The sequence below is a fragment of the Psychrobacter phenylpyruvicus DSM 7000 = NBRC 102152 genome, assembly GCF_000685805.1.
GTDB lineage: Bacteria > Pseudomonadota > Gammaproteobacteria > Pseudomonadales > Moraxellaceae > Psychrobacter > Psychrobacter phenylpyruvicus.
This window is the reverse complement of sequence record NZ_JMKP01000003.1, coordinates 1-57671: the sequence shown is the minus strand read 5'-3', so window position 1 is coordinate 57671 and position 57671 is coordinate 1. Positions and strand designations below refer to the sequence as shown.

At 41.2% G+C, this 57671-nt stretch carries 49 protein-coding genes, 1 other RNA gene and 1 pseudogene (1 of these 51 running past the window's edge); 14 read left to right on the top strand and 37 right to left on the bottom strand.

Translation table 11 applies throughout. The features are described from left to right. The 3 genes from G561_RS0101770 to G561_RS0101760 all read right to left on the bottom strand — a co-directional run. Window position 1 carries a 1-nt sliver of a protein tyrosine phosphatase family protein gene (locus G561_RS0101770; RefSeq protein WP_028858020.1) on the bottom strand. 512 nt of this gene lie to the left of the window's left edge, so a 1-nt sliver of its 513-nt coding sequence is all that appears in the window; the start codon is cut by the window's left edge — 1 of its three bases falls inside, at window position 1; its stop codon lies beyond the left edge, outside the window. A gap of 103 nt (window positions 2-104) precedes the next feature. Beyond that, complete coding sequence (locus G561_RS0101765) at window positions 105-1004, bottom strand: MaoC family dehydratase (protein WP_028858019.1); 900 nt, start codon at window positions 1002-1004, stop codon at window positions 105-107. A 148-nt stretch (window positions 1005-1152) separates the two neighbouring features. Next, complete coding sequence (locus G561_RS0101760) at window positions 1153-2553, bottom strand: 3-oxoacyl-ACP reductase (protein WP_028858018.1); 1401 nt, start codon at window positions 2551-2553, stop codon at window positions 1153-1155. A 610-nt stretch (window positions 2554-3163) separates the two neighbouring features. Here G561_RS0101760 and G561_RS0101755 point away from each other — a divergent pair. Continuing rightward, entirely contained in the window at window positions 3164-4984 is a 1821-nt protein-coding gene (locus tag G561_RS0101755) for an acetyl-CoA C-acetyltransferase (RefSeq protein ID WP_028858017.1), read from the top strand. A gap of 169 nt (window positions 4985-5153) precedes the next feature. Here the strand turns inward: G561_RS0101755 and G561_RS0101750 are convergent, their stop codons facing one another. The 7 genes from G561_RS0101750 to rsmG all read right to left on the bottom strand — a co-directional run bounded on the left by G561_RS0101750 (window position 5154) and on the right by rsmG (window position 13501). Further along, window positions 5154-6302, bottom strand: coding sequence for a DNA polymerase III subunit (locus tag G561_RS0101750; RefSeq protein ID WP_028858016.1), 1149 nt, complete (start codon window positions 6300-6302; stop codon window positions 5154-5156). A gap of 69 nt (window positions 6303-6371) precedes the next feature. Beyond that, window positions 6372-7214, bottom strand: a complete 843-nt coding sequence (gene kdsB / locus G561_RS0101745; RefSeq protein WP_028858015.1) for a 3-deoxy-manno-octulosonate cytidylyltransferase — start codon at window positions 7212-7214, stop codon at window positions 6372-6374. Window positions 7215-7295: 81 nt separating this feature from the next. Beyond that, a complete protein-coding gene (gene lpxK / locus G561_RS0101740; protein WP_051584309.1) occupies window positions 7296-8378 on the bottom strand; it encodes a tetraacyldisaccharide 4'-kinase in 1083 nt (360 codons plus the stop codon). Window positions 8379-8524: 146 nt separating this feature from the next. Continuing rightward, a complete protein-coding gene (gene msbA / locus G561_RS0101735; RefSeq protein ID WP_373277676.1) occupies window positions 8525-10369 on the bottom strand; it encodes a lipid A export permease/ATP-binding protein MsbA in 1845 nt (614 codons plus the stop codon). Between the two features lie 227 nt (window positions 10370-10596). Next, the gene (locus G561_RS0101730) at window positions 10597-11658 is read right to left on the bottom strand and encodes a ParB/RepB/Spo0J family partition protein (RefSeq protein ID WP_028858012.1); all 1062 of its coding nucleotides are present in this window, start codon (window positions 11656-11658) and stop codon (window positions 10597-10599) included. Window positions 11659-11930: 272 nt separating this feature from the next. Further along, on the bottom strand, window positions 11931-12704 hold the full coding sequence (locus tag G561_RS0101725; RefSeq protein ID WP_028858011.1) for a ParA family protein: 774 nt from the start codon (window positions 12702-12704) through the stop codon (window positions 11931-11933). 119 nt (window positions 12705-12823) lie between these two features. Then, window positions 12824-13501 (bottom strand): 16S rRNA (guanine(527)-N(7))-methyltransferase RsmG, encoded by a 678-nt coding sequence (gene rsmG / locus G561_RS0101720; RefSeq protein ID WP_028858010.1) that lies wholly within the window; start codon window positions 13499-13501, stop codon window positions 12824-12826. Window positions 13502-13839: 338 nt separating this feature from the next. Here rsmG and G561_RS13760 point away from each other — a divergent pair, with 338 nt between their 5' ends. From G561_RS13760 to G561_RS0101705, 3 genes are all read left to right on the top strand, one after another. After that, entirely contained in the window at window positions 13840-16143 is a 2304-nt protein-coding gene (locus tag G561_RS13760) for a Lon protease family protein (RefSeq protein ID WP_115343021.1), read from the top strand. Between the two features lie 192 nt (window positions 16144-16335). Beyond that, complete coding sequence (locus G561_RS0101710; protein WP_028858009.1) at window positions 16336-17388, top strand: helix-turn-helix transcriptional regulator; 1053 nt, start codon at window positions 16336-16338, stop codon at window positions 17386-17388. A 120-nt stretch (window positions 17389-17508) separates the two neighbouring features. Further along, window positions 17509-18189, top strand: coding sequence for a TerD family protein (locus tag G561_RS0101705; protein ID WP_028858008.1), 681 nt, complete (start codon window positions 17509-17511; stop codon window positions 18187-18189). Window positions 18190-18305: 116 nt separating this feature from the next. On the opposite strand, the gene G561_RS0101700 is transcribed toward G561_RS0101705, so the two are convergent. The 3 genes from G561_RS0101700 to aceE all read right to left on the bottom strand — a co-directional run bounded on the left by G561_RS0101700 (window position 18306) and on the right by aceE (window position 24149). Beyond that, a complete protein-coding gene (locus tag G561_RS0101700) occupies window positions 18306-19301 on the bottom strand; it encodes an ion transporter (protein WP_028858007.1) in 996 nt (331 codons plus the stop codon). Between the two features lie 211 nt (window positions 19302-19512). Beyond that, window positions 19513-21252: a dihydrolipoyllysine-residue acetyltransferase gene (gene aceF, locus G561_RS0101695; RefSeq protein WP_028858006.1), complete on the bottom strand. Its 1740-nt coding sequence runs from the start codon at window positions 21250-21252 to the stop codon at window positions 19513-19515. A 71-nt stretch (window positions 21253-21323) separates the two neighbouring features. Continuing rightward, window positions 21324-24149, bottom strand: a complete 2826-nt coding sequence (gene aceE, locus G561_RS0101690) for a pyruvate dehydrogenase (acetyl-transferring), homodimeric type (protein WP_028858005.1) — start codon at window positions 24147-24149, stop codon at window positions 21324-21326. 530 nt (window positions 24150-24679) lie between these two features. Here aceE and G561_RS0101685 point away from each other — a divergent pair. Next, a complete protein-coding gene (locus tag G561_RS0101685; RefSeq protein WP_051584307.1) occupies window positions 24680-25222 on the top strand; it encodes a hypothetical protein in 543 nt (180 codons plus the stop codon). Between the two features lie 156 nt (window positions 25223-25378). On the opposite strand, the gene zapE is transcribed toward G561_RS0101685, so the two are convergent. Continuing rightward, window positions 25379-26515, bottom strand: coding sequence for a cell division protein ZapE (gene zapE, locus G561_RS13755; protein WP_037031480.1), 1137 nt, complete (start codon window positions 26513-26515; stop codon window positions 25379-25381). Between the two features lie 94 nt (window positions 26516-26609). Beyond that, window positions 26610-27275 (bottom strand): alpha/beta hydrolase, encoded by a 666-nt coding sequence (locus tag G561_RS0101675; protein WP_028858003.1) that lies wholly within the window; start codon window positions 27273-27275, stop codon window positions 26610-26612. 398 nt (window positions 27276-27673) lie between these two features. On the opposite strand from G561_RS0101675, the gene G561_RS0101670 reads away from it, so the two are divergent. Further along, window positions 27674-28057 carry a hypothetical protein gene (locus G561_RS0101670; RefSeq protein WP_115342967.1) on the top strand — a complete coding sequence of 128 codons (384 nt, stop codon included), beginning with the start codon at window positions 27674-27676 and terminating at the stop codon, window positions 28055-28057. 112 nt (window positions 28058-28169) lie between these two features. Here the strand turns inward: G561_RS0101670 and G561_RS0101665 are convergent, their stop codons facing one another. The 11 genes from G561_RS0101665 to G561_RS0101620 form a co-directional block, all read right to left on the bottom strand. After that, window positions 28170-29201 carry an ABC transporter permease gene (locus G561_RS0101665; RefSeq protein WP_028858001.1) on the bottom strand — a complete coding sequence of 344 codons (1032 nt, stop codon included), beginning with the start codon at window positions 29199-29201 and terminating at the stop codon, window positions 28170-28172. Window position 29202: 1 nt separating this feature from the next. Further along, window positions 29203-30273, bottom strand: a complete 1071-nt coding sequence (locus G561_RS0101660) for a microcin C ABC transporter permease YejB (protein ID WP_028858000.1) — start codon at window positions 30271-30273, stop codon at window positions 29203-29205. A gap of 72 nt (window positions 30274-30345) precedes the next feature. Continuing rightward, window positions 30346-31125: a hydroxyacylglutathione hydrolase gene (gene gloB / locus G561_RS0101655; RefSeq protein WP_028857999.1), complete on the bottom strand. Its 780-nt coding sequence runs from the start codon at window positions 31123-31125 to the stop codon at window positions 30346-30348. 90 nt (window positions 31126-31215) lie between these two features. Next, window positions 31216-33072, bottom strand: coding sequence for an extracellular solute-binding protein (locus tag G561_RS0101650; RefSeq protein WP_051584306.1), 1857 nt, complete (start codon window positions 33070-33072; stop codon window positions 31216-31218). Between the two features lie 91 nt (window positions 33073-33163). Beyond that, window positions 33164-34312: a 3-phosphoserine/phosphohydroxythreonine transaminase gene (gene serC, locus G561_RS0101645; RefSeq protein WP_028857997.1), complete on the bottom strand. Its 1149-nt coding sequence runs from the start codon at window positions 34310-34312 to the stop codon at window positions 33164-33166. A gap of 130 nt (window positions 34313-34442) precedes the next feature. Continuing rightward, window positions 34443-35246 carry a hypothetical protein gene (locus tag G561_RS14905; protein ID WP_051584305.1) on the bottom strand — a complete coding sequence of 268 codons (804 nt, stop codon included), beginning with the start codon at window positions 35244-35246 and terminating at the stop codon, window positions 34443-34445. Window positions 35247-35539: 293 nt separating this feature from the next. Then, entirely contained in the window at window positions 35540-36430 is an 891-nt protein-coding gene (locus tag G561_RS0101635) for a MetQ/NlpA family ABC transporter substrate-binding protein (RefSeq protein WP_028857996.1), read from the bottom strand. Between the two features lie 242 nt (window positions 36431-36672). Beyond that, on the bottom strand, window positions 36673-37137 hold the full coding sequence (locus G561_RS13745; RefSeq protein ID WP_425271670.1) for a methionine ABC transporter permease: 465 nt from the start codon (window positions 37135-37137) through the stop codon (window positions 36673-36675). 17 nt (window positions 37138-37154) lie between these two features. Beyond that, a complete protein-coding gene (locus G561_RS15700) occupies window positions 37155-37358 on the bottom strand; it encodes a hypothetical protein (RefSeq protein ID WP_425271669.1) in 204 nt (67 codons plus the stop codon). Between the two features lie 3 nt (window positions 37359-37361). After that, window positions 37362-38117 carry a methionine ABC transporter ATP-binding protein gene (locus tag G561_RS0101625; protein WP_201586190.1) on the bottom strand — a complete coding sequence of 252 codons (756 nt, stop codon included), beginning with the start codon at window positions 38115-38117 and terminating at the stop codon, window positions 37362-37364. 253 nt (window positions 38118-38370) lie between these two features. Beyond that, window positions 38371-38577: a DUF2905 domain-containing protein gene (locus tag G561_RS0101620; RefSeq protein ID WP_028857994.1), complete on the bottom strand. Its 207-nt coding sequence runs from the start codon at window positions 38575-38577 to the stop codon at window positions 38371-38373. Between the two features lie 250 nt (window positions 38578-38827). Here G561_RS0101620 and purD point away from each other — a divergent pair, with 250 nt between their 5' ends. Together purD and G561_RS0101610 are read left to right on the top strand one after the other, a co-directional pair. Then, window positions 38828-40108 (top strand): phosphoribosylamine--glycine ligase, encoded by a 1281-nt coding sequence (gene purD, locus G561_RS0101615; RefSeq protein WP_028857993.1) that lies wholly within the window; start codon window positions 38828-38830, stop codon window positions 40106-40108. 346 nt (window positions 40109-40454) lie between these two features. Next, window positions 40455-41891 (top strand): ABC1 kinase family protein, encoded by a 1437-nt coding sequence (locus G561_RS0101610; RefSeq protein WP_051584304.1) that lies wholly within the window; start codon window positions 40455-40457, stop codon window positions 41889-41891. Between the two features lie 211 nt (window positions 41892-42102). On the opposite strand, the gene G561_RS0101600 is transcribed toward G561_RS0101610, so the two are convergent. Beyond that, window positions 42103-42858, bottom strand: coding sequence for a class I SAM-dependent methyltransferase (locus G561_RS0101600; RefSeq protein ID WP_037031477.1), 756 nt, complete (start codon window positions 42856-42858; stop codon window positions 42103-42105). A gap of 244 nt (window positions 42859-43102) precedes the next feature. Here G561_RS0101600 and G561_RS0101595 point away from each other — a divergent pair, with 244 nt between their 5' ends. Together G561_RS0101595 and G561_RS0101590 are read left to right on the top strand one after the other, a co-directional pair. After that, window positions 43103-43312, top strand: coding sequence for a DNA gyrase inhibitor YacG (locus tag G561_RS0101595; protein WP_028857990.1), 210 nt, complete (start codon window positions 43103-43105; stop codon window positions 43310-43312). Between the two features lie 104 nt (window positions 43313-43416). Further along, window positions 43417-44607, top strand: a complete 1191-nt coding sequence (locus tag G561_RS0101590; protein WP_028857989.1) for an aspartate aminotransferase family protein — start codon at window positions 43417-43419, stop codon at window positions 44605-44607. Window positions 44608-44721: 114 nt separating this feature from the next. Here the strand turns inward: G561_RS0101590 and ruvA are convergent, their stop codons facing one another. The 3 genes from ruvA to G561_RS0101575 form a co-directional block, all read right to left on the bottom strand. After that, complete coding sequence (gene ruvA, locus G561_RS0101585; RefSeq protein WP_028857988.1) at window positions 44722-45354, bottom strand: Holliday junction branch migration protein RuvA; 633 nt, start codon at window positions 45352-45354, stop codon at window positions 44722-44724. Between the two features lie 275 nt (window positions 45355-45629). Then, window positions 45630-45998, bottom strand: coding sequence for a hypothetical protein (locus tag G561_RS0101580; RefSeq protein WP_028857987.1), 369 nt, complete (start codon window positions 45996-45998; stop codon window positions 45630-45632). Window positions 45999-46198: 200 nt separating this feature from the next. Continuing rightward, window positions 46199-47407, bottom strand: a complete 1209-nt coding sequence (locus G561_RS0101575; protein WP_028857986.1) for a phosphoglycerate kinase — start codon at window positions 47405-47407, stop codon at window positions 46199-46201. Window positions 47408-47688: 281 nt separating this feature from the next. Here G561_RS0101575 and G561_RS0101570 point away from each other — a divergent pair, with 281 nt between their 5' ends. Further along, on the top strand, window positions 47689-48018 hold the full coding sequence (locus G561_RS0101570) for a TraR/DksA family transcriptional regulator (protein WP_028857985.1): 330 nt from the start codon (window positions 47689-47691) through the stop codon (window positions 48016-48018). A 125-nt stretch (window positions 48019-48143) separates the two neighbouring features. Here G561_RS0101570 and G561_RS0101565 read toward each other — a convergent pair whose 3' ends face one another. Next, window positions 48144-49172: a serine hydrolase gene (locus tag G561_RS0101565; protein WP_051584303.1), complete on the bottom strand. Its 1029-nt coding sequence runs from the start codon at window positions 49170-49172 to the stop codon at window positions 48144-48146. Window positions 49173-49665: 493 nt separating this feature from the next. On the opposite strand from G561_RS0101565, the gene G561_RS0101560 reads away from it, so the two are divergent. After that, entirely contained in the window at window positions 49666-50301 is a 636-nt protein-coding gene (locus G561_RS0101560) for a response regulator (protein WP_028857983.1), read from the top strand. A 168-nt stretch (window positions 50302-50469) separates the two neighbouring features. Here the strand turns inward: G561_RS0101560 and G561_RS0101555 are convergent, their stop codons facing one another. After that, complete coding sequence (locus G561_RS0101555; protein ID WP_028857982.1) at window positions 50470-52038, bottom strand: S41 family peptidase; 1569 nt, start codon at window positions 52036-52038, stop codon at window positions 50470-50472. Between the two features lie 105 nt (window positions 52039-52143). Next, window positions 52144-53736, bottom strand: coding sequence for a 2,3-bisphosphoglycerate-independent phosphoglycerate mutase (gene gpmI, locus G561_RS0101550; protein ID WP_028857981.1), 1593 nt, complete (start codon window positions 53734-53736; stop codon window positions 52144-52146). Between the two features lie 334 nt (window positions 53737-54070). Here gpmI and ssrS point away from each other — a divergent pair. Beyond that, window positions 54071-54262: non-coding RNA, 6S RNA (gene ssrS, locus G561_RS15105), on the top strand. Between the two features lie 168 nt (window positions 54263-54430). Here ssrS and G561_RS0101545 read toward each other — a convergent pair. Then, window positions 54431-55066: an FxsA family protein gene (locus G561_RS0101545; protein WP_028857980.1), complete on the bottom strand. Its 636-nt coding sequence runs from the start codon at window positions 55064-55066 to the stop codon at window positions 54431-54433. Between the two features lie 186 nt (window positions 55067-55252). Between G561_RS0101545 and ruvC the strand changes: the two genes are divergently transcribed. Beyond that, a complete protein-coding gene (ruvC, locus tag G561_RS0101540; RefSeq protein ID WP_028857979.1) occupies window positions 55253-55837 on the top strand; it encodes a crossover junction endodeoxyribonuclease RuvC in 585 nt (194 codons plus the stop codon). A gap of 81 nt (window positions 55838-55918) precedes the next feature. Here ruvC and G561_RS0101535 read toward each other — a convergent pair whose 3' ends face one another. The 3 genes and pseudogenes from G561_RS0101535 to G561_RS13735 form a co-directional block, all read right to left on the bottom strand. After that, window positions 55919-56788: an META domain-containing protein gene (locus G561_RS0101535; protein WP_028857978.1), complete on the bottom strand. Its 870-nt coding sequence runs from the start codon at window positions 56786-56788 to the stop codon at window positions 55919-55921. A gap of 8 nt (window positions 56789-56796) precedes the next feature. Continuing rightward, the gene (locus G561_RS13740) at window positions 56797-57324 is read right to left on the bottom strand and encodes a glutathione S-transferase family protein (RefSeq protein WP_227674038.1); all 528 of its coding nucleotides are present in this window, start codon (window positions 57322-57324) and stop codon (window positions 56797-56799) included. Between the two features lie 49 nt (window positions 57325-57373). Next, window positions 57374-57671 (bottom strand): annotated as a pseudogene (locus tag G561_RS13735) (transposase); the annotation flags it as partial.

Sequence of the window (57671 nt, the reverse complement as noted above, 5' to 3'; positions counted from 1 at the left end):
TATTTTTTCCCTTAAAAACGTAATAAATTCAGCCAAAACAATAAGCCTTGGCTGAATCCTAATAAATATAACAATGATAATTTATCTTGCTACTGTTTTAAAGCTTACAGTTTTTTGATAGTACCTGCCAGATGCGGTTTATCGTTTTTGGCACTATATAGATCAAATTCAACAGTGCCAGACTGTTGCAGCTTGTTCAAATTATCACCAATTAACTCAACTTCTGATGGTAGAAGGATCGGTAATTTGAAAGCCACATCCACAGTATACGCCTCTGGTAAGTCCATTAAACTTAAACACTTGGCTTTTGACCACATGCCATGAGCAATGGCTTTGGGGAAACCAAAGGCTTTAGCAGTTACAGCATGAATATGAATTAGGTTAAAGTCACCTGAGATTTTGGCATAACGGCGTCCAATATCCTCTGGAACTGCAAAGATACTGTGCAAGTCATCTTTAGCAGCAGCAGGTTTTTGGTTAACTGTTTTTGGCTTACTGTTTTTATCGCCTGAGTTCTCAGTTTTTTGACGAGATAAGTAAGTCGATGTGCCTTCCCATACCAACTCTTCGTCGCTATAAACTTCGGTAACAAAGTCAAACTGTTTGCCTTTGTCATGATCACGTAGGTTGGCAAAGCTAACTCGCATAGACACCACTTCTGAATCAGCGATACGACGATGCTGGGTAACTGAGTTGGCCACGTGTACCAGACCTAACATAGCAAAAGGGAAAGCCTCATCTACCATCATATTCATTTGTAAAGACTGAGACAACACCGCAAAATAGGTGGGTGGAATTTGACCGTTATCAGCAAAACCACAAATACGGCGATAATTTTGCAAGTTAGTCTTATTAACTTTTAGCTCATTTACTGAATAGGTGGCTTCAGGTAATACATTTTTCTTAGCTTTTTTATTGCCGCCAACGACAGGTAACAATGATTTGATAACTTTTGGATAGGTTTGGCTAGCTTCAGGTAAGCTCTTAAATTCACGAATGGTCATAATTAATCCTTATTATTAATGTATAGGTAATAGCAAATTATTATAAAAAGAGCCATCGTAATGATGGCCCTTTAGCGCAAATATCAAAGATAGCCAAGGGTTTATACTCAGCTAGCAGTTGATATCCTATATAGCTTAATAAAGCGGATTAAGCGCCTAATAAGCTTTGACCACAAACTCGAACGATATTACCGTTAACCCCACCTGAAGCTGGAGTCGCCAACCAAGCAGTTGCTTCAGCAACGTCAATTGGTAGCCCGCCTTGGCTCATAGAGTTCATACGGCGACCTGCTTCACGAATGGTTAATGGGATAGCCGCAGTCATTTGCGTCTCGATGAAGCCAGGAGCAACGGCGTTAATAGTTATGCCTTTGCCATCTTCTTTTAGCTTCTTAGCAGTGGCCTGAACCAGACCGATAACCCCAGCTTTAGAAGTTGCATAGTTGGTTTGACCTAGGTTACCAGCGATACCTGAGATTGAAGACACACAAACAATGCGGGCATCTTCATTTAACACATCATTCTCAAACAGGTAGTCGTTGATGGCAGCGATACTTTGTAAGTTAATATCGATAACCATATTCCACTGGTTTTCATCCATCTTAGCTAGGGTCTTATCACGAGTTACACCCGCATTATGTACGATACCATCTAAGCCATTGCGTTTGGCAGCGGCTTCAGCAATTTTCTCACCTGCATCTTCAGCTGTGATATCTAGAGCAAGCGTAGAGCCTCCGATTTCACCAGCTACTTTTTGTAGGTCTGCTTGCTGCTGTGGAATATCTAAGCAAATCACGTGAGCGCCGTCACGAGCCAATACTCGCGCCATTGATTCACCAATACCACGGCTAGCACCGGTCACTAGAACTGTTTTACCGGCAAAAGGTTTCGACCAATCAAGCTCTTGTACTTTGCCTTCACCAATACGAACCACTTGACCTGAAACGTAAGCTGAGCGAGCAGAGATGAAGAAACGTAAGGTAGATTCGATATTCGCTTCAGCCCCTTTACTAACATAGAGTAGCTGCGAGGTAATACCGTTTTTAAACTCTTTACCGACAGACTTAACAAAACCTTCAAGGGCTCTTTGCGCCAAAGCTTCGCCAATAGACTCACACTCTTCTGGTGGACGACCGATAATGATTACTCGGCCAGACTTCTCAACCTGACGAGCTACTGGGTGGAAGAAGTCATACATTTGCTTTAGGTCTGGGGCAAAAGCAATGTTACTGGCATCAAAGATAAGCACTTTATACTTATCACTATTATTTTCACTGCCTTTGGCTTCAACACCAGCACCAGTTAAGGTAGCTTTGTTAGCATCATCAGCAGCTACATACACCTCGGCATGAAGCTTATTTAATACCGTAGCGACAGCTTCACTGACACTATTATCTTCACCGGCAGCAGAACCAAATAGTACGCTACCACGAACGACTTTCTCGCCCGCCTCAAAACGATCTAACTTAGTTGGTAGAGGTAAACCTAGGTTTTTAGCCACTTTTTTACCTAGTGGCGACTGAACAAACTCTCCATAGCGATCTGACATAAAATCTCCTAGTTATATTAATGATTGGTTATTAGTTATAAAAAAAACGCGAAGATAACTGCGTAGCTTTACACAACACAGCCAATTCACTTGGCCAATTTTATAAACATGAAAACACATGTTTAAGGGCTTAATTCAGCAAAAAATAGTTGGGATATATTTTAAATCACCCTATATTTTCAATCTTAATGAGACTTATTACATAAAAAAATACGACTATTGAGTTCATGCTCCAAAGCTTACAACTGCTTATTTCAAAAAATTCTACCAGAATTCGGACGCATTTTTTTGTTAAAAAACCTCACTTTAAGGCTCTCTCAGCAACACTTGCTTCACACTGTTAACCACTTACTATCATTATACAACGATATAAGATTGCCAATTATTGGTGATGTGATAAAATTAAACCTAATGTTATGATTAGCCGTTGCAACCATAACATTATATTATTATAGAACAACATTCGCCACAATGCTTTAGTAACAATGTTAAAATTGTCTCTATGAACTCAGTTAATGTTTTCTTATGGTCTAAGTACTAACATGGCATAACTGAATAATTAATCATAAATAAGCGGCTTTTATTAAGTCTTAAGATATAAGGATATTAAATGAGTAAGTCAGATTCTAACAACAAGCAAGCAGATACCAACTCCGCAGTAACCTCCACTGTGGTGAGTAAAGCAGGTCAATCTTTATTAGATGAAAATACTGCCAGCACTGACGATACGAAACAAACGAAGTCGTCCGTTGACTTCTCTGATCTACAAAATGAAGTGAGTACTTCTCAGAAATCAGAAGAAGATGCAGTGATTAGTAAAGATAGAGCGGCCAAACAAAGAATTATCGAAGAAGCCAAAGCCCAAGCTGCAGAAGAAAAAGAATTAGAAGAACTAGAAGCTGATGACTCACAAATCAATCAGTCTACAGAGAGCACAAAAGATTCTAAACCACAAAACTCGGAAGAAGACAGCCAAGAGCAAACAAAAGATAAATCTGCGGCCAAGAAAAAATCTACTAAGCAAGAAAAGAAATCAGCTAAAAAGGACGATAATAAACCGTCTAAATCTGATGAGTCTACAAAAGATTCTAATAACAAACCCACTGACAATAAGGAAAAATTAATGTCTGATGCTTCAAAAACCTCAGCCCTTCCCCGCCGTGTAGCCATTTTAGGTGGTAACCGTATTCCATTTGCTCGCTCAAACGGTGCTTACTCTGATGCCAGCAACATTGATATGTTAAGTGCCGCTCTTAACGGTCTAGTTGAGCGTTATGAACTTCAAGGCGAACGTGTTGGTGAAGTGGTTGCTGGTGCTGTTCTAAAATTAAGCCGTGACTTAAACCTAACACGTGAGTCTGCTCTAAACACAGCTCTTGACCCACAAACCCCTGCTTATGATGTTTCTCAAGCTTGTGGTACTGGTCTTCAAGCAACTTTTGCAGCCAGCAACAAAATTGCTTTAGGTATTATCGACTCTGCCATTACTGGTGGTGTAGATACTACTTCTGACGCTCCTATCGCTGTAGGTGATGGTCTGCGTAAAGCACTAATCAAACTGGGTGCTGCTAAGACTAACAAACAACGCTTAGCTGCTTTAACTAGCATCAACCCTAAAGAGCTTATTGATGCACCTCAAAATGGTGAGCCTCGCACTGGCTTATCAATGGGTGAGCATCAAGCCATTACTGCTTTAGAGTGGAACATCTCTCGTGAAGATCAAGATGAGTTAGCAGTGAACAGTCATCACAACCTAGCCCGTGCTTATGATGAAGGTTTCTTTGACGACCTAATCACTCCTTATAAAGGTCTGACTCGTGATAACAACTTACGTCCAGACTCTTCATTAGAAAAACTTGCTTCCTTGAAGCCTGTGTTCGGTAAGCGTAACGCTAACCCAACTATGACGGCAGCTAACTCTACCCCACTAACTGATGGTGCTTCTTGTGTACTACTAGGTACTGATGAATGGGCCGAAGCTCATGGTCTAAAACCATTGGCTTACATTGTGCACCAAGAAACTGCTGCTGTAGACTTCGTAGGTAAAAGTGGTCCTAAAGAAGGCCTATTAATGGCGCCTGCTTACGCGGTACCTCGTATGCTTGAGCGTGCAGGCTTAACCCTTCAAGATTTCGATTTCTATGAAATCCACGAAGCTTTTGCCTCACAAGTACTATCAACCCTAGCCGCTTGGGAAGATGAAACTTTCTGTAAAGAGCGTTTAGGTCTAGATAAAGCTCTAGGTTCAATCGATCGTAGCAAGCTGAACGTTAATGGCTCATCATTAGCTGCAGGCCACCCATTTGCGGCAACAGGCGGTCGTATCCTAGCCACTGCTGCGAAACTACTGGATCAAAAAGGCTCGGGCCGTGCTCTAATTTCTATCTGTGCTGCAGGTGGTCAGGGCGTAACTTGTATCCTTGAAAAATAAGCTTTTTTTAGTAACTTAATCATTAGTAACTAAACAAATAGCTTAGATAAAAAAAGAGTCCAAATTAATTTGGACTCTTTTTTTGTGGTTACTATGACAATAAGGGCTGGCTTAGTTGTACTATTCGTTGGTTTTTATTTCTATTTTGAATTGCGCTGTTGGTTCTGTATTAAAGAGCTGCTATGCCTGATAACAATCTATCGTAGGCCATTTTTGGTTGTACATTTTGATAACTAGATAATTTGATATCTTCGATTAGGCTCATCAGCTGTTGAATACTGTCCAAACTAAGGCTATTAATAGAAGCGTATTCTGCCAATTCTAAATCAGTTTGTAAGGGCTTCAACCCCAAGCTTTGACGACTAAAATCCATCAGCATAAATTCCGACAGCTTGATAAAGTCATCTATTGCTAAGTTTTGTTGCCAATAATCACTAGCGGCTATGCTACTGCGCTTACCCACCCTTAATGCTAGCCAAACCTTAATCCACGTATCTCGAAATTTATACCACTCACTACCTAGCATATCTATCGCCGCTAAAGGAGCTCCATTAGACAGCTTTAATGCCTGTTCAACTTGCGTAGCTAATTGGCTTTCAGTTTCATAGTCGATGACTTTATTGCTTTTTATATAATCGCTAATATAAGCCGTTACTTTATCCAACTGAATATGATCTATCGCTACTTGCTGCACCCGGCTTTTAATCGTCGGTAATAGCTTCGTTGGCCAATCAGTAACTAATAATAAATGAATGCCATCCCGTGGCTCTTCTAAAGTTTTTAACAAAGCGTTTGCTGCAGCCACTGTCATCATATCGGCATTGTCGATAACACAAACTCTGCGACCACTGCTGCCCTGACTGATAAAGGGCTGTAGTTCACGAATATCATCTACTTTAATAGAGGTTTTGGCAGGCTCTGAGGCGACTGAACTGTTTTTTTTCTGTGAGCTTTTAGAAGTGCCTTTTGATTTTTTGGTCGGCTCTTTGACTTCACTGTCTTGACTGACCGGCAAGCTTGATAAGGGCAATACTTGTAAATCAGGATGAGTCCCTGACTGTAACCATTGACAGCTCTGGCAATGACCACAAGCACCCTGCTGATTAGGACTGTCTACAGTTTGCATTCTATTATCACATAACAGCCAAGCCACAAAGCGCCAGACAAAGGCCCTTTTGCCTATGCCCTGCATACCTGCAAACAGCAATCCGTGTGGCAAACGCTCATAACGTGATAGAAGATGATCCCAAGCAGACTGTTGCCAAGGCAATAAAGGGGCGAAATAAACACTTTCATCGGAGTTAAGTTGCTGTTTCATAATTCACTCTCTTGCCCTATATTTGCCTTTGGATTAACTCAGCTTGAGATAAAAAAGTAATAAAAATAATTACTGTAACTCACTGATAGGCAGTGCATTTAATCGATCTAAATCTTGCTGCATATCCACCCCGGGTGGCAGCTGCACACTGGCTTCAGCTATGGCGATTTTTTCACCATTTTCTAATACTCGCAGTTGCTCAAGACTTTCCAAATTCTCCAAAACACCTGGCGCCCATTGCACAAAGTTTTGTAATAGCTTCACTTTATAAGCATAGATGCCTAAGTGCCTATAAGCATTATTAGGCACCTCAAGCTGAGGCATTTCATTAGCGCCGTTTGCTTCTGCTTGCTCGTTGTTTTGGGCCATAGCTAAAGCATGATTTCTATCGCAAGGTATGGGAGCACGGCTGAAATACAAAGCGTTTTGTAAATTATCGGTTACTACTTTGACCACTGAGGGGCGCATAAACTCTTGGTAATCTAAAATAGGCTCGTATAACGTGGCCATCACACATTCAGGCTTATGCAGCAATAAATCTTTGACTTGCTGCAATAGTGCTGGTGGTACCAAAGGCTCATCGCCCTGCATATTAACCACGATATCCTCAGCATCCCAGCCCTTAATTTTAGCGACCTCACTCAATCTGTCGGTACCTGACGCATGACTAGCATCGGTCATTACCACATCATAGCCTGCGTCACGGCAGACCTCAGCAATCCTATCATCATCGGTAGCAATACATAAGTCATCTGCAAACGTGGCTTGGCTCGCCTTTTGTGCTACCCATAAGATCATTGGTTTGCCATGTATCAGCAGTAGAGGCTTACCTGGTAACCGCGTACTCTTAAATCGTGCCGGGATAACAATATGAACCTTAGGCTCTGAAGCTTTGATATCAGTTGAGTTCATCGGACTTCTCTCTACTTATAGATGATGATTTATTTAGATAATGATTTAATAATAACTATTTGCAAATTAAGCAGCTTAATCTTAACTATGAATGCCGAGTGCATTTAGCTGTTTGCTCAAAGTTAAATAACTGTTTGGGCTAAGCACTGCATTTACTGGCAACACCCAAATAGATAAGCTTTGTAGCTGTGGACTGGCATTGACCAGAGGGGCTATCTTCACCGCATCTTTTGAGGTAATGATAATAGGTTTGTCGGCTAACGGCAGTAAGTCCTCTACCCCAAAGCTATGATGATCAGGCTTAGGTCTTGGCTCTACTTGGTATCCTAAGTCTGTTAAAGTATTAAAAAAACGCTGTGGATAGCCTATACCACTCACTGCATAAACACTATTGATATTACTCAGACTTGGCTGGCCCTCGATTAGCGGCTGCAAAGAGGCTGGTTGCAGGTGCATGCTAAGTCTGTCTTCGCTGTTTTCAGTTCGGGTTTTAGAGCATTCAGTACGCTCGTGATAAATAACTGTGGTTCCCTGTAAGCGACTTATCGGCTCTCTTAAAAACCCTGCGGGCAATAGCTGCTTATTCCCGAAACCTCTGGCGCTGTCTACAACCACCCACTCAATATCTCGCTGCATCTTGTAGTGCTGTAGACCATCATCGGCTATGATCAACTGAGTGTCTGGTTGCTGCTTTAATAAAAGCTCTATCGCTTGTTGACGGTTGGGGCAGACTGCAACTGCTGCCCCAGTTTCACGCACAATCAAACAAGGTTCATCACCCACTTCTTCAGGCTTGCTGTGTGAGGTGACAATCTGTGGCATCAACGACTCATCACCGCCATAACCCCTACTGATGACACCTACTTTAACTCCTTGATGTTGTAAGTAAGTCACCAGCTCGATAATCAGTGGGGTTTTGCCACTGCCTCCGACTGTGATATTACCCACCACCATAACGGGGACAGGAGCTTGGTAGCTAGACAGAATCCCTTTTTGATATAGCTTACGCCTGATACCAGTAATGGCCCCATATAAACCACTAACCGGCAATAATAACCATAACCACCACGCTTCTTTTTGCCAAGCATCAACTATAGCAAGCTCTAAGTTAAAAGGCGTGCTATCGTCATTATCGCTATTGTTGATTTTACGGTGGCTTACCATAGTCAATCATCAACCATCAGTTACTAAGAGTTATCAATAACCCTTTATTAAACAAAGAGCGGGACTAAACAAAGGATAAAGTCAAACAAAAAACTTGATTTAACTAAATAAGTGGCTCATCTAACCATTTATTATTCATTACTTTATTATTCATCATTGTCCAGCTGACTTTCTGTAAAGTCTCTATCATACATATGAGCATAACGGCCTGATAGTGACATCAACTCTTCATGGGTTCCAGTTTCAACAATCCTACCTTTATCCATAACCACAATTTTATCAGCTGATTCAATGGTAGTAAGGCGGTGTGCAATCACCAAAGTGGTGCGATCTTTCATCACGTTTTCTAAGGCTTGTTGGATATAGTACTCAGACTCATTGTCGAGGGCACTGGTCGCCTCATCCAATATCAATATTGGCGCATCTTTTAATAATGCACGAGCGATAGACAGTCTTTGGCGTTGTCCCCCTGATAACTGAAGTCCTTCTGAGCCAATGTCACTATCGTAGCCCTGAGGCAGCTGCATAATAAAGTCATGGGCATAGGCAGCTTTAGCCGCTGAGATCAGCTGCTCTTCACTCTTCACTGCTAAATCGCCATACGCAATGTTATGACGGACACTGTCATTGAACAACACTACCTGCTGGTTAACCATACCAATCTGAGAGCGCAGTGAGCTTAAAGCAATATTTTCAATAGGCATGCCGTCGATATATATGTTACCAGTATTTGGCTCTAAGGTACGGGTTAACAAATTAACCAAGGTGGTTTTACCAGCGCCACTTTTACCCACAAACGCTACGGTCTCACCCGACCCAATAGTTAGGCTAAAGTCCTCTAAAGCTTTGGTGCCATCTGGATAACACATGGAGACATTATCAAAGACTATCTCACCTTTAACGCGTTCGATATGCGTTCCTAGATCTTGCTCTTCTTCCTCATCAAGTAACGCAAAAATAGAGGCACCGGCAGCAATCCCTCTTTGTAGCTTCTCGTTAATATCAGTCAAAGTTCTTACCGGCTTACTTAATAAGCCTGCAGCAGTCAGATAAGCAATAAATTCCCCTGCGGTGGTATTAGCTATCACCTCTGGTCTTAGCGCCAACCAAATCACCACGGAGAATGCCAATGCCATTAGCAGCTGTACTGCTGGCGTATTAATGCTATTGGTGACAACAATCTTCATACCTTGTTTTAGGTTATCAACCGAAGCTTTTTCAAAACGTGCCTGTTCATAGCTCTGCCCGCCATAATTTTTGACAACCTGATAACCGCCAATCACCTCATTAGTAATGTGGCTCACATCACCCATCGACTTCTGAATGCCTTTTGACAGTTTTAAATAGCGTTTTGAAGCCTTTTGAATCAACCATAAAATGGGCGGTAACACTAAGAATAAAATCAATGTCAAACGCCAGTTGGTATACAGCAGATATCCCATCAAAGCGACAACTGTCATACCGTCACGTATTAAAGTTTTCAGTGAATCGGTACTAGCGGCTGTGACTTGTTCTACATCAAAAATAAGCTTTGAAGAAATGGTGCCCGCAGGATTGGCTAAGAAAAAAGCGTTGGGCAAGCGCAGTAGCTTATCGAACACTTCAACTCGTAGCTTATAGACCAGGTTCCTTGAAATTAGCGCTGAGAAATAGTTCCCTAAAAAAGAACCCACACCCCGAATAAAAAACAACAGGATAATCAAAAAAGGAAACAGATTAAGCTGAGACTGAGTGCCATCATTAATTGCATCAGTAATGAATTGAATCAGTTTGGCGATACCAATTTCAGTCGCTGAATTAATACCAAAGCCAATAATAGTAAGGGCAATAGCCCACCAGTACGGCTTGATATATTGCATCAACCTTAGGTAGGTCTGGGTTCCTGAAGGACTTTGTAATTTAAGCTTAGGTTGTAATAAGTTTGATTCCTGGTCATTGCGACCTTTGGAAGAGGTGGACGATGCATCTTTAGGTGATGGTTTTGTCATCATATGCCTTTTTTATAAAGTTCATTTTAAGCTAACTATAGAGCAGTCTGTGGCTGGTACCGTCGTCTGTGCTATACACAATTAAGGTATAAACACCATATAAAGTATCCGTACAATAATTCGATGGATTACAACTTTATATTAATACCACAAAGCCTCTTAATGGACCCCGAGACTATTGTCTATATATTAATCTTGGGAAGTGTAGAGAATATGTCCAATACGTTAGATTATGATTTAAAGTGCTTTAATAAAGCCTCTAGTTCTTCGTGGCTATGAAAGAAAATCTCCATGCTGCCTTTACCACCCTTCTTTTGCTTTAGCTTCACAGTAGCGCCTAGATAGTCAGACAACTGTTGATTCAGCTTCTCAATCTCTGCATCTGCATTTTGCGAGGCGGGCTTACTAGGCTTTTCTGGATTAAGAATAGACTTAACCAGTTTCTCAGCATCACGCACAGTCATAGAAGCTTCAATGATCTTCTCAGCAATAATAGGCTGTTGCTCAGAGGATAATGATAACAATGCACGAGCATGACCCATATCTAGATGGCCTTCACTCAAATGAGTTTTTACCTCTTCATGCAAATGATTAAGGCGTAGCAAGTTTGAGACAGTGGTTCTGGCTTTACCAACTACCTCAGCAATCATGGCATGACTCATACCAAATTCAGTATGGAAGCGCTGTAATGCAGCAGCTTGCTCAATTACCGACAAGTCTTCGCGTTGAATATTTTCAATTAGTGCCAGCGCAATAGCCAACTCATCGGATAAAGCCCGTTCGATAGCAGGAATGGTGTCCTGACCTGCTAATTTAGCTGCTCGCCAGCGACGCTCACCAGCAATAATTTCGTGAGTAATGCTATCTGACAACTTTTCTTCATTCGCCAATAAAGGTCGAATAACAATAGGCTGCATGACCCCATGCTGCTTAATAGAGGATGCCAACTCAGCCAAAGCCGTCTCACTCATATCACGTCTAGGCTGATATTTACCAGCTTGCAAACGTTCAACATCCATCTGTACCAAGGTCATCTCTTCATCAAGAGCATCATTGGCAGGCTTATTGATAGTAATTTCGGCTTTACTTACCGCAGCTTTTTTTCGGGTAGCTGTTTTTTTAGTCGCAGTTTGTTTTTGTATCGGCTCAGTTTGAACAGGCGAGTCTTTAGCCTCGCGATCAACTTGTAAGTCATCACGTAAAGCGGCAGCTGTGATTGCTTTTTCTTTTTTGATAGACCCGAGTAGAGCATCTAACCCTCGGTTTGCAGCTAATCCACGCTTTTTTGCCATGTTGGTTATCCTCTACACCTGCTTACCTGAACTATTAAGTGGTTTTATAGTTGCTGAATCAAGCCCCTACTTTAACCTCTTAAACTCTAAAAGCTATAAAAAATAAAAATTACAAAAAATGATTACGCCCTTTGAGGGAGCCTCATTTTAATGAATTGTGTGTCGCTTGCAAGCGCAAACACCATTTAATGCCACTAATAACTAATTATTAAGTTGGATTTACGCTGCTTGCTTGTCATTAACCGCTTAGTTAGCGAATAAACAGACTAAAGCTAGTCTGTTTGTTGAGACAGCTGGCGACTTTGTTTGATGATTTCTGTGGCCAGTTTACGATAGGCTTGAGCCCCTTTTGAGCTTTTCTCATAATCCAGTACCGGCATACCATGCGCAGGTGCTTCAGCCAAACGCACGTTTCTTGGAATAACGGTTTTGAACATCAAATCACCGAAGTGTGATTCAAGCTCTGCTGAGACATCATTAGCTAAAGTATTACGAGAGTCAAATAGAGTTCTTAACACGCCGCGTATGTGTAGCTCAGGGTTAAGCTCTTTTAATCTGTCAATAGTTTGGGACAAATCTGCCAAGCCTTCAAGGGCATAATACTCACATTGCATAGGAATAATAACGCCTTGCGTCGCTACCATAGCATTAATGGTCAGCAAATTAAGACTTGGCGCGCAGTCAATGATCACATAGTCATAATCGCCAATATTTTGCATGGCGTTACTTAATAGCAGATGACTGTCACTTTTGCCCATTAAAGTGATATCAATACCAGACAGATCACGATTGGCACCCACCACATCAAATCCTGCAGGACTGCGGTAGATAGCATCCTTTAAATCTATACCATCTAATAAAACATCAGCTATAGTCAATTCTAATGCCAATTTTTCAAGCCCAGTGCCTGATGTGGCGTTACCTTGTGGATCTAAGTCAATAAGCAATACTTTTTTGCGTCGACCTGCAAGGCTTGCGGCCAAGTTCACTGCTGTTGTGGTTTTACCCACACCGCCTTTCTGATTTGCTATTGCCAGAATTTCCATAGGGTTACTCTTCTACCTCAATAAAGCAGGTTGATTTAAATAGTTATTATAATATTAATTGGATAATTGGTTAACTTAGCCTCTTACTGTCTGTCATCTAAAATCAGACTATTGGTTTTCTAGACGCTTTTTTTAACCAATTCAGTTAAATGCCGAGTTTCATGCAAATGAGGTACGTCCAAAGCAATATGCTCTATCTGCCACTCATCAATCAAAGCATTCATATCTTCTGGCTCAGGAATTAATCCCTTCATGGCTTGTAGCCAGCCCCCTTGCGCCAATCTTGGTTCAGCAGCTTCTACAAAGTCAGTTAAACTGGCGAAAGCTCTAGAGGTGATGACGGCAAATTTTTCATGCTCTTGCGGTAAAAAATTTTCAATTCGGCTAGCCACAGGCGTAACGTTAGTTAATTTAAGCTCAGACACCGATTGACGAATAAAACGAATCTTTTTTTGGTTGCTATCAAGCACCGTCACTTCACGGTCTGGCTCACAAATAGCAATAACCACTCCAGGTAAACCTGCTCCCGTTCCAATATCTAAAAGCTTACCAGATTTTAGATGCGGTATTATGGCTAAGCAGTCAATAATATGCTTGATCAAAGCTTCTCTTGGCTGTTTAATTGCAGTTAGATTATAAGCTTTGTTCCAGAACAATAGCTTGTCTAAATACAGCATCAACTTCCCGCGCTGTTCGGCACTAATTTCTAGCTTTAACTGTTCAATTGAATCAAGCAAAAGTTTATCAAGCTCTTGATATTGATTAGATATCACTTGAAACTCAGTGGTGTTCATCATTTTATCGCTACCATACTGTACTATAATACAGCCAATTTATGGGTTTATCTCAAGCCAAAGGGTTTAGCGTGGCATTATAACACGTTCGTAATTTTTTTAGATGTTATCCCATGTCTATCATGCGATATACTCAATATTATTTTTAATGTTAATTTTCTATTTGATCTGAGCCGACTATGTCTTTTTCTAGCAATGCTACGAATCCTAAAAACAAAGCTCCTAAGAGCCCCCATAAGACCCAAACTGGCTCACATTCGACCAGTTCAGACTTAAACTCTAGTTTTAAGGAGCCGTATGTTAATGCAAATACAAAAAAACTCAACACCTCGAACCAGACAATGACTCACTTAACCAAACAACAGCGAACTGCCTTAGCCACTAAAACAGTAACCCAAATTAAGCACAACTGCAAAGTAGATTCGGTCAAATTAAAAAAACACAGTGACCCTAGCGTCCTGCCCGCCTCTACCAAATTAGCGGCCCGCTTAAATTGTGGCTTCGGTCAACAGCGCTCTATCTCCGCCTTAAATACCGCCTTTGATATCACCGCTGGAGGCTATAACGTCTTTGCAGTGGGTGCCAATGGTCTGGGCAAAAGAACCTTTATTACTCAATACCTGTGTAATAAAGGTCATAAACAAACACTTTTAAAAGATTGGATTTACGGTTATAACTTTAACTGTCCCAACTCTCCGTTAGCTATTGCCTTAGAGCCCGGCACTGCACCTAAACTGTCGGCGGAGTTGGTCGAAATTTGGCATCATTTAACCGCAGCTTTGATGCTTTTAGATAACAACGGCGCTGATCAAACCCGTAAAGATAATAAAAAAAGTGATTTAGCTCAAAATTATTTAGCTCAAAAAGCTAACAATACTGCTGCAGAAGTTATTGCACCTTATTTTGTGAAATTAGTGGATGCTTATAGTAGCAATGCTAAGTTGGTAGGCTATTTACAGCTGTTACAACAAGACCTAATTATCAATGCTCAGCTTATCCTACAAGCCAAAGACCCACGCTTTGTTCCTGCACACAATCAGCAAATACCGGACAGATATAACATTAACATCATTAGCTCAGTAGGCCCTAAATCACACTCAGAGTATGCCTTAAAACAAAACCAGACCCAAACGCCAGACGGTGCTCCTATTGTCTTTGAACCTAATCCCTGCCACAGTAACCTACTAGGTAAAATCAATCAAACCTTGCAAACAGGCTGTACCATCAGCAATCATATGATGATTCAGCCAGGGGCATTACACAGAGCCAATGGTGGCTTTTTGATCATAGAAGCCTCACACATCAGCGAGTACCCTGAAGCTTGGCATGGGTTGAAGTTGGCACTGAGAACTGCCGAGCTAAGCCCTATCGAAGTCAGTCACAATACTACTCTAGGGGACAACCTACTCACCCCTGAGCCTATCCCATTAGAGAACAAGATTATTTTGCTCGGTGAGTCTGATTTATACGATCAATATGCAGAGCAAGACGGGGAGTTTTTATCCTTATTTAAAATTCGAGCCGACTTCCATGAGGAGGTGGTTCGCTCAATTGATAATGAGCTAGAAATGGTCGCCAAAATGGCTGACATTATTGCCAAATATAAGATTAAACATTTCGATAGCTCGGCCCAAGCGGCAGTACTAGAGTTTTTGAGCTTATTGTCTGAAGATCAAAACAAACTAAGTTTGCATAGCGATAGTCTAATTCAAGTCATGTTAGAGGCAGACCGCTTGGCAACGAAAGATCAGGCTGAGCTGGTCACCTACCTTCAGGTAAAGCAAGCCATCAACGATATAAGCTTTCGCTCAAGCTATCTAAAAGAGTTGTACCTGCAAGAGATTACCGATGGTCAACAGCTGATTAGTACCACAGGCAGTGCCATCGGTCAAATTAATGCGTTAACCATCATTGATTATGCAGACAGTGAATTTGGTATGCCCGCTTTATTAACCGCTGTGGTGCAGCATAGCGTAGGCTCAGGTGATATCTTAGATATTGAAAGAGATGTGGAGCTTGGAGGAAGCCTACACGCCAAAGGCATGCTGATTATGAACAGCTATTTACGCGCCTTGTTTAGCCCCTACCACCCCTTAAACTTCACCGCGTCCTTGGCCTTTGAACAAAGTTATGCTCATATTGATGGCGACAGTGCCACTTTAGCAGAAGCCTGTGCTCTATTATCCGCTTTAGCAGAGGTCCCTATCTCTCAAGCCCTAGGTATTACTGGCTCTATGAACCAATTGGGCCGAGTCCAAGCCGTGGGTGGAATTAATGCCAAAGTAGCTGGTTTTTTTGATGCCTGCTCACACCAAGGGCTAACTGGGGAGCAAGGCGTCATCCTACCTTACGCCAATATCTCTCAACTTATGCTTCGTGATGATATTATAGAAGCCGTTAAAGCAAAGAAATTCCATATCTATGGGGTCAAAAGCTTAAGTGAAGCGCTCACTATCTTGGCGGACATGCCCGTTGATACTATCAATAAAAAAGGCCGCTATCGCAAAGCCAGCTTATTTGGCAAAATCATAAAAAATCTAAAAAAATGGGAAGAACAATTAAATCCCCCGGAGGAGCCAGATGACCTAGAGCAGACTGAGCAATCTGCTGTAAAAGAGACAAAAAACAGCCGACATAATGAATAATTGAGCTAAAACTTACCAGGCTATCGTATCCGTCATGAAATTATGCTATTTTTTAGCTCTGCTATACTCACAATTATTTAATAATCAAAAAACAGTTATTTAATAATCAAAAAAATTATTTATTAATTAAAAGACTGTTACTTGATAATCATAAGCTAGTTATTTAATAATCAAAACAATACGATGACTGATATGACCAAAAGTAAGGATACCTCTCAAAGCCGGCGCAGCGCCAATACTAGTACGGCAACCACAGCCCGTCAGTGGGAGCTGCTTAATTTGTTGGAGCGTGGCAGCTGGCGGGGCACCCATCATCTGCATGAACAATTAAGTTTGGCTAATTTTGATGTGAGTCTGCGCACGGTACAGCGTGACTTAAACGCCTTATCAAAGCGCTTTCCTATCGAAAAAAACAATGCCAACCCCCAAGGTTGGCGCTGGAAAGAAGACGCGCCGGTTCAAAGCTTACCCCACATGAACTTATCGCAAGCAGTCGCCTTCAATATGGTCGAGGCTAACTTGGCTCAACTGCTTCCCCCTACTATTTTAGACGAGTTGTTTCCTTGGTTTGATTTGGCAAGACGACAATTAAAAGACAGCAAAATCACTCACAACTGGTTAGACCGGGTGCGCATCGAGCCTGCAACACAGCCTCTGATTGCCCCTGAAATTTGCCGAGAATGTAAAGACTCTATTTATCAAGCCATATTTTATGAGCGCCAGATTACTGCATGCTATACCCGCCGCAATAAGGATAACCCTGGTGAATACGTTCTTAACCCTATTGCCATTGTCCAGCGCGGTGTGGTCATCTACCTACTGGCAACCAAGGTCGATGATGAGCAGCAAACCATTCGCACTTTTGCCCTACATCGCTTTACAGAAGTGACCGTTGAGGAAGAGACCAAAGCTGTTATTCCTGACAACTTCGATTTGACCTCTTATTTAGATTCTGGTGGCATGGGTTTTGCCCATTACCTGTTCAAAGATTTGCCCAATCATGGTAAGAATACCAAGATAACATTGGTATTTAATGGTAAAGCGGGCACTAGTCTAACAGAGAGCCGACTTAGTGAAGATCAAATTGTCACAGATGATGCAGAGCAGAATACTCAAACCATTACTGCTACAGTGAACTTAACCTCACAATTGGTATGGTGGCTACGCGGCTTTGGCAAAAAGCTGATCTCCATTGAGCCTGAAATCTTAGAAAGAGCAGTTAAGCAAGATGAGACAGGGATGTAGTGGGCTGCCGCCGTAAGTTATTGTCAGCTAAAGTAAAGTGCTATAATTAGCTTCATTGAAAGACATTATTTATTAAGCATAATTTTTATTAATACGATTATTCTCACTTAGGAGTTTCTTTTGGCCTCTACAACTCAAAGCCCTACCCAAACTGTAGACTCAGGCTCAACCCCCCAAGCCTCTACCCCCTTGCCGGTCACACATCTGTTGAGTGAGTTGCCTATCCAAGGAAGCACCCTATTATATGGCCTAAATTTTAAATACACCGAAGTGATAAAAAAGGGGTTTATTAACCGCTTAAAAAAGAACAAAACCACCTTAGATATTGATTTATCTTGTGTGCTTTTTGATAAGCAATTGCAGGTTATCGATAAGGTATGGTTCAAACAACTGCGTGACAGCTCAGAAGCCATTCGCCACCAAGGCGATAGCTTAGATGGCAAAGACCGAGGCTCTGCTGCTGAAATTGATAGAAACGTAGATGTTGAAACCATCGAGTTAAGACTGGCACGCTTACCTGAGACAGTGTCCCATATTGCCTTAGTCATATCCTCTTATAACGGCTACCCCCTTCGTCAAATTGAACGAGGCAATATATACCTAAGTGACGATGAAGGTAACGAGATATACTCAACCGACTTAACTTTAATAGCCCATGACAGTGCAGCTATCTGTGTTGCTATTTTAAGCCGTGAATTAGGAGAGTGGCGTTATACCCAAAAAGATTTGGCTTTATCTAGCCATGAAATGGGCAAAATGATAGAACAAATCCAACGTGATCTGAGCCGAATCTATGGCTAGTTTTCTATGTTAAAGTTAATATTTTGTTAAAACCAAAATTCGTTTAAACAAAGATTTATGGTAAAAAAAGAGCTGAACATATTCAGCTCTTTTTTTGATTAATACTATGACATCGACTATAGATGCTCACCACAATGCGGGCAATAGTTTTTCTTATCGAACTCAGCCAGCTTTTGTTGATATTCTTTTTCGCGTAGTAACTGCATGATAACCTCTTCAGCTTGATCTTTATTAAGCCCTAGCTCGCGTCTAATCTTATCAATCTTGTATCTATCCCTTATTAAGTTCATGTCATCATCATCAAGTAACAACTCCCGGAATCTTTGTTCTAATATTTCACGGCGCTGCTCAAGCTCTGATGCCAAACCTGAGGCCAAAATACCTGCTGGTAACGCTGCCAAACCCACCCCTAGTATGGTGATGACTGCCCCTAAGAACTTGCCAATATTGGTTACTGGAATAACATCCCCATAACCCACGGTGGTTAAAGTCACTACCGCCCACCACATAGATTTAGGGATTGATTCAAAGACTTCAGGCTGGGCTTGGTTTTCTACTACATAAATGCCACTAGAGGCAGTCACAATCATAATAATCAAGATAAAGACTACCGCTTTAAATGACTCCTTCTCTTTATTAAGTACCACCAACAAAATGCGCATTGCAGCAAAATAACGGGTTAACTTTAACAGTCTAAATAGTCTTAAAACACGCAGGAAACGCAAATCGACGGTGACAAAATAATTTAAAAAAGCCGGCGCAATAGAGATTAGGTCGATAATAGCCCCTGGACTTTTTATCCATATTAATCGTCTCTTCCAGTGAGGTATCTCTGGGTGCTGCTCTTTGTCCTTTTCGACAATAACCCATACTCTAAGCAAATACTCGATAGTAAAAACGACAATAGAGAAGTATTCAAAGACTTTGAAATACTGCTGATTCGGAAAGTACCACGCATCTACTGACTCAGCAATAACGGCTGACACGTTTAATAAAATCAATACTATCAAAAATTTATCAAACATTTTACTAAAGCTAGTTTGGTAAGATTCATTTTCAATAATGTCGTAAACTCGATTGCGGAGTTGCTGATATAATTGATTTTTTATCATATGCGGCTTAGGTTGGTTGTTTTAAAGAAGGGTTAAAACAGGTATTCTCACTGGATTAAGTTAATGGTGCTTAAAGAATCAGCTGTCCTGCGGGTTGCAAATATTATAGAGGACAGTGACGTAATAGCAATATAATTACTTTATTTGAAAATCAAAAAGGCCTTTGATTGAAACCAATCAAAGGCCTTGGCTTATTGAGAGAACGTTATTATTACAGCAAGATACGTCTAGGATCTGCAAGCAGCTTAGCAACATAGCGGGTAAAGACAGCCGCATCTGCGCCATTGATCACTCTATGATCATAAGATAAAGACAGTGGCAACATCAGACGTGGTTCAAACGTTTGTTTGTCTGCATTCCAGCGTGGCTGCATGGTTGCCTCAGATATTCCTAAAATACCAACTTGAGGCCAGTTGACCAGAGGCGTAAAGTAAGTACCTCCCAAGTTACCTTGACTTGAAATGGTAAAGCTTGCGCCTTGCAGCTCTTTAGCAGTTAATTTCTTATCGCGAGCTTTGGCTGCCAGCTCCCCAATTTCAATGGCAATCTGCTTGATACCCTTGGTTTGGGCATCTTTAATTACCGGTACAATCAGTCCATCGTCTGTGGCAACAGCAATACCCATGTTCACAGTTTTACGAATATGAATCTGTGTATTGTCATCACTCAGGTGACTGTTGAATTTAGGATGCTGCATTAAGGCATACGCCGTTGCTTTAACAATGAAAGCTAAGATTGTAAGGCCAATACCTTGTGCTTTAAACTCCCCTTTTAGCTCACCGCGTAATTTCTCAGTTTCTGTAATGTCTGATAAATCAAACTGAGTCACTTGTGGCAGATAAGTGTTGTAATTTAGCTGCGGGATAGACACTTTTTGTAGGCGACTTAGCTCTTGTGTCTCAATCTCACCCCAAATATCGGCCTTACTCATATCTGGTAGATTCGGAAGACCTGAGGCAATAGCATTTGCCTGCGCATCCGAAGTATTAGCACCATTAGACTGCATATGAGCTTTGACATAATCAAAGATATCTTCTTTTAATATCCGATTATTAAGCGCTGTGCCTTCTACCTCAGTGATATCTACTCCCAACTGCCGTGCCAATTTACGCACTGCTGGACCTGCATAGACATCGGTCAACTTAGCATTGACTTGCTGCTCACTAAGCTTATTAGCTTGAGCCGGTTTATTAGCTTGAGCCGACTTAGGCTGTGATGTAGTGACAGAAGAGTTATCATTACTGCTAGCCTGCTTGGCGACAGACTGTTGATCTGTTGACTGCTCTTTATCCTTTTTGGGAGCAGCTTGGCTCTTTTTAGCACCAGAAGATTTAATGACAATGAAGTCTTGACCGTTTGCTACGCTATCCCCTGCTGCAATTAGTATTTCTTCAACTATACCTGCTACAGGCGAAGGCACTTCAACAGAGGCTTTGTCAGATTCGACTAGCAATAAAGACTGATCCGCTTCAACTGTATCACCAACACTTACCATAATTTCGGCAATTTCAGCCTCCTCCACCCCCAAATCAGGCAAAGGATAAGTCTTGGATTCAGCTGCAGACTCCTCACTAGCCTGCTCTTTTTTAGAGGCTTCAGTGGCTGGTTGTTGCTCAGCTTCTTGGCTAGCATCATCTTGGCTTGCATCATCAGCAGGTTGTGCCTCATTATTTTCAGCACTCTCATTGGTCGATGACTGTGCTTCTTGCTTATCATCTGATGCAGAGTCTGCTTCAAGCTCAATAAGCACCGTACCTTCAGTTACCGTATCGCCAACCGATACCATAATCTTGCTGACTGTACCGCTACCCGAGCTTGGAACTTCCACCGCAGCTTTATCCGACTCTAGCAACACAATATTGTCATTCTCAGTAATTTTATCACCGACAGAGACCATAATCTCACTAACTTCGGCGCTTTCTACTCCCAAATCAGGGGCTTTAATTTCCATATCTGTTCTCCAGAATTCTTGTAATTAGCGACGTTCGTATTAAAGTTGATGGTTGCAGGAGCAATAAAAAATTATTCCTCAATATCTTCATCATTTAATAGCTTGGCATCGGCTTGATCCTCTGCCCGTCCTTCGCTACTAATTTCTTCATCCTCTTCATCGACTAACTCTGGTACTGGATTTGGATTGACATTATCCGGTGCTGGAGCATCTGGGAAATGATCGTACTGAGGCTGTGGCTGCCACGCAGGGGGTTGATCCACATCAATACCTAAGCTGGTGATGGCATCTTTCACTAAGCGCATCTCCACTTCACCTTCATCCGCCAAACGTTTTAATGTAGCAACAACAATATGTTCAGCATTGACATGGAAGAAGTTACGCAGCTGGGCACGGCTATCAGAGCGGCCATAACCATCGGTACCCAACGTTGAGTAAGGGCGGTTGTCTGGCAACCAAGCACGGATTTGCTCCGAGTAATTGCGCATGTAATCTGTTGCAGCTATCACCACACCATCGTGTTTGGCAAGCTGCTCAGTAACCCAGGGCACCTTCTCTTCTTCCATGGGGTGCAAGCGGTTGTAATCATCACAAGCCATACCTTCACGAGTTAGCTCATTAAAACTGGTGACACTCCAGACGTTAGCGCTTACATTAAACTCTTCAAATAGGATCTTCGCAGCTTTTTGAACTTCACGTAAGATAGTACCTGAGCCTAATAGCTGAACATGAGCGGTGGCATGCAGATGACTATTATCTTCTAACAAGTACATACCGCGTTTAATGCCTTCTTCCACGCCCTCTGGCATGGCAGGCTGCTCATAGTTCTCATTCATTAAGGTAATGTAGTAATAAACACGCTCACCTTCACCATACATACGACGTAGGCCGTCATGTATGATAACTGCTAACTCATAGCCGTAGCAGGGATCATAACTGACACAGTTTGGTACGGTGCCAAATAAGATGTGCGAGTGGCCATCTTGGTGCTGCAAGCCTTCACCATTAAGCGTGGTGCGTCCTGCAGTACCGCCCAATAAGAAACCTTGCGCCTGACAATCCCCTGCGGCCCAAGCTAAGTCGCCGACACGCTGGAAGCCGAACATTGAATAATAAATATACAGTGGAATCATAGGTAACGCGTTGACTGAGTAACTGGTCGCTAGCGCAATCCAAGCACTCATAGCACCCGCTTCGTTAATACCCTCTTCCAACATATGCCCATCTTTGGCTTCTTTATAACCCATTAAAGCTTCATTATCTTCAGGGATGTATTTTTGCCCTGCTGAAGAATAAATGCCCAACTGACGGAACATACCTTCTAGGCCGAAAGTACGGGCTTCATCAGGCACGATAGGCACCACGCGTTCTTGGATGTCTTTGTCTTTTAGCATGGCTGATAATAAGCGAACAAAGACCATAGTTGTCGACTGCTCTTTACCATTACTGCCTTTTAACACCCGATCAAAGATCGATAAATCAGGAATATTTAGCGGAATATGTCCACTACGGCGGTTAGGTAAGTGACCTCCTAATGATTCACGACGACCTCGCAAGTACTTCATTTCTGGAGAGTTCTCGTCCGGACGATAGAACGGGAGCTCATCTAACTCTTCGTCGGTGAATGGCAAGTCAAAGCGATCACGGAAATAAACCAAGCCTTCTTTACTTAGTTTCTTAATTTGGTGAGCTTTGTTAACTGCTTGGGCCTGGGTAGAAAGACCGTAACCTTTTACCGTTTTAACCAATACTACCGTAGGCTGGCCTTTGGTCTTCATCGCTTCACTAAAGGCGGCATAAACTTTGATAGGATCATGTCCTCCGCGGTTTAAGTGACGAATATCTTCATCGCTAAGCTGCTCTGCCATCTCCGCAAGCTCAGGATATTTACCAAAGAACTCTTTACGAGTGAAAGCACCATCACGGGCTTCATAAAGTTGGTACTCGCCATCAACTGTCTCTTCCATGCGTTTTTTTAGGGCGCCAGAATGATCTTTATCTAGTAAGGCGTCCCACTTACCTCCCCAGATTACCTTAATCACTCGCCAGCCTGCACCACGGAATACAGACTCCAGCTCTTGGATAATCTTACCATTACCCCTTACTGGACCATCTAGACGCTGTAAATTACAGTTAATTACCCAAATCAGGTTATCTAACTTTTCACGTCCCGCCAGTGAAATAGCCCCTAAACTTTCTGGCTCATCTGTCTCACCATCGCCTAAGAAGGCCCAAATCTTACGATCTTCGTCTTCTAGTAAGCCACGGTTAATTAAATACTTATGCACATGAGCATGATAAATTGACATAATCGGTCCCAGACCCATAGAAACAGTCGGGAACTGCCAGTAGTCTGGCATTAAGTAAGGATGCGGATAGCTTGATAGGCCTTTACCACCTACTTCACGGCGGAAGTTCTGTAGTTGCTCTTTGGTTAAGCGTCCCTCTAAAAAAGATCTCGCGTAGATACCTGGTGCTGAGTGACCTTGATAATAAATCATGTCGCCACCGAAGTGATCGCTAGCTGCTCGGAAGAAATGGTTAAACCCAGTTTCGTATAGGGTAGCACTCGACGCAAACGTTGCTAAATGCCCCCCCAAATCATCTTCATTTTGGTTAGCACGCATCACCATAGCTAAAGCGTTATAACGTACCAAAGCACGAATTTTACGCTCAATACCCAAATCCCCTGGGTAGATTGGTTCATCTTCTACCGGAATCGTATTTAAGTAGGCAGTGTCTAGACGGTTAAAGGGCAAGCCTTCTTGTACCGCCATGTTGTATAAAGCTTTAAGCAAAAATTGAGCTCGGTCTTTATCACTATGCTTAATCACCGACTCAAAGGCATCAAGCCACTCTTGAGTTTCAGTATGATCAGCATCATTATAGTATTTCATAACTAATCCCTAATTAATTTCCTTATAAGTTCTAGTAAACACTTGTATCACCCATTAGTATAAACATATTTCGGAAGCTTACCTATCCCTAAAATTAAATGGATTTTGTAATTGTATTTATTTAATAAATAATGATTATAGATTTAGAGGATAACTGTTAGTTAGATTAAAACAAGTTTATAACTCTGTTTAATAAGTGTGCTATGACGTTGAATACATCTCGCTTTAACTGAACAATTGTAATAAAATTATAGATAAGGCATTAACTCTTTTCTATTCTAGCTTATTACTTGAGTAAGCAATTGGGTGGCTATTTCACCTAGCTTTAGCACTTTTATTTTTTAACACTATTCCCTTATCGACGCTCAGAAAATAAACCTGAGATTATCGCCTAGATATTTAAATTAAAGTTATTTTTAAATTAAAGTTATTTATAGTTATGAACGGTTGAAGTTGATATAACTATAACAACTAAAGCATAAGAGACTGTCTAGCTTTCTAAGCTAGCAGGTATCATAAAGGAGTTCATCTTGACCGCAGTTATTTCAGGACCCACGTTTTATAGTAAGCCGCATCGTTTTTGGCAGCCTATATTATCCAAGTCTTTTTTGAAGTACAGTAATGTCTATCTTGCTGCTGTCTTATCTAGCATTTTACTGGCGATGACAGCAACTACCGCCCAAGCTAATGACGCTCTAAAAATGAGCCTCAGTGCCAGCAAAGTTGTAACTAACAGTCAGGGCGAACGGATATATATCCCAGTAAATACGGCCAAAATTGGTACCTTAATCCAATACAAAGCCACCTATAGTAATACCTTAAATACCTCTATTCAGAATGCTACGTTAACCCTGCCTATCCCAACCAATACGGAGTTTACCGGTGAAGCCTACCCTCCTAGTGCTCAAGCTTCTCTGGATTATTACAACTATCATGACTTACCCTTAATGCGTATGGTTGATGGGAAGTTGGTAGAAGTGCCTTACTCTGAATACAAATCTCTACGCTGGGACATCAAATATATCCCACCACGCAAGTCAGTGAGTGTGGCTTTTAACACCATTGTGCATTAATTAATGGCTAGCTCAGCTATCTTCTGCACTTAAAACCTACGAATTTTAAAAGCCAAAAAAAGGGCTTATAAACAGAGAGTAAATATCCCTCAATTTATAAGCCCTATTTATAAACCTTTCGCTCTATGTATAACGCCTTATAGTTTATAAGGCTAACTAGCCTACCAATTGCTCATCATCCAATGTGGCTTGTGAACTATCTACATCCAAACGATGCTCAAGCTTTAAGTAATCCTCAGACTGCATTTCAAGCAAACGGGAGCGGGTGCGCTCAATTTCAAACGCTAGCTTCTCACCTTGATACAACTCCAAAATAGATTGCTCTGCTCTAATTAATAGCTTCACACGGCGGTCATAAAACTCATCTACTAAGTAAATGAAACGACGGGTAGGATCGCGCAGCACATCAGTGAGTTCAGGAACGTTATCCACTAATACTGTACTAAAGTTATTAGAGATCTCAATAAAATCATTGGCAGATCTTGGCTCCATACACAGCTGTCTGAAATCACAATACAGGACTGTCTTGGTGCGAGCATTAATCTTAATTTCACGGCCATTAATGATAATCGGCTCTTTTGATATCTTTTGATTATTGGCCAATGACACAAAGCGGTTAGCCAACCAGTGACTATTTTCTTTAGTTAATGGGTATTTATACAGCTCCGCTTGCTGTAATAAGCGTAAACGGTAATCAATGCCTGAGTCAATATTCATCACAGTAGTGTGCTTCTCTAGCTCGGTGACCGCTGGCATGAAGCGATCTCGATGCAGTCCATCTTTATATAAACCCGATGGCTCAATATTTGAGGTGGCAACCAAGGTGATGCCACGCTTAAACAGCATAGTAAATAAATCACCCAAAATCATAGCATCAGAGACGTTCGATACAAAGAACTCATCGAAGCAAATCAATATGGCCTCATCGTGAATGATATCGGCTACTTTCTCTAAAGGATCACTACTGCCTTGTAGTTTATTAAGCTCTTTGTGAACCCGCTGCATGAAATGATGGAAATGCATCCGCATTTTGCGCTGCAGTGGCACAGACTCAAAGAACATATCCATCATCCAGGTCTTGCCTCGACCTACGCCGCCCCACATGTACAGCCCCTTTGGCGGAACAGGTTGCGATTTAAACAGGCCAAAAAGACCTTTTTTCTCTTTAGAGTTCTCAATCAGCTGATGATAGACACCATCAAGATAGGTCATCGCCTTTTCCTGAATGGGATCATAATTAAACTCATCAGTAGCTATCGCAGCTTGGTACCTTTGTAATGGGGTCATATTCATATTTTAACTATCACTCTTATCTCATCAGGAATTAAAAAACTTATTTTAGCCATACTCATACTCTGTCATCTTGCTGGCAAGTGTATGACTTATACTATACTGCGTGTTGCTCTAATAAGGATTTGACATCAGTTAGGCGACCATGAAAGAAGTGGCCTGCACCTTCAAGTACATAACTGGTGATTTGTTTGTCCTCAGCAAATTTTTTCATTAACTCAGGCTTAATCACTGTATCAGCATCACCATAAATTTGAATGGTTTTTTGGGTTGGCAACATAACATTAGAGGCATCATTATTTTCAACAGAAGGGGCCATTAATACCACTTTTACTAGCTCCATCTCAGTCAATCCCCAAATATGAGGCGTTACTAATAACTGCTCAGCAACCCTCGCAGTGATATAGCCTCCAAAGGAGAACCCTCCTAGCCAAAGCTGATTTGCAGAGGTTTTATCGCTAATCCATTGCAACACTGCCATAGCATCTTCAATTTCACCTACCGCATAGTCGTGTTCACCGGTAGATTTACCCGCCCCTCGAAAGTTAAAACGCACCACATGCATGCCCTGATCACGAGCAAAGTTAAACATAGTGGTCACTACTTTATTTTTCATAGTACCATCATATAAGGGATTCGGATGACATAATAAAGCCACTTTTTTGGTATTAGGGTCTTTAGGGTCCTCATTCTGCCATAGCGCTTCTACCTCAAGTTTACCTGCAGGTCCTTCAATCAAAAACTCTTCAGTTTTGGTTTTCATAGTCAAAATCTTTATCTTTTATATAATGTTTATTAGTTATTGCCAAAATAATGGCGAGTGTCATAAATCTTAAGTGAGCACATGATAGCAAAAACTGCCTTGTAAGTGGGTAAGGCTGTGTTAATGTATTAAACTATCAATATACTAAGTTCAGCTGCTCTTTACTCGGTATCTTGCAGTTGTAATATAGAAGCAATAAGCTCTACACTAAACAATGAACGCTCAATAATTGCGAAAGTATACTCTCTTATACTACCATGACGATTATGTCGCTTATTTTTTGATAGTCTTTATTTTGATAGTCTTTATTTTGATAGCTCTTACGTAGGACACTGCATTCATCTTTTTTACTGATAATTCTTTACTGATATTTCCTTTTAAATATATTGAGGCATCTTATGACCACACTAGCTTGGCAAAAAATGACAAAACTTACCACTTTAGGCTTCCTTACTTCAGCTGTAATTGGCTTAAGCGCTTGTCAATCCACACCCACTGCCCCTGTCATTCAGCGTGCAGACTCTACCTTTGAAACCACAGGTATTGGCAAAACCAAAGTTCAAGCTCAAGAGAACGCTTTGGCCAGCGCCAAAAAAACTTGTGGCATGCATCAGGCAATCATTGTCAAAGATGAGCTAAAATATAACGGTATGTTTGACCAAAAAACAGGGCGCATGATTGACCAAGCAAGCGAAATTGCTGGCGCAGTGCTAGGGACAGGTAAACCTAACTTATCCCGTGACGACGACTATGAGTATAATATCAGCTTCCGTTGTCAGTAAGCTGTCTATCAAGCCTTAGTTTTATCTATTAAAAAAAGGTTCTTATTAATAAGAACCTTTTTTTATCATTTTAGGACGAGACATAGTTCTGTACAAAGCCTATGACTAAAAACTAACGCCTTGGATCAAAGGCATCTCTTAGCGCTTCGCCAACGAATATCAATAATGACAATACTATGGTTAAGCTAAAAAAGGCAGATAAGGCCAACCAAGGAGCATCGAGATTGTCTTTACCTTGGTTCATCAATTCCCCTAGTGAGGGAGAACCTGGTGGTAATCCATAGCCCAAGAAATCCAGTGAAGTTAAAGCCACAATATTGGCAGTTAATATAAAAGGCAGCTGAGACAAACTTGAAGCCAAAGCGTTTGGAAGAATATGACGCAGTATAATTTGGCTGTCAGAGGCTCCTAAATTGCGGGCCGCTCTCACATAATCAAAATTGCGAGCTCTTAAAAACTCTGCACGAACCAAGCCTACCAAGCTCATCCAACCAAACAACAGCATTAAAGCAAATAACACCCAAACACTAGGATTAAATAAGCTGACCAAAATTATGATCATAAACAGCTGAGGTAATCCTGCCCACACCTCCATAAAGCGTTGGCCTATCAAATCCGGCCATCCGCCATAATAGCCTTGCACTGCACCAACGATAATCCCTATCAATGATCCAGCCAGGGTTAACGCCAAGCCAAATATTAAAGAGATCCGCATTCCATAGAGAATACGAGCCAGCACATCCCTACCGGTATCATCAGTGCCTAACCAGTTATTAGCATTAGGCGGTGCAGGATAAGGCTGCTCCAACTCAACACTGGCAGTCTGATCTGCGAACTCAATAAGCGGCATTATCATAAAGCCTTTTTGCTCAATCAGCTGTTTTACTGCTGGGTCTTTATAATCCGCTTCTGTCTCAAATACCCCGCCAAACGTTGTTTCTGGATAAGCTTTAACCACTGGAAAATATAAGTTGTCCTCATATTTAACCAATAGAGGCTTATCGTTGGCGACGAAATCAGCTCCCAGACACACTAAAGAGAGGATAGAAAATAACAGTAGCGCGATTACTCCTAATCTATTTTGTTTAAAGCGGTTAAATCTTGCTTGCCATATTGGATTAAGCAAAGGCTTATCTTTACTCATCTTAGCGCCCCTCGAAGTCAATACGTGGGTCAATGAGATGATAACTTATGTCACTAATAAGCTGTAATAACAGGCCTACCAAGGTGAAGATAAATAAGGTTCCAAATATCACTGGGTAATCGCGCTGGACAATGGCCTCAAAGCCAAGTAAGCCTAGGCCATCAAGCTTGAATATAATCTCGATTAAGAAATTTCCGGTAAAAAATATACTGACAATAGCGGCAGGAATACCCGCAATAACAATGAGCATCGCATTTCGAAAGACATGGCCATACAGCACTTGGCGGTTGGTTAAACCTTTGGCCCGTGCAGTCAACACATACTGTTTCGACAACTCTTCAATAAAACTAAATTTTGTCAGATAAGTTAGTGCTGCAAAGCCGCCAATGGTACTTGCCGTCAGCGGTAATGCCAAATGCCAAAAATAATCTTTTATTTTGGCCAAAGGAGTTAATTGATCGAAGTTCTCTGAAACCAGTCCCTGCAGTGGAAAAATCTGCCAAAAACTACCCCCTGCAAACAGCACTAACAAAATAACACCAAACACAAATATGGGAATGGCATGACCAATCGCCAACATAACCGCAGTCAATTTATCAATGCCTGAGCCATGATGCATGGCCTTATAGATACCCAAAGGTATGGCTATAAGATAGATAAGCAAAGTACTCCAAAGACCTAGAGAAATAGAAACAGGTAGCTTTTCTGCAATTAGCTCAGTAACGGGCTTGCCCTTAAAAAATGATGTACCAAAATCAAGTACAGCATAGTTTTTTAGCATAATCCAAAAGCGTTCAGGGGCCGGCTTATCGAAGCCATATTGTGCTTTAATGGCCTCAACCATCTCCGCAGACAGTCCTCGAGAGCCTCTATAGCCCCCTTCTGACAGGACGCTGCCCCCTCCCATTGCAGCCCCAGTGGTTTCTCCCTTATTTTTAGCCAGCTCAATTTGTGCTATTTGCTGCTCAACTGGGCCCCCTGGCGCTGCCTGAACCAATATAAAGTTGGTCAAAAGAATGAGAAATAATGTGGGTATGATAAGCAATAAACGTTTGAAAATATAACGACCCATGAGCCTATCCTTATTTATTACTGCTTATCATGAAAAATACCAATCCGTTGAGTTAGAAGCTAGCTTATTGAGTTAGAAGTTATCTTTTAGGGCTCTTAATGCACTAAACACAGTGAATGGCTTGGTATCAGCCAGCTGCATTTGTCTTTGTACTCCCTCAACTACCGTCAACTCTTCGCTACGCAAGAATACGTTGACCTGTCTTTCATGCTCTAAAGTCACAGGTAATGATGGTTTACCCTGCTCATTAAGAGCTTCAACTTGCTGTAAGGTTTGTTGCATGACTTGGTTATCAGGCTCAATAGATAAACCAAATCTTAAGTTTGAAGCAGTGTATTCATGGGCTGGATAAAATAAGGTATCTTTAGGCAATTTATTTAATCGCTTAAAGCTTTCGTACAATTGTTCAATAGTACCGGTAAAGACCCGACCACAGCCCGCACTAAACAAGGTATCACCACAGAATACTTGCTTCACCTCCTCATGGGTTAAGACATAAGCCAAATGTGAGGCGGTATGCCCAGGCACTGACCATACTTGGGCGGTATAACCCCAAGCACTGACTGAGCTGCCTTCTTTGACAACCTGGTCTGGGCTCACACCATGATCAGAGCCTGCCACCACATGGGTCATAGGGTACATTTCACGTAGCTCTGCTATACCACCAATATGATCATCGTGATGATGAGTAACCCAAATGGCAGTCAACTCAAGTTGGTATTGCTGTAAATATTCAGCAACAGGAGCTGCTTGGCCTGGATCAATGACAATGGCCTGTTTATTCTTATCGTTTACTAGCGCCCATATATAGTTGTCGGTAAAGGCGGCTATAGGCGTAATAATTAAGCTCATGAAACTTCCTATTATTTAAAGTGTATTTATTCTTTAATATAACTAAGTGGCATTTTCTTATCTAAAAAATATCTTAGCTGATACTTTAAATTATCGTTTTAGATATTTATTAATAATCGACTCGGCAGATTGATCTACCCACCAGTAGTCAATGCCTATAGCATTGTCTGGCAACGTTTTATGGTGACGATATTTGTCCCAATAAGCCACTCGGGTATTGGTAGTCCCATACATCGGAACCATATAATATCCAGCCCGCAATAAGCGATCTAACACCTTAGTATAAAGCACAATTTCTTCTCTATTTTCAGCCTTAATAAGCTTATCTATTACTGTATCAATGGCTTCATTTTTTATGCCACTGTAATTTTGATTACCTTGTTCATCAGCTGCAGCGCTGCCCCACATATAGCTTTGTTCAGAGCCAGGTGAGGTACTTTGGGGAAAGCCGGACACTATCATGTCATAGTCAAATCGTCTCAATCGCTCCAAATACTGAGAGTTATCGACTTGGCGAATCGAGACTATAAAGCCTAACTTCTTTAAGTTTCTCACGTAAGGCAGAAGTACCCGGCTCATTTTATCGTCAGTAATCAAAATCTCAAACTTAGCCGGCTTGCCATTGGCTTGATACAGCTTCATATCTTGGTAATAAAAACCAGCTTGTAGCAACTTTTGTCTGGCATTTAGTAAGGCTTGTCGATGGTAGCCTTTACCATCAGACTTAGCAAGTTGCCACTTGGCCATAGTGGCTTGTCTTTGAATGGACTCAAGCTTTGGCAGTAAAGGTTTTAATACCTCATACTCTGCTGCATCTGGTGTTCCGGTAGCCGCCAGCTCTGAGCCATGAAAGTAGCTCTCTAAACGCTCGTACTGATCATAGAACAAAGTCTTGTTCATCAGCTCAAAATCAAAAGCATCGGTCACCGCTTGTCGCACCCGTATATCAGAAAAGATATCTTTGCGAAGGTTCATAACCAGCGCCTGCATCACCACAGGATTCTTGGTGACAATGGCTTCTTTTTTTATCAGCCCTGCTCTGGCAGCTGCAAAGTCATAAGCAGTTGTCCACTTTCTAGCCGAGCTTTCTCGTCGAAAATGATACTGACCTACTTTAAATCCTTCTAGCGCAATTTCATCACTGCCGTAATATACGTACTTAATGTAGTCAAAGTTAAAGCGGCCTTTATTGACCATAAGCTGCTTGCCCCAATAGTTAGGGTCACGCTTGTAAGTCACACTGCGCCCTTGCTCAACGTTAAGCAGCTTATAAGGACCACTACCCATTAAGGGGGTAAGTGATAACTTTTCAAAATCCTTCTCAACAGAGGCTTTTTTAAAGATTGGAAACTGTCCAACCGTCAACAAAACCTCTTTGTTCTCTGAAGATTTAAAATTAAACTTTACTCGGTGCTTATCTAACACCTCCACTTTATCGACAGCTGCCAAGTAACTGCGCACTTGCATCAGTCCTTTGTTCAAAAAAGCATCATAGGTAGCCTGCACATCATTACTAGTAACAGCACTGCCATCCCAAAACTTAGCTTTGGGATGAATATGGTAAATAATCCAGCTGGTGTCATCAGGGTCGTAAGTGACTTTTTCGGCCAATTGCGGATACATAACAAAAGACTCATTCAATGAGCCTGATAGCAAGGTATCGTAAAGATAGTCAGTGCCAATCATAGCCACTCCTGTGGTCATCCAGGGGTTGGCACTGTTAAAAGTACCCAAAGCCGATAGCGATAACGTACCGCCTTTTGGCGCCATAGGATTGGCATAAGGTAGATAAGGCGCATTAATATAACGCGCCTCACTATTATGGCCAATGGCGGTCACAGTAATAGGCTCAGCATAGGTACTAGGAGCTAAACTGAGCAATACCACACTCAATAAGGTCGAAGCAAAACAAGCATTCTGTTTTTTGGCAAACAGCTTAATTTGCATTTAGCTCCTCCTTTAGTAAGTTTAATTCCCAGTACAATACCAACTACCCTTTAGCTTATAATATGGTTAAGGTTGATGTAATGCGCTTTTATTAAGCCTGCTTTTTAGCAAATTCAACCATAAAATCACACAAAGCTTGCACCGACTCTAAGCTAACAGCATTGTAGATACTGGCACGCATACCGCCTACATCACGATGTCCTTTTAAGTTTAATAAGCCTGCTTGCTCAGCTTCTGCTAAGAACTGCCCATCTAAGCTGCTGTCTTTTAGGGTAAAAGGCACGTTCATAATTGAGCGATACTGAGGGTCTACGTTATTGATATAAAACTCGCTGTCATCAATGGTTTTATACAATAACTCAGCTTTTTGACGGTTAATTTTGGCAATGGCTTCTAAGCCACCTTGCTGCTCTAACCATTCAAATACAAGACCTGCTAAGTACCATGAATAAGTGGCTGGCGTATTTAGCATAGATTCTTTATTAACTTGATTGGCATAATCAAGCAAGGCTGGACACCATTCACAGGCTTTGCCAATTAAATCTTCCCGGATAATCACGATAACCAAACCTGCTGGACCGATATTCTTTTGGGCCCCTGCATAAATCATCCCAAACTTAGAGACATCGATAGGCTCTGACAGGATACAAGAAGACATATCCGCAATTAATGGGGCATCAACTTTTGGTGGCTGAAAAATCTGTACCCCGTGAATGGTTTCGTTAGCACAGTAATGGAAATATTGTGCGCCGTCGGTTAGCTGCCACTCATTTTGATCGGGAACTGTAGTAAAGTTTGAATCTTTACCAGAAGCCACTTCATTCACTTCACCTAACCCTAGTTGAGCATAGCGTTTGGCCTCTTTAATGGCTTTGCCTGACCAAGCACCCGTGGTCAAATAATCGGCTTTCCCCGTACCTTCCTCATTACCCAGGAGGTTTAACGGAATAGCAGAGAATTGAAGCGTTGCCCCACCTTGTAAGAACAGTACTTTGTAATTATCAGGGATTTGCATTAGACGACGTAAGCTTTGTTCTGCTTCTTGCGCTACTTTGACATAGTCAGCACTACGATGGCTCATCTCCATAATAGAGACGCCTTTGCCCCTCCAATCCAACATCTCAGCTTGTGCTTTTAGTAGAACCTCTGTCGGTAAAGAGGCTGGTCCAGCACAAAAGTTATGCGCGCGATTGAGAGAAGTTTCATCTTTTAGGCTAGCAGCTGTAGTTACTTGATTCATAATTTTCCTACAAAACAAAATAAGGTGGGTGAGGTAAAGCATTGTTAGGTTAATCGTATAAGTATAATACAATTACCAAAGCGATAAACACTGTTAACTGACTCAGTATTTATTCATAAGAAGAACGGTTTTAATGTGGATTCAGTGTTTGCCACAGCTGTTTTTTCAGCTCACTGTCTTGCAGCATATCCGATAAAGACGGCAGTATAGTAAGCTGTGGGTGTTCCAAGCTTTTAGGCATATTGGTCAGAGCGCCCACTTTTATGTCATTTCTTTTGGCCAAGCAAAATACAAATCCAGCCACACTGGCGTTCGCAGACTCTTTATCGCTAATACCTGGACAAATGGGGAATTTTAGCACTTGCGGGCTTATCGATAAGGCACTTAATATATTTTCCCAGAGAGCTAACTGCTGTGGCAGCTTTAATGTTTCGGCATCCGCTATTAGTACCCAATCTTTAAAACTTACGCCCAAGATCTCAAAAGGCGCCACTTGCTCTAAACTATCGGCTAAGCTTACTTTTGCCTTAACTGTCTCCGCTGCAGATGGTTCAAACTTTTTCTTTAAAGCTTGGATCGGATTGGCAGTTAACTGCCCCTGATTAGCAATTGGTTGGTCTACAACCGGATTATCTGCTGTCAACGCACTGGCTGGCTGTGCATTAAACTCTTCGGGAGTTGCTACTACTGGCGCATCAGAGGTCACAGCTTGCTTAGCATCTGGGCTACTTGGGTTTTGGAATGTATCTCTGTGCTGCTTAACCACCGTATCATAATCTACTAGGGTGGTAGCTCGATCACGCTGTACCCATATATCAATCCCCATCATACCCAATATCTGTCTTTGCTGAATCAACAAGGCCGGTACAGCACTATCTACCCCTTTATAAGTGGGGGTTAACGAATTAGTAGAAGCGTGATAGGCAGCAGTCATAGAAATATCATTTTTCAGTTATAGAGCTTATGTATTTTCTTATTAATTAAGAAAAAGAAAATCTTTAAAAGTGGTAATAAAAGTTAGAGCCTAAGTTTACCAAAGATCTGCTTATATCTCGATGTTAATTTGCAGATTGACAGGCTCACTGAAGCTTTATCAGTGTCAAAAACATAAAAACAAAAATATAAAAAAACCCGCTACCTTTCAGGCTGTAAGCCTTACAGATAACAGGTTTTTCATCTTCTTTAACAGGGGTTGCTACAACCACACTTAAAGTATGTTACAGCAGATTATTTAGCCTCTGTTTCTTGATTTTCATTCCAAATTTTTGGATATTTATAACCTGGGAATGATTTGTGAGCATAAGCTTTAAAGCTGTCTGAGTTATAAGCATCTGTTACATCTTTAACCCATTTTGCGTCTTTATCAGATGCTTTAATCGCTGACCAGTTAACATAGGCAAAGCTTGCTTCTTGGAATAAAGCTTCTGTTAGCTTAATGCCAGAGTCAGTAGCGTAGTTACCGTTGATGATAGCAAAATCAACTTCATCACGAGCACGTGGCAATTGCGCAGCTTCTAGCTCAACAATATCGATATTCATTGGATTAGTAGCGATGTCAGACTTAGAGGCCGTTAATGGATCAACGTTGTCTTTTAGGGTAATCCAACCTAAATCATCCATCATAACCAACGCACGAGCGAAGTTACTTGGGTCGTTAGGCGCAGATACTTTCATACCATCATAAGCTTCTTCTAAAGACTTCTTCTTACCACTGTATACCCCTAGTGGTGCTGTCGGTACTTGGAATACTTCAACAAGGTCTAAATTGTTTTCAGCTTTGAATGTGTCTAAATAAGGCTTATGTTGGAAAATGTTGATATCCAAATCACCTTCAGCCAAAGCCAAGTTAGGACGAACATAATCTGTAAAGGTCGTCAGCTTAACCGTGTAACCTTGTGCTTCAAGCTCACCTTTTACTTGGTCGCGAACCATATCAGCGAAGTCACCTTCAGTAGTACCGATTACAATGGTTTTTTTCTCTTCAGCAGCCCCAGTAGCAGCATCAGTATTGGCAGTCTCTTGGTTAGCACTGTTGTTACAACCTACTAGAGCTAGGCCTGAAATACCGGCAATGGCCGCTGCGGCAAAAATTTGCTTACGAATTTCAGCTATTTTCATGAATCAATCCTTTATATAAGAAGGGGTCTTTAACAAGTAATTTTTGTTAAAAGGTTTTAAAAGTTAAAATGTTACTGCAGAATTAATAATTGTTACTGCAGTTTATAAGTTACATTCTAACCGATATCTGCAGACTTTTACATGAAACTTCTGGTACTACTTATGAATAAAATTCATTAAGCGACTATCATTAGGTCGCTACAAGCTATTAATGATTCAGTTTTATTATCAAAGATCTGCGATTAACGCTTATCAAGTTTGGCAGCCAACAAGTTGCCAATAGCTTGAATACCAATCACCATTATAGAAAGCATAATAACAATAAAAATCATCACTTCCGTTTGATAACGATAATAACCATAACGAATGGCTAAATCACCTAGACCACCGCCACCAATCATACCGGCTGCGGCTGAAAAAGAAAGCAGACTAATACATAGTATGGTCACTGATAGCACCAATCCTGAACGGGCTTCGGTCAATAACACCTTGATAATAGTAAAGGGCGTGGCTCCCATAGATTCAGTAGCTTCGACAATGCCGCGCGGTACTTCTCGTAAATTTTGCTCAACCAAACGGGCAAAATAAAACGAGCCCGCCAGCGCCAATACTAAAGAGGCAGCAACCGGACCAATACTGGTACCAATTAGGGACTTGGTCAGGGGACTCATGGCAATCATCAACACCACGAACGGGAATGCTCTCATGAAGTTGGTTATACCGCCTAGAAGCCCATAAAGACTCTTATTTTGCAGCAACTGCTTATCACTCTGGTTAAGAATAAGAATATCCCAAACAAACCGCCAATAATAATAGCCGCTGTGGTCGATATGCCCAGCATCACAAAGGTGTCAATCGTCGCTTGCCAAATTTCATTACGCAGCTCCCAAAGACGAGCTGTGGCATCGTTAAAACTCATTGCTAACATTTGTTAATCCTCCTGAACCAAGCCGCGACCCACTTCAGTGGTGGCTATAATTTGGCCATTAATAATATCAGCCACCTCTAACAAATGTCCTTCATGCAACAAAGCAGCACGATTACAGATACGGCGAATAACGCTCATTTCATGAGTTACGATGACAATGGTCACACCCAACTTTTCATTCACTTCTTTCAAGGTGCTTAATAAGGCTCTGGTGGTCGAAGGGTCAAGGGCACTGGTCGGCTCATCAGCCAGAAGTACTTTTGGATTAGGGGCAATAGCACGGGCAATACCAACACGCTGCTTTTGCCCGCCTGAAAGCTGTGCAGGATAGTGATTGGCTCGATCTGTTAGATTAACAATCTCCAAGCACTCCATCACTCGGCCATAGATATTGTCTTTGGCATAGCCTGCAACTTTTAAGTTAAATGCCACATTTTCAAAAACAGTTCTATTAGACATCAAGTTAAACTGCTGAAAAATCATACCAACATTATGACGAGCAACCCTCAACTGCTTTGGGTTCATATCCGTCAGGACTTCACCATCGATGGTAACTGTGCCGCCATCAGGACGTTCAAGTAAATTCATTAAGCGTAGTAAGGTCGACTTCCCTGCTCCAGAATATCCCATTAAACCAAAGATTTCTCCTTGTTTTATGGTTAATGAAATAGGCTCAACAGCAGTAAACCAATGGGTTTTACCGTCCTTTTGAGTCTGGAATTTTTTATATACTTGATCTAGAACAATCATATCGCTCATGGCAGTCATCTTGAATAACGGTTTACAGCTTTTGAAGTTACACTGATTTTAGAAAACGGACACAGTCTAAAAGCGACTGTAATGAAATTTACAAAGCGCAATAATATAGCATACTGCACTGTTTATAACATCAATTTATCCAAACAAAAGCCATGCTTAACTAGAATATCTAAATTCAATTCACACAATTAACCCCATTAATTAGCCTTATAAATTGTTAGCATTAAGGGGTCTCGAAAATCAGGTTAGCTGTTTAACGCCGGAATATATTCAGTAGGATACTAAGTACCACACTCACCACAATCATAGTTACGATTGGGAAATACACTCGAGTATTGCCTGATTCATAGCGAATATCACCCGGCAATTTACCTAGCCAAGAAAAAGCTCCTGGAAAAGCACTCCATATTAAGCCTAGCACCACCAAAATCACCCCAATCAATATTAAAACCTTAGCCATAAAACTTTTCCTTCATAAAAACTGTCAATAATTGATTAAATCTCACTATTTAAGCGGTTTATTACTAATAATAGCTTTGGCGGTTAACAAACCTGCCCCTAACGCCTAGATTTTGATAAAATGATTCTAATTATCCCATATACTGTGGGCCAGTTTATGTTGTGCCTTTTTATATCGCCAATATCAGCTGGCCTATTGTGTAATATTTCCCCATTAATAAACATACCTCATTAAGTTAACAAGGATATATATGAATATTTTAATTATTGGTTCTGGCGGTCGTGAACATGCACTGGCTTGGCAATGTGCAAAAGACGCCGATGTCACCACAGTCTATGTGGCCAATGGCAACGCTGGTACAGCCCTTGAACCAAAATGTGAAAATATTGACCTTGATACCACAGATCACCAAGCAGTTATTACTTTTTGTCAACAAAATAAAGTTGAGCTTATCATCGTAGGCCCAGAAGCTCCTTTAGTAGCTGGCTTAGTTGATGATTGCAAAAAGGCAAATATCGCCACTTGGGGCCCGACTCAATATTGTGCACAGCTTGAAGGTTCTAAGACTTTTGCCAAAGAGTTTATGCAAGCCAACAATATCCCAACTGCAAAATATGAGGCGTTTACTGACATTGAAGCTGCTAAAGCTTATATCAATGAAAATGGTGCTCCTATTGTAGTAAAAGCCGATGGCCTAGCGGCAGGTAAAGGGGTTATCGTAGCTGAAACCATTGAACAAGCTCATAGCGCTATTGAAGATATGCTTGGCGACAATAAATTTGGGGATGCCGGTAGTCGTGTAGTAATTGAACAGTTCTTGCAAGGTGAGGAAGCCAGTTTTATTTGTATGATTGATGGCGAAAATATCTTACCTATGGCCACTAGCCAAGACCACAAACGAGTGGGCGAAGGCGATACTGGACCAAATACTGGCGGCATGGGTGCTTACTCGCCAGCCCCAGTTGTGACTCAAGAGGTTCATCAAAAGGTTATCGATCAAGTTATTCAACCAGTGGTTGACGCCATGAAACAAGCAGGTCACCCTTATACCGGCTTCTTATATGCAGGGCTGATGATTGATGACAAAAACGACCCTTACGTTATTGAATTTAACTGCCGCTTCGGTGACCCTGAAACTCAGCCTATCTTAATGCGTCTAAAAAGCTCATTGGTAAAACTTGTGCAGCAAGGCATAGCTGGCGAATTACCAAAATCTGCTGAGTGGGATGAGCGTGCAGCATTAGGTATCGTACTTGCCTCAAAAGGCTATCCAGAAACTTCCTCTAAAGGCGATGTGATTACTGGTCTTCCAGAACTAGATAGTAGTGAAACCACTAAGGTATTCCATGCCGGCACTAAAGCCGATGGCGAACACGTTGTCACCAATGGGGGTCGTGTGCTTTGTGTCACTGCGTTAGGCGATACTATTGCAGAAGCACAGAGTGAAGCGCTAAAAGTTACCGCTTCTATTCAGTTTGAAGGAGCGCATTACCGCCGCGATATCGGTTATAGAGCCCTTAATCGTGACTGATAAAGCTTCTCCTAATTATTGGCTTTATTAGCTTTATTGTGAGATAAATCATGGGGCTGAACATTACCATTGTTTTGTTGGTATTCAGCCCCATTGATATATTACAACCTAGCTTGTTTTATTAGGTCGATTACTGATACTCTCAGTTCAGTGGATCACCACAATAACAATGCTACTCTAGAAAGTAAGCCAATAACTCAGAGTAGACCAACAACGTAGTATTAATTGGTACGGTTAAAATAATTATAAGTTATAGCACTCAGGATATTTGTGCCAACCCTAATTACTTATATTGCTGTTTAATGGTCAACGTAGCCACAGCTTTAGTTTTCTATATGGTTAAAACATGTCAAATTCACATTCTTCAACACCGCCACAAACAGACTTACCAAAAAGCCGTTTAACAAATGAGATGGGCGAGCTTAAGACCTCTCGTTTAGACCGTCGTCTTTCTATGGCTAAAACCTCTTTAAACCTAGGAAGACGTTGGGCAGGTAATAGCTTTAGCGGTCTTTTTTTAAGTAAAGAAGAAAGAGCCTCTCGCAACCAAGAGTTTATGAAGGAGCAAGCAGCTTATTTAGCAGATGAATTAGGTAAGCTAAAAGGCTCTGTGGTGAAGATTGGCCAAATGTTGGCCTTATATGGCGAGCATTTTCTACATCCTGAGATTACTGCAGCCTTACATCGCTTAAATGACAGCACAGCCAGTTTGTCTTGGCCAGTAGTAGAGTCTGCCCTACGCCAGCAGCTTGGCAACCGTTTAGACGAGCTAGAAGTCTCTGCTACTCCTATCGGTACAGCCTCTTTGGCACAAGTGCATCGAGCTACCATTAAAGCCACGGGCCAACAGGTGGTACTCAAGGTGCAGTATCCTGGAGTTGCTGATGCTATTGATTCAGACTTAAGCTTATTCAAGCACTTATTAAAAGTGACTAACGCAGTCCCTCAAACCAAAGCGTTAGATGAATGGTTTAATGAAATCAGTGACCTATTAAAAGTAGAAGTGGACTATGTTGCTGAAGCACAGACCACTATGCGCTTTTATGAGCGCCTAAAAGATGATGAGCGTTACGGGGTTCCGAAGGTTTATGAAGCCTACTCTACCCCAAGACTACTTTGCCTAAGCTTTGAGGAAGGGGTGGCAGTTACTAATGCTAACCTAAAAGCTTTACCCCAACGTCGTCGAGACGCTTTGGGCAAGGCGGCTATCGATATCATGCTCAATGAAATCTTTGTTTGGGGCGAGATGCAAACTGACCCAAATTTCGGAAACTATCTAATTCGCTCAGAGCCTGCAGATAAGCCAGATGGAAAAGACAAGCTTATCTTATTAGACTTCGGGGCCATGCGTCAGTTCGATGATCATTTATTAAAAATTGCCCGCAATCTTATGTTGGCAGGCTTTAATTATGACAAGCAGCAAATGATGGAGGCCATGCAGGGTTATGAATTCTTTGACAGTATGAGCTTGGAGGTAAAGGCCAATATGGCCGAAGTTTTCTTACTGGCAACAGAGCCTTTTAGAAATCCTAGTTTGCCACAAAATAAAGCCAGCGAGTTAATAGATGAGCATGGCTATTACCACTGGGCCAATAGCAACTTACATAAGCGACTAATGGAAAGCTCGGCCAATGCTATGCAGTCTCGTGAGTTTAGCTTACCCCCAAAAGAGTTTATGTTTATCAGCCGTAAATTCATTGGCGCTTATACCTTCTTAACCATATTAAATGCCAGAACCAATACCTATGACACCCTAAGTAAGTTTGTGCCTATTAACATGTAAACATAGTATGCAATCACCTCAAAACTAAGGGGTGATAGCATTGACTGAGCCAATAACTAAAGGCTTGCTTGGACTAAGTTCAAGCAAACCTTTTTTATGGAGGAAATCCTACAAAATCTGGCACTCTTAATTATTGGCTTCGATAAAAATCAAATGACTGTATTTAAAATGACTGCTATTTAAATTGACTAGCATTTAAATTGAAGGCTCTTTAAATTGACTGTAATGCCTCTGAATTCCAATCATCAAAACGAGTGACATAACCCTCAGGCTTTGTCATTTCAAGCTCCCAACAGGTTTCACCTCTTGCTAAATACTTTATTTCAAAGTGAGTGCGCTTACTGTCTATGGGGACTACTTTTCGCTGAGTAGCTAAGCACCAAGTATCTATTGCCTGCTGATAGGCATTATCTATGTACTCTTCGATATTACTGGCCAATATGACCCTACCCTCAGGTTTTAATCGTGATAATAAAAACTCAAAAAACGGCATATTTAACCATTGCTGGTTAGGATTTTTGGGTTCAGGGTTGGGGTATAGTAAATAAAACACATCCACACTTTGTGCCGGTAAGGCATGGACACAATAAGGGATAGCGTCTGCATGTACCGCTAAGATATTATCTAGATTGACCACTTCCTTACTAACAGACTGTACTAAGTTATTGAAAGCAGTGAATTTGTTTTGAGTTCTTTCAATAGCAATCAAATCGTGTTCGGGATTCTTTTTGGCATATAAGCAAGCATGCATACCTTTACCAGCGCCAATCTCTACTATTAGCGGTCGGCTGGCGTCATCTAAATTTCCCTTACTACCAGTCTCTTTACTGGCTTCAATAGCACGAGTCACGAATGCAGGTAGCGAAAAATCTCTTGGGGCAGTTAGCTTCTCAGGCTTAAAACAGCGACTTTTGTTATGACTTAGCGTCTCAGCAGACAATAAGGAGTTAGGTTGTGGTGTTGACATAATTGTTTTTGACACTTAATCAAGTTAGAAAATTATCGGTAATTGGGTATATGTTATCATTTCTAAAGCTCCATCAGGGGGAACTATAAGGGTTATTTTCATATTTACATTGGTAATGATATCAACCTCATATTACATGCTAAGATAAATTGTGAGGCAGTATAAGCCCTCTGATACTCATGTTATAATCTCAATTAGTCATTTAATGGCTCACAACTTATCTGGTAACTTAAAGACTTTAATTATGACCGACTCTACAGACCACTCCAAAAGCCCTTCCAGTCCAAAAACCTACCCTTGCCCGCGCTGCAAGAAGGCTACCGCATGGCATGGCAATCCTTATAAGCCTTTTTGTAGCGATCGATGCAAGCTTATTGACTTAGGCGCTTGGGCCAATGAAGAATATCGTGTTGCTGCCGAAGAGTCGCCTTTTTCAGATGATCTTAATCATTAATTATTGGCCAGCTTTTATTACGTTGTTTTAATACTGCACACATCTGATTTATTCAGCTACAATACTTGCTATCCACTTATCTGCTAAATGTTTAAGGACCCATTATGTCAGCATCGCACTCCTATATTATGCCTACCTATAGCCCTCAACCAATAAGCTTTACTCGAGGAGAAGGCAGCTGGCTTTATACCGCTGACGATACTGCTTACTTAGACGCATTAACCGGTATTGCAGTTTGTGGTCTCGGTCATTGCCATCCTAAGATTACCAAGGCCATTCAAGAGCAAGCCGCTACTTTAGTGCATACCAGTAACTTATTCCAAATTGAATGGCAACAAAAGGCCGCGGAAGCCTTGTGCCAAGCTGCTGGCATGGACAGTGTCTTCTTTGCCAACAGTGGCGCTGAAGCCAATGAGGCTGCACTTAAGATGGCCCGCCTATACGGCTATAAAAAAGGCTATAAAAAACCTAAAGTTATCGTTATGGAAAAGTCATTCCATGGCCGCACTCTGTTGACGGTAACCGCTACTGCAAATCCTAAGGCACGTGAAGGCTTCTTTACCTTAGACTCAGACTTTATTCGTGTGCCATTTGGGGATATTGAAGCTCTTAAAAAAGCGGCTCAAGACAATGATGAAATTACTGCTGTTCTATTGGAACCCATTCAAGGTGAAGGTGGCTTGAATACAGCCAAAGATGGCTTCGATTATTTAGAGCAAGTGCAAGCAGTGTGCGACCTACAAGACTGGTTATTTATGCTCGATGAGGTGCAAACGGGTAATGGCCGTACTGGTAAATACTTTGCTTATCAGCACAGTAACGCTAAGCCGGATGTTCTATCAACTGCTAAAGGCTTGGGTAACGGCTTCCCTATTGGTGCCTGTATGGTCCGTGGCCGTGCTCGTGATTTGTTCCAAGTAGGTAGCCACGGCTCTACTTACGGAGGCACGCCTTTAGGCAGCCGTGTAGTGCATACCGTTTATGATATTTTAACCAATACTGATGTTATGCAAAATGCCACTACCGAAGGCGACTACATTCAGCACTCTTTGAGTGAAGCCTTAAAAGATCTTGGGGTTACTACTCGAGGGCATGGCATGATGATAGGTGTTGTATTGCCAGAGTCGACTGATTGCAGCACTTTAGTTGACAGAGCACGTGAACAAGAGAAACTAATCATCAACGTTACTGGAGGTCATGTTATCCGCTTGCTACCTCCTTTAAATCTAAAGCGTGAAGAAAGCGATCAACTGATTGAAAGACTGATTCGACTGATCAAATCTACTCTAAGCTAACCAAATAAACCTTATATAATCCATAACAAGCAAAGGCCCTTCAGTTTATACTTGAAGGGCTTTTATGTTTTATTGCTTAGGCTAAATTAAATATTACAAACTAGAGGCTAACCCCTAAAAATTTGAAAGCTGTTGCAGAGTTAGTTTTAATAGCGACTGCGTGTCAACAATATTTTGACCCGCTTCTGTTTCTCTCGCAGCTTTAATGGCTTTTTGGGCCTCTTTATCGCGATAACCTAGGCTAATAAGTGCTGATTCCACTTCGGCAAGTATAACCCCTTCACTACCAGCAGCTGATTTGGGCGTGTTTTTTAAGTCATCAAACAGCTCGCCACTGTTTTCGATACTATCAAACTTACCTTTTAGTTCGATAAGTAGTCGCTGTGCCGTCTTTTTGCCAATGCCAGGAACTCGGGTCAATGCTACTTCATTATCACTCTCCACCGCCTGCTTTAACTCTGGCGCAGACATAGTGGACATCATAGCCAGTGCCATTTTCGCGCCTACCCCATTAATACGAATCAGCTGGCGAAAAACATCTCTTTCTTGATGCTTTATAAAGCCATAAAGTAATTGAGCATCTTCACGCACATGCAAATGAGTCCATACAGCCACGTTAGCATCGAGTTGTAGCTGACAAAAGTCTGGTAGAGGCAATTCTATCTCGTAACCTACTCCAGAGGCTGTCATAATGCAGGCCACAGGAGCTGACAAATGACATACCTTACCTTCAATTAGTCCTATCATAATGTTATTTTAATTCTCTAATAAAAAAACAAACTTCATTATAGCAAAGATACCCAACTATTTACTGAGCTTGTGCCTTGCTGTTGGTTTCCCTATATCTCTCTTACTTCGTTTCCTATTCAACTTTCTATTAAACTTCCTATTCAATTCCCCATTTAAATAACTATAAATTCATAGCCATTAAAAAAGCCCTGACACAGTCAGAGCTCTTATTACACTTAAATGCAGTATTTAAAAAATATAATATTTAACAATACGGCCTTTAAGCAGATAAATTAGTATTGCTGATCTTCATCAACCGCTTCCACAACTTCTGGATTAGCTTGTAGGTCTACATTATCTTTAGTATTGTTTGCTACATCTTTAGAGCCTTCAGCGACAGCAGTTGAGCCCTCTGATACCGCATTTGCTGTACTTTCAACAGCAGAATTTGCACCTTCAGCAATAGCTTCACCCGCATTGACAACAGCACCAGTAGCTACTGCGCCAGCCGTTTGGGCATTATCAACAGTATCTTCACCTGCACTTTCAGCTGCAGCTTCTACATTACCTGCATCGGCAGCTTGTTCAGTTTCTTTACTACAACCAGTGATAGCAACTGCACTAGCAACAAGGCCTGCGATTAAAAGATGACGGTATAACATGTGAACTCCTCACAATTTATAATATTAGATTTTCAGCATTCTAATAGCTAATAATTAAAAATACAAGTAGCTTTAAGTAACCTAGGTTTAAGTTTAACTAAACCAAATATAGCACTAAGTTAATGTTATATTAATGACATACAACCCAAACAAGCTTTGCAGTAATAAGCTTCCTTTACAGAAATAAGTATAGATTTTAATTACTTAGAGCTGTGCTTTTCTAGAGCTGCGACAGCAGGTAGTACTTTACCTTCTACAAACTCTAAGAAAGCGCCACCACCTGTAGACATATAGCTTACGCCGTCTTCTACTTTGAATTTATGAATAGCAGCTAAAGTATCTCCTCCACCTGCAATTGAAAAACCATTACTGTCTTTTACAGCTTCTGACAATAGTCGAGTTCCTTCTGCAAAGGCATCTACCTCAAACACGCCAACTGGGCCATTCCACAAAATAGTAGCCGCATTTTTCACAGCATCAAAGATATGCTCTGCCCCTTCAGCTGCTATATCTAGAATCATGTCATTTTCAGAAACTGAATCGATATTTTTTACAATTGGGGTTGCTGCTTGCAATGAGTTGATAAAGTCATCAAAGTTAATTTGATTTTTGTCAGCTACTACCACATTTTGTGGCAATAAAATCTCAGTTTGAGTCATGATTTGTTTTGCTGTCTCAATCATATCTGCTTCATATAATGAAGCCCCTACTGGATAACCTTTTGCCGCGATAAAGGTGTTGGCAATACCACCACCAACGATAATTTGATCACAAATTTTAGCTAAGCTGATCAGTACGTCTAGTTTGGTAGATACCTTTGAGCCACCTACAATGGCCACTAATGGTTTTTTTGGTGCGTGCAATGCTTTGTCTAAAGCATCTAGCTCTGCTGCTAGTAAAGGACCTGCACACACTACTTTGCCGGCTTTGGCTGCAGCTTGGATCACCCCTTCGGTAGAGGCTTGAGCTCTATGAGCGGTACCAAAAGCATCCATAACGAATACGTCGCATAGATCAGCATAGCGCTGTGATAAAGCTTCTGTGTTTTTCTTTTCACCAACGTTAAAGCGAACGTTTTCTAATAGCACTACTTCACCTGGCTGAATAGACACGCCTTGTTCAGCATAATCTTTATTTAAATTTACAGTTAGACCTAGATGCTTACTCAAGTAGTCTGCTACAGGTTGCATAGAGTATTTTTCTTCAAACTCTCCCTCTGTGGGGCGACCTAGGTGGGAGCAAACCAAGACAGCTGCTCCTTTTTCAAGGGCTAGCTTAATAGTGGGTAAACTTGACTGCAAACGTGCATCATTAGAAATTTTTCCATTTTGAATTGGCACGTTCAAATCTTCACGAATTAACACAGTTTTTCCGGTTAAATCTTGGTTTTCCATTCTAGCGAAATTCATGTATTTACCCTTACTTAATTATGATTAAAAGTCAAAATTGGCTTACATTTCAATTTTAGGTTTAAAGAAAAAATAGTGGGAGAATTCTATCATATTTCGTAATCTATTTTCGCCTCTGTTTCTACTCATTATTATTGAAATATATTAAAGATACCGCTGTATTATTTAGCGCAATCGAAGATTTATTATTGGATAAGTGCTAATATAGAAGGTATAAACAAAGCAATAATAAAGGGTTATAAATGACCCCTATAAAATGATATTTTTTTAAGGAGAATATGATGAGTAGAGATTTTTCTGCTGCCAAAGCCCGCCTACTTGAGTTACAACAAGAATATCAAAACCGTATCGATAAAATTGAAGATCATATTTATAACCCTCAAGATGATCTAAATGAACATTGGGATGACCAAGCCATTTCTATGCGTGATAATGAGATGCGAAAAACTTTATTAGTTGAAGCCAAACAAGGCCTTAACTATGTCAAAAATGCGCTGAGTCGTATCGAAAACGGTACCTATGGCGAATGTACAGTTTGTGGTGAAGATATCGAAGACAAAAGACTAGAAGCTGTGCCTTATGCAACTTTATGTATGCAGCATGCCTCTTAATCTATTGTCATTAATAAATTATCATCAATGAATAAAAAAAGATTGCTCTAAGAGCAATCTTTTTTTTGTGGGTACTATATTAATTTAATAGCAGTTAGTTGTTATCAATAACACAAGGTCAGCTATTAAATAGTACGGCGTAAAGCTAAGTTATGTAGGATGTTTTCTGCATCGTTCCAGCGCGTGTTAGAGCTATCAGCACCTAAAATGACAATAATCGCAGGACGGTTATTTACCTGAGTTTCCATTACTACACATTGACCGGCTTCGTTAATAAAGCCTGTTTTAGAAATACCAATTGGGTAAGTACCGCTACGAACTAGCTTACTGGTGTTGTTAGCAGGATATCTACGGTTACCAGCACTGTAGTTTGCAACAAAGAAGTCATAGTTTTTGGTAGTAGAGAAGCGGCGGATCACTTCATATTCACCAGCAGCTCGAACCATTTTGGTTAAGTCTATTGGAGAAGCTACATTACGCTTATCCAGACCGGTAGGATCACCAAAGAAAGCACTGTGCATACCTAAAGAGCGGGCTTTAGCGTTCATTGCACGCATGAAAGCATCATAGCCACCTGGGTAGTTTCTGGCTAGAGATTTTGCCGCTGGGTTCTCAGACTTCATTAGCGTCATTAACAGTAGCTCTGCACGGTTCATACGGTCACCGGATTTCAAACGAGAGCTAGCACGCTTAGGGCCTACGAAATCTTCAGGCTCAAGAATAATCTCTTCACGCATATCAAGGCCGGCATCTAGAACTACCATAGCAGTCATGATCTTGGTGATAGAAGCGATTGGACGAGCAACATCAGCATTCTTTTCATACAGAGGCTGTCCGGTTTCTACGTCTAAAACGATAACGCCTCTTGATGCCGCTGTAATAGGCAATCTATCAACAAAACTTGAAGAGCTTGAATAATTATTAGTATTAGTAGAAAAAGAACGAGTGGTATTAGTGGTCACCCCTGGATTAGAGTACATGATACTGCGGGCTTCTGATAAACCGCCGGCATTGCCCCACTGAACTTGAGAGCTGCCCGTTTTGCTTGGCTCAACAATTGTCAAGGCTGCATTAGAGACGGAACTTGCTGTACCCAGACCCAATGCGATGCAAACAAAGATAAAAGATTTGTTGAAAGATTTATTTATGCTCATATTTCATCCCACTTGAGTCGTAAAATAATGTAAAAAGAATAATTAACTATCAAATTAATTACAGGTATGATGCTATTGACCTAAACGATAAATCCATTAACAATGGAGTACACTGAAATAGATTTAAAAAACTACCAAATAAGCACTGCAGTTATGAGTTTTTTATATTAAGAGCCTTTTGTTAACTGCTTAAGAGCTATTGAAAGCCTTTTGTTAGCTGCTTTCTATTCGCTGCCTTAAATTCAATAATTAACTTATGGCAAAGTAAAATTTACAAAGATTAGTACTAATTTATAAACTAAAACACCATACTAATACTAAACTAAGTCAATATGTTAATTATCTTAACATCATTAATCTTAGTCGTTAAGTGTTAATTCCACTTAAAGAGATGGGATTAAGGTACGGTGTCAATTCAAAACATTTCTTTTACGCTACAGTAACATAAAATTACTAATACTATTGGTTTTGTAAGTTCTCTTGGGAAAATAATATGATTAAAGTTTTGGTGGTTGACGACCACGACTTAGTAAGAATGGGCATAAGTAGGATGCTAGCCGACGATCCTGAAATCGAGGTCATTGGTGAAGCAGATAGTGGTGAAGCTGCTATTAAAATGGTTAAAGCGCTTAGCCCAGATGTGGTTTTATTGGATGTAAACATGCCTAATATTGGTGGAGTTGAAGCGACAAAACGTTTACGCCAGTTTGATGAAAAAGTAAAGATTTTGGCGGTAAGTAGTGTCTCCTCACAGCCCTATCCTTCAATGCTATTAAAAGCAGGGGTCAATGGCTATATCACTAAAGGCACTCCGTTAGCAGAAATGATTAGAGCGATAAAAAAGGTATATCAAGGCAGTAAATACTTCAGTAGTGATGTGGCAGAACAGTTGGCAGATATGCTGTTGACAGACAATGAAGAGTCACCTTTTGATAGGCTGAGTGAAAGAGAAAAGCAGGTGGCTATGATGGTGGTCAACTGTCAAAGCCCGCAACAAATTGCTGACCAGCTTTTCGTTAGTGTAAAAACGGTGAATACTTATCGTTATCGCATCTTTGAAAAGGTTGGAGTCGACAGTGATGTGAAGTTAACCCACTTAGCCATGCGTCATGGTTTAATCACCCCCTAAGCCTGATATTCACTGCCTAGACCTGAGTGTTAAAAGTTAATAACCATACTTAGACTTAACTAATAAAAAAGAGAGCTTCCCTAGAAGCTCTCTTTTTTTTATCCAAAATATCTATTTCAATTAAATAATTAGCTGTTTAAATTAAATAGTTAGCTGTTTGTCTAAGCGCTAATAATCGTTAAGAATACTGCCGTCACTATCGAACTTTGTATCAAATTTAATGCCTAAGGGTCGATCTTGAGATAACAACAGCTTCACTGCAGTTTGCTGCCAGTCTGAGCCGTCATGAGCTAAGACCATATCAGGCTTGACCCCAACCCCATCTATAAGCTCACCCTTAGCACTACGGTATTCCGCAACAGTAAGCTTGATACCTCCACCCGACTCAAGGGGTACCACTTCTTGCACGGTGCCTTTTCCAAAGCTTTGCTCACCCACAATTTTTGCCCGTTTATTGCTTTTAAAGCTACTTGCCAGGACTTCCGCAGCAGAAGCAGAATAACGATTTTGTAGCACAATTACTGGCAAATCAGAAAGATAAGGTTTTCCTTTAGGCTTAAGTAGCTGAGCGCTATTGGTACGGCTTCTTACCTGAATCAAGTCACCTTCTTTGATAAACAAGCTGGCGATATCGATGGCAGATGACAGCACCCCTCCTGGATTATTACGCACATCAATAACGACACCAGTTACTGCTGTCCCTGTTTGCTTTAAAGCGTTAATCAATTGATTCTTAGAGCCGTTTTGAAAAACAGGTAGGCGGATTATAGCGATAGTGTCTTTAACAGTCACAGTTAACTCATTGTTGGCGGCCAGATTACGCTGCAAAGTTATATTGCGTCGTGACCCTCCTTGGGCATTGGTTATCGTGACCTCAACTTGGGAACCTGCAATACCAGAAAGTAGCTGCTGTACATCTTGCTCTGTCATATCTGAGGTGAGTTCCGCATTTTTAATACGTAATAACCTATCACCGCTCTTAATCCCTGCTTGCTGAGCAGAGGACTGACTTAAAACAGAGCTGACCTCCCAAGCCTGAGTGTCGGGGTTATATTTCACCACCAAACCCACTTGGGCAATTTCACCATCAGTGAAATTACGCAGATTATCATAACTCTCTGGGGTCAAGTATTCAGCATGCTTATCTAGTTTCTCTAACATACCGGTTATGGCATGTTGGAACAGCATCTCATCATTGACAGGTCTCACATAGTCGTGACGAATGACATCGATAACTTCTACAAAAGCTTGTAAAGTCTGTGGTGATATGGCATTTAATGGAACATGCTCCACCCCTAGCCTCTCACCTTCGATCTCATTATCAAGGTCATCTTGTTCCAAATCATCAATAAATACCGGCTGCGAATCTATATCCTCATAACTCACTACCTCATCATCAGGAGGGGCAATAGCATTCACATCGCCGCAGTCATCAACACAAGCGGCTTCAGATTTTTTGGCAGTAATTGCCAAATCATTTAGCTTTTTTGCCGCCTCTGACTGGGGTTGGGCATTTGAACCTGACTGTGAAATGACAGAATTAGTAGCTCCGTTATCGGCCTCAGAGGATTGTGGCTGCCCCATAGTAGAACAGCCACTGATAGTAACCGTTAAAGACAACAGCGCAAGACTAGCCATTTGACTAAACTTACGGCCATTAAGCCTGGATAACCTATGCATGTTAGGAGCGATAAACTCCTTATTTTTTGCTAAGTTTTGAGGAGAGTCAAATTGCATAGTATGCTCTACTATCATTGGTAGTGAAGAGATTTTAGCCCCTAGCTTGTGATTGACTAGGTTATTCTTGACTAGATGGCTCTTAACTAGGCTAATGTTGATTGGTTATTTTGCTTCTAACAAGTTGATCCCTGTCATCTCTTTAGGCACTTCAAGGCCCATTAGACCTAAGATAGTTGGGGCAACATCACTTAATTTACCACCTTCACGGACAGTTACCTTTTTATCACCTACATAAATCAAAGGCACATGCTCGGTAGTATGTTGAGTATGCACCTGACCACTTTCGTAATCTTGCATCTGTTCACAGTTACCATGGTCGGCTGTAATCAGTAAATGTCCACCGGCATTAATTACCGCTTTTGATACTTCACCTATCGCCACGTCCAAGGCTTCTACAGCTTTGACTGCTGCCTCAAAATTACCGGTATGACCCACCATATCACCATTGGCATAGTTCACTACCAAAACGTCATACTTGCCAGATTCAATAGCCTCTACTAAGTTTTTGGTCACTTCCGGAGCGCTCATTTCTGGTTTTAAGTCATAAGTTTCAACATCAGGTGACGGGATTAAAATGCGAGATTCACCTGTGAACTCATCTTCTTTACCGCCACTGAAGAAAAACGTAACGTGAGCAAATTTCTCAGTTTCCGCAATTCTTAATTGAGTTTTTCCATTGTTCTGTAAGTACTCACCCAGGGTATTATGTAGCGTCGTTGGCTTATAGGCCACTGAAGTTTTTGGACTAGCGGCCAACTCATCCGAGTAATGCGTCATCATTACAAACGCAGATAAATTAGGCTGCTTCTTACGAGCAAATCCTGAAAACTCATGATCTGGCAAGATGAAGGCTTGGGCCAGCTCACGCGCTCTATCTGCACGGAAGTTCATAAAGATAACCGCGTCATTGTCATTGATGGTCGTTGGTGTCTCACCATGTTCAATAACCGTAGTTGGACTTACAAATTCATCTGTTTCACGAGACTTATAAGCGGCTTGAACTGCGCCATCTGCTCGTGTCGCCATTCTTTCTGACTCACCCAAGGTTAATAGATTGTAAGCCTTCTCAACTCGATCCCAGCGATTATCACGGTCCATAGCATAGTAACGACCGATAATACTGGCAATCTGTACGTTACTTTCGTAGTACGCGTTTAAGTTGATCAAGAATTCTTTTAGACGCTTGATATATTTGTCAGCAGATTTTGGTGGCGTATCACGACCATCTAAGAAGCAGTGAACATACACCCCTTTGGCACCATGTACCACGGCGGCATGACACATGGCTTCAATATGGTCTTGGTGAGCGTGAACTCCACCATCTGATAACAGACCCATAATATGAAGGTTGCTATCAGAGTCTTTTGCCGCTTCGATGGCTGCTAGTAACTCAGGGTTTTTATAAAAATCACGATTTTTAATATCACGAGAGATACGAGTTGAGTCTTGAAACAATACTCGACCGGCCCCTAAGTTCATGTGCCCTACTTCTGAGTTACCAAACTGACCTTCAGGCAATCCAACATCTTCACCTGAGCCTGAGATTAAACCATGCGGATAAGTGCTGTTGATTTTATCTAGATTAGGCGTAGTGGCAGCTGCGACCGCATTGTCCTGCTCATCTTCACGGTGTCCAAAACCATCTAAAATCATTAGAACGTGTGGAATTTTTTTGTTCTTATCAGCTGCTACCATTGACTTTATCTCCATTTGTATTGCAATATTTTAAGAAAAGTTAGAATATTAACGATTATAAAATTAAATCAAATATACAAAACTATTAAAATTAATATCAAAATTGACTCTCTAATTCTAACACACTCGCCCGTTTAACTATAATGTAAGATTGTGAACGCCTATTATATAAGGGGTTAACCCCGATAATTCCAAGCTAACATTAACCATATTCTCTACATTAAAACTTAAGCTATATAGATAGATGGCAATGTAACTTAGCACTTTGTTCACATTATTAACAAACTTATATAGCTTTAGGTTTGCAAGTTCATAAAAAATTAGTTAATATTTAAATACTCTGAAGTGTTCGCCAGTGGATGTTATTCCCTGAGCCGATAATGCACTAAATGGATGTGCTATCTATTGTTTCATTGCGTATGCCTGCACTGCTTGCAGTGACTCAGGAAACCTTAAGAGACAGTGACACATCCGCCCTGAACTTCACGGTTCATGGGTCCCCATCCAACAGCGGCACTTCGGTTCTAAATTTAGTTATACCTTATAAATTGTTTTATTTATTTCTATTGGTTAGATATCATCTAATAGAACTTTAATTTATAAGTAATAAAAAACCCTTTTACACAAGTAGAAGGGTTTTTTTATTACTTTGAGAAACTAACTAATTATTCAGCTAGCCTCTATTTATAGCCCACTATTCATCATTAGCAGGCTTCTCTAATTTTTTTACATCTTTGATGACTGGCTTAGCTGAGCCCTCTACCGTAGTATTTTGCTTAAACCCATTTCCAAAAGGATTTGCGTTTTTAGAGCCTGACTGATTGTTGAATGGGTTTTGGCCACCAAAAGGATTTTGACCCCCAAATGGATTACCACCGGCACCCATACCGCCAAATGGATTTTGACCTCCCATTTGTCCACACATCTGTTTTGCCATCATCTCCATCATTTTTTGTTGGTTATTCATGACGTAGTTATTGGCCATATTTTTTAGTTTCTTCTGTACAGGTGGCAAGACTACCAACAGCGCTAAAACATCAGACAAAAGCCCAGGAATTAACAGTAATAAACCACCCACTGCCATAGCCACCGTTTTAATAATGGTATCTTCAGGTGGGCGCATAGCAGGATTCATCATACCCCCTGCTTTCATCTGCTGTGCCATAGGGTTTAAAGTAGTCATACCACGACGTATTAAGCTAAGCCCAATTACAGCAGCTATGATAAACCAGAAAAATACCCACCAGCCACTGATAAATTGTGCCACTAAATACCACAGTAGCATTTCAATAATAAACCATACGATGGCTAAGCCAACTAATTGACCCATAATGTGTCGTCCTATTTTGATTTGGAAAATAACAAAAATTTAATATGTATTAGATATATGGGGATGGCTTGCTATACTATCAAATCTGAAATGAATTTTGTTGAGGAATAATACTGAAATTTGATCTCTATTAAACAAGATTCAGCAGCACAAACTTTGATAACCCTTAGGATAATTTGATTTATTATGGCAATAATTATTGGTATTGATCCCGGCTCTAGAATGACAGGTTACGGTATTATTCATCAAAAAGGGGATACTTTACGTTATCTGGACGCCGGTACGATCAGAACCGACACCAAAGAGATGCCAGAACGTCTAAAGCGCATATTTAACGGGATAACTAGAATTACCCAATACCATCAAAAATACTCCGACGAACCTATCCACGCCGCCGTTGAGCAAGTATTTATGGCTGAAAACCCCGACTCTGCTCTTAAACTAGGTCAAGCCCGTGGTGCAGCCATTGCAGCTTTGGTTGCCTTAGATTTAGAAGTCTCTGAATATACTGCCAGACAAATCAAACAAGCGGTCTGTGGCTATGGGGCCGCCGATAAAAATCAGGTACAAGAGATGGTTTGCCGCATTTTAAAACTGGATGTCACCCCGCAACAAGATGCCGCCGATGGTCTTGCCTGCGCCATCTGTCATGCTCATTCTAGCCATTCTATGAATAAACTGCTCATGAATAGCACGCTACGTGGCCGCGGTGCTTCCAAGAAAAAAGGACGTTGGCGTTTAACTGAAGAGGACTTGGCTGGGCTAAAGTAGACTCAGCTTTACAAAAGATAGTCGCCTATAGTGCTATAGGCGATTTTTTATTGCTTTGAAAATCCAACCTAGCCACTAGCTTTAATTAACCACAGAACTCTCTACAATGCGGTCTAACACATACACAAACTGCTTGCCTTTGACATCTATAGGATCAATGGTGAAGCGCTTCAGACGCAGCACAGTGTCAACCTCGCTGTCATGATTATAACCCTCAATCTTCTCGACAAAGATATCCCAGTCACCGACCCCTTGCTTGATACCTTGCTCATCATAATAAACAGGTCTCACTTTTAAGCAAGCCTTTTGGTCAGGATTAGGACAGTCTTGTAGTTGATGGTTGACCTCCCAAAAGACAATATCCCCTTGCTGCTGATACTTAGCTTCTGGGGTTGCAGTCCCCTCCCAAACCAATACTTCACCTGTGGCCATATGTTGCGTTAAAACAGGATAAGTGGCCACTGATATAGCTGCTTGCTTAGAGCTTCTAATAGAGAGCTTACTATTACCGCGCATTAATTGAGCCATCAATCTCTCAGCTTGATCTAAGTCCTGACAATACATTTCAGTGCTGATAATATCGCCCATCTTGAGGGTCTGGCTCGATACCGTAAACTTGGAGCTCATGCTATTACAGCCTACTGTGAAGCTGGCATGCTGAGTGATTTGGTCCACATAAGTGCTTTGTTCTACAAAGAAATTAAGATGCACTTGGTCTTTGATAGTCTCTAAGATCGATAAGGGCTGACCTTGTTTATCCTTTGCAGCCAGCAGTCGCCAATGATAATTGGCCAAACTAGCAGCATTCAGCGTCAACTCGTTTTCAGCATTTGTCATTGTATTACTCTGGGCTACGCTAGACTGAGAAGTTGCAGGAGCGGTATTTTGGCAGCCCACTAACAGTAGACTACCCGTTACCATAGCAATAATTAGAGATTTTGCAGAAAGCATATTATTCCTTACTTCTTAAAGCCAAATCGCTCATTCATTGCGTTATAAAAGCGCGCTATACCCTCACCATGCGCAGTAGGATCAAATTTAAGAACGCGCCCAAAGTCAAGACCAATATAGAGAACAATATCGGCATAACTTAATTGATTACCTACTAAATAATCTTTATCTTTTAAAATATTATTGAAATAAGGCAGTGCTTTTTCGGCTCTAGCGATAGACTTAGAAGCAAATTCGGGAACTTGATCAACTCGATGTGCTTTTGAGGGATGACTGTGCTGAAAGGCGAGCATAAAGTTGTACAACACTTCAAACTCAGCAGCCCTTCTTATAGAGCACACTTGAGCACGTTGCACCACATCATTGCCCATAACAGAACGTTCCCCATAGACCCTATCTAAGTACTCACAGATAGCTTGAGAATCATTAAGCACGGTACCATCTTGAAGCACCAATACCGGCAATAGCTGCAAGGGGTTTATCTTGCGGAACTCTTCCGTTAAATGTTCGCCCTTTGCCATATCGATATCAATCACCTCGATATCATCAATGTCATCAATATCTATACCTTTAGCTCATAGGTATCTACACAAATTTACTAGCGGCATCAGCGAATTCACGCAGTTTGTCAGGGGGATAATGATTTACCAGTTCGGTAAAATTAAGCCACTGGAACAATCCTGCCATCACAGCAGGTGCGGTTATTGGTTTGCTGCGTTTCATTTGCCGACCTGAGAGGCGCACTAAAAACAAAGCAAACTCTTGTGACTGTTTATCAGATGCTTGCATAATACGCCACACGAGCGTACAAGCCTGAGAGGCAATCAACAACCGCTTAAAATAAGCGTCTCCACTTTGCTGTAACCAGGACTCTAGCTGAAGT

Coding starts and splice junctions, on each gene's coding strand:
- G561_RS0101765 (WP_028858019.1), bottom strand. CDS start 1,004: ATGACCATTCGTGAATTTAAGAGCTTACCTGAAGCTAGCCAAACCTAT.
- G561_RS0101760 (WP_028858018.1), bottom strand. CDS start 2,553: ATGTCAGATCGCTATGGAGAGTTTGTTCAGTCGCCACTAGGTAAAAAA.
- G561_RS0101755 (WP_028858017.1), top strand. CDS start 3,164: ATGAGTAAGTCAGATTCTAACAACAAGCAAGCAGATACCAACTCCGCA.
- G561_RS0101750 (WP_028858016.1), bottom strand. CDS start 6,302: ATGAAACAGCAACTTAACTCCGATGAAAGTGTTTATTTCGCCCCTTTA.
- kdsB (WP_028858015.1), bottom strand. CDS start 7,214: ATGAACTCAACTGATATCAAAGCTTCAGAGCCTAAGGTTCATATTGTT.
- lpxK (WP_051584309.1), bottom strand. CDS start 8,378: ATGGTAAGCCACCGTAAAATCAACAATAGCGATAATGACGATAGCACG.
- msbA (WP_373277676.1), bottom strand. CDS start 10,369: ATGATGACAAAACCATCACCTAAAGATGCATCGTCCACCTCTTCCAAA.
- G561_RS0101730 (WP_028858012.1), bottom strand. CDS start 11,658: ATGGCAAAAAAGCGTGGATTAGCTGCAAACCGAGGGTTAGATGCTCTA.
- G561_RS0101725 (WP_028858011.1), bottom strand. CDS start 12,704: ATGGAAATTCTGGCAATAGCAAATCAGAAAGGCGGTGTGGGTAAAACC.
- rsmG (WP_028858010.1), bottom strand. CDS start 13,501: ATGATGAACACCACTGAGTTTCAAGTGATATCTAATCAATATCAAGAG.
- G561_RS13760 (WP_115343021.1), top strand. CDS start 13,840: ATGACTCACTTAACCAAACAACAGCGAACTGCCTTAGCCACTAAAACA.
- G561_RS0101710 (WP_028858009.1), top strand. CDS start 16,336: ATGACCAAAAGTAAGGATACCTCTCAAAGCCGGCGCAGCGCCAATACT.
- G561_RS0101700 (WP_028858007.1), bottom strand. CDS start 19,301: ATGATAAAAAATCAATTATATCAGCAACTCCGCAATCGAGTTTACGAC.
- aceF (WP_028858006.1), bottom strand. CDS start 21,252: ATGGAAATTAAAGCCCCTGATTTGGGAGTAGAAAGCGCCGAAGTTAGT.
- aceE (WP_028858005.1), bottom strand. CDS start 24,149: ATGAAATACTATAATGATGCTGATCATACTGAAACTCAAGAGTGGCTT.
- zapE (WP_037031480.1), bottom strand. CDS start 26,515: ATGAATATGACCCCATTACAAAGGTACCAAGCTGCGATAGCTACTGAT.
- G561_RS0101675 (WP_028858003.1), bottom strand. CDS start 27,275: ATGAAAACCAAAACTGAAGAGTTTTTGATTGAAGGACCTGCAGGTAAA.
- G561_RS0101670 (WP_115342967.1), top strand. CDS start 27,674: ATGACCACACTAGCTTGGCAAAAAATGACAAAACTTACCACTTTAGGC.
- G561_RS0101665 (WP_028858001.1), bottom strand. CDS start 29,201: ATGAGTAAAGATAAGCCTTTGCTTAATCCAATATGGCAAGCAAGATTT.
- G561_RS0101660 (WP_028858000.1), bottom strand. CDS start 30,273: ATGGGTCGTTATATTTTCAAACGTTTATTGCTTATCATACCCACATTA.
- gloB (WP_028857999.1), bottom strand. CDS start 31,125: ATGAGCTTAATTATTACGCCTATAGCCGCCTTTACCGACAACTATATA.
- G561_RS0101650 (WP_051584306.1), bottom strand. CDS start 33,072: ATGCAAATTAAGCTGTTTGCCAAAAAACAGAATGCTTGTTTTGCTTCG.
- serC (WP_028857997.1), bottom strand. CDS start 34,312: ATGAATCAAGTAACTACAGCTGCTAGCCTAAAAGATGAAACTTCTCTC.
- G561_RS14905 (WP_051584305.1), bottom strand. CDS start 35,246: ATGACTGCTGCCTATCACGCTTCTACTAATTCGTTAACCCCCACTTAT.
- G561_RS0101635 (WP_028857996.1), bottom strand. CDS start 36,430: ATGAAAATAGCTGAAATTCGTAAGCAAATTTTTGCCGCAGCGGCCATT.
- G561_RS13745 (WP_425271670.1), bottom strand. CDS start 37,137: ATGAGAGCATTCCCGTTCGTGGTGTTGATGATTGCCATGAGTCCCCTG.
- G561_RS15700 (WP_425271669.1), bottom strand. CDS start 37,358: ATGTTAGCAATGAGTTTTAACGATGCCACAGCTCGTCTTTGGGAGCTG.
- G561_RS0101625 (WP_201586190.1), bottom strand. CDS start 38,117: ATGAGCGATATGATTGTTCTAGATCAAGTATATAAAAAATTCCAGACT.
- G561_RS0101620 (WP_028857994.1), bottom strand. CDS start 38,577: ATGGCTAAGGTTTTAATATTGATTGGGGTGATTTTGGTGGTGCTAGGC.
- purD (WP_028857993.1), top strand. CDS start 38,828: ATGAATATTTTAATTATTGGTTCTGGCGGTCGTGAACATGCACTGGCT.
- G561_RS0101610 (WP_051584304.1), top strand. CDS start 40,455: ATGTCAAATTCACATTCTTCAACACCGCCACAAACAGACTTACCAAAA.
- G561_RS0101600 (WP_037031477.1), bottom strand. CDS start 42,858: ATGTCAACACCACAACCTAACTCCTTATTGTCTGCTGAGACGCTAAGT.
- G561_RS0101595 (WP_028857990.1), top strand. CDS start 43,103: ATGACCGACTCTACAGACCACTCCAAAAGCCCTTCCAGTCCAAAAACC.
- G561_RS0101590 (WP_028857989.1), top strand. CDS start 43,417: ATGTCAGCATCGCACTCCTATATTATGCCTACCTATAGCCCTCAACCA.
- ruvA (WP_028857988.1), bottom strand. CDS start 45,354: ATGATAGGACTAATTGAAGGTAAGGTATGTCATTTGTCAGCTCCTGTG.
- G561_RS0101580 (WP_028857987.1), bottom strand. CDS start 45,998: ATGTTATACCGTCATCTTTTAATCGCAGGCCTTGTTGCTAGTGCAGTT.
- G561_RS0101575 (WP_028857986.1), bottom strand. CDS start 47,407: ATGAATTTCGCTAGAATGGAAAACCAAGATTTAACCGGAAAAACTGTG.
- G561_RS0101570 (WP_028857985.1), top strand. CDS start 47,689: ATGAGTAGAGATTTTTCTGCTGCCAAAGCCCGCCTACTTGAGTTACAA.
- G561_RS0101565 (WP_051584303.1), bottom strand. CDS start 49,172: ATGAGCATAAATAAATCTTTCAACAAATCTTTTATCTTTGTTTGCATC.
- G561_RS0101560 (WP_028857983.1), top strand. CDS start 49,666: ATGATTAAAGTTTTGGTGGTTGACGACCACGACTTAGTAAGAATGGGC.
- G561_RS0101555 (WP_028857982.1), bottom strand. CDS start 52,038: ATGCAATTTGACTCTCCTCAAAACTTAGCAAAAAATAAGGAGTTTATC.
- gpmI (WP_028857981.1), bottom strand. CDS start 53,736: ATGGTAGCAGCTGATAAGAACAAAAAAATTCCACACGTTCTAATGATT.
- G561_RS0101545 (WP_028857980.1), bottom strand. CDS start 55,066: ATGGGTCAATTAGTTGGCTTAGCCATCGTATGGTTTATTATTGAAATG.
- ruvC (WP_028857979.1), top strand. CDS start 55,253: ATGGCAATAATTATTGGTATTGATCCCGGCTCTAGAATGACAGGTTAC.
- G561_RS0101535 (WP_028857978.1), bottom strand. CDS start 56,788: ATGCTTTCTGCAAAATCTCTAATTATTGCTATGGTAACGGGTAGTCTA.